Here is a 55063-nt window from a genome sequence, read left to right as displayed (position 1 = left end):
CAGGGCGCCAACCCCATGACTTTTCTCGGACTGGCCGGGGTAGGTGATTTGATCGTCACTTGCTCATCGCCCAAAAGCCGCAACTATCAGGTCGGGTTTGCCCTGGGCCAGGGTTTGAGTCTGGAAGAGGCCGTTACCCGCCTGGGCGAAGTGGCAGAAGGCGTGAATACGCTCAAGGTGCTCAAGGTCAAGGCCCAGGAGTTGAATGTTTATATGCCATTGGTCGCAGGCTTGCATGCAATCCTGTTTGAGGGCCGCACCCTCAATCAGGTAATTGAGCTGCTGATGCGCGCCGAGCCCAAAACCGATGTCGACTTTATCTCCACCAGTGGTTTCAACTGAGCCCGACAGGAGCAGCATATGAACGATACAAAAAATGCACCCAAGTACGAGTCCATTGTGTTGCGCGTGTTCTGGATGCTGGTCTTTCTTCTGGTCTGGCAGGTCGCGCAACTGGTGCTTGGCGGGCTGGTGCTGGTGCAACTGATTTACCGTCTGGTTTACGGTGCACCTAACGCCGGGCTGATGAACTTTGGCGATAGCCTGAGCCTTTACCTCGCACAAATCGGGCGCTTCGGCAGCTTTCACACCGAGCAAAAGCCCTGGCCGTTTGCCGATTGGCCCGCCCCGCGTGCGCCAGAAGGCGAGGCTCCGTACGTGGCGCCCACTGGCGGCGCAGAGACCAAGCCATGAAAATCTGGATCTTGCGCCATGGTGAGGCCCAGCCCCACGCAAGACGTGATGCCGAGCGCGAACTGACCGTAAAAGGGCGTGAACAGGTTTTGCACAGTGCTGCCCGGTTGCTTGATCAGCCACTGGACAGCATTTTGGCAAGCCCGTACGTTCGGGCTCAGCAAACCGCTGAGCTGGTACGCAATGCCCTGGGTTTCGCCCCGGAACTCATCAGCGTGCCGTGGCTGACTCCCGATAGCGATCCACGGCAGGCCCTGAGCCAGCTTCCCGATAGCGGCAATGTGCTGCTGGTTACCCATCAGCCTTTTGTGGGTGACCTGATCAGCCTGTTAATGCATGGCCATATGCGCCAGCCGCAGCCAATGCACACGGCCAGCCTGGCGGAACTTGAGGGTGAGTGGCCGCTGGCGGGCAGCATGACGTTGTGCAACCTGTGGCATCCCTGAGTACAAAACAAAAAACCTGCATGGGGCTGCGCTGTGGCAAGCCGGCCAGCCATGCTCTCTGACCCAAGGAATGAACCATGATCTCGTGGACCACCACGCCGGACCTTGCAAAGCTCAACTCTCTGCGCAAAAACACTATTTGCGACGTGCTGGACATTACGTTCGACGCCTTCGACGATGAGTCGATCACGGCCAGCATGGCGGTGGATCACCGTACCCATCAACCTTTCGGCTTGTTGCATGGTGGCGCCTCGGTAGTGCTGGCCGAGACGGTGGGGTCAATGGCCAGTTTCTTGTGTGTCGACACCTCAAAGTTTTATTGCGTCGGTCTTGAGGTCAACGCCAACCACTTGCGTGGTGTACGCAGCGGGCGTGTGACTGCGGTGGCTCGCCCGGTTCATATGGGCCGTACCACCCATGTGTGGGATATCCGCCTGACGGACGACAGCGGCAAGTTCAGCTGCATCTCCCGCCTGACCATCGCGGTAGTGCCCTTGGGTGAAGCGCCGCCCGTGCGCTGATCAAATGCTCAGATAATGGCCGTAGTGGCGTCACTCATGGCGCATACGGTCATTGATATGAGTATTTTTCCTGCAGACAATAAGCTGGACTCTCTACTTATGGACGCCTTGTATGTCTAGGCAGATTTTTTTCGCCCATGCCAACGGCTTCCCTTCTGCTACCTATGGCAAGTTGTTCGATGCTCTGACCCCGGACTTCAACGTGGCATGCCTGCCACAGCACGGGCATGACCCGCGTTTTCCGGTGGATGACAACTGGCACAACCTGGTCGATGAGCTGATCTTCCACCTGCAGCAGCAAGCCGGACCGGTACTGGGCGTTGGCCACTCTTTGGGCGGGATGTTGCACCTGCATGCGGCAATCCGTTGTCCGCATTTATACAAAGGCGTGGTCATGCTTGATTCGCCGGTGCTGACGCTTACCGACCGGTGGGTGATTCGCGCCGCCAAGCGTTTTGGCTTGATTGATCGCCTGACTCCGGCTGGACGTACTTTGGGGCGGCGTGAAGAGTTCGCCGATCGCGAGACCGCCCGTGCCTACTTTGCGGGCAAGTCGCTGTTTCGCAGTTTTGATCCTGACTGTTTCGAAGCGTACCTGGAGCACGGTTTGCAGGCCGTCGACGATCGCTTGCGCCTGAGCTTCGACCCGGCGACCGAGATTAATATTTACCGGGGCGTCCCCCACACCAGCCCCGGGCGCGCCTTTCAGTTGCAAGTGCCGCTGACGGTCGTGCGCGGGCGCGACAGCCGGGTAGTCATGAGCCATCATGCCAAGGCCGTGGCGCGCATGCCCAACGGTGAGTCACTGAGCGTACCGGGCGGGCACATGTTCCCGCTGGAGCAGCCGCAAGACACCGCTGTATTGCTCAAACAGATTTTTTCCCGCTGGGAGCCCGGGGCTGTTGCAGTTTCGTAGTGTCCGGGTCATGGCCGCAACGGCGTCTCATCGCCCCTTAACCTCAAGTCTTTGAAGAGCATGTCCCATGAGTCCTGTGGTTGAAGAAGTACGCCTGAGCCTGCCGCATATTGAACTGGCTGCGCACATGTCTGGCCCGCCAGACGGTCTGCCGGTAATTGCCCTGCACGGCTGGCTGGACAACGCCAACAGCTTCGCCCGGCTGGCGCCAAAACTGCCGGGCTTGCGCATCGCGGCACTGGACTTTGCCGGCCATGGTCATTCAGATCACCGCCCGCGCGGGGCGGGCTATAGCTTGGCCGATTACGCCTTTGATGTGCTGTGCGTGGCCGAGCAGCTGGGTTGGGAACGGTTCGCCCTGTTGGGGCACTCGTTGGGGGCGATAGTTTCGGTGGTGATTGCGGGTTCGTTTCCCGAGCGCGTCACGCACCTGGCCTTGATTGACGGGATCATGTTGCGCAACGGCCCGGTAGAGGGTACGGCTGAGCGCATGGGCCAGGCCCTGCAAGCGCAGCTTGATCTGCAGCACAAGCGCAAGTCGGTGCATCCGACACTCGAGCGAGCCATTGAGGCGCGGATGAAGGGCATGGTGGCGGTTAGCCGCGAGGCGGCAGAACTACTCGCTCAGCGCGGTCTGATGCCCGTCCCCGGTGGTTATAGCTGGCGTAGCGACAGTCGCCTGACCTTGCCGTCGCCATTGCGTCTGACCGATGAACAGGCCATGTCCTTCATCCGGCGGGTGAATTGTCCTGGGACCCTGGTGGTGGCAGAACAGGGCATGCTGGCCAGTCATGCCGGGCTGCTGGATCAACTACCTTTCAACCTGGAACGGTTACCCGGTGGCCATCATTTGCACCTGAATGACGAGTCGGGGGCAGTCCTTGTTGCAGACTGTTTCAATCGGTTCTTCTCCGTTCCTTGACTTGCGGCGGTCAACTGCCGAGGCTTGGCGGGATGAAAGGGAGACAACCATGATAGATCTCTACACCGCTGCGACCCCGAAAGGCCATCCGGTCTCTATCGTGAGGATGCTGAACCACACCCTGCGTCTGTGCGAAGTACGCCGATGAAGCTACCCAATCGTTTGTTCCTGGCTGTGGGCCTGAGCTGCCTGAGCCCGCTACTGTGGGCTGCCGATGTGCCCGGCAGTCATGATTTGCAAGATGTGCCAAGGCTGGCAGATGCGCAAATTGTCGATTACACCGTGCAACCTGATATCGAGCGCATCTATCCGCTGGGTTCGATCCGGAAAATCAGTGGCCGTCTCCGATTTGAAGGCCAGGTCAATGCCCGCGGGCAGACGACCGCCATCACCTATGAGCTGCCCGCTGAACACTCGGCCAATGAAGCCTTCACTGCTGCCCGTGAAGCCTTGCAGGCCAAGGGCGCCGAGTTGCTGTTCTGGTGTCAGGCGCGCGATTGTGGTGAAAGCAGCCTTTGGGCCAATGAAGTATTTGGCAACTCCAAGCTGGTAGGCTCCGACGAGCAACAGTCCTATCTGTTGCTGCGCCGTGCGGCTCCGGATCAGAACCAGCTTGTGGCGCTGTACAGCATCAATCGCGGGTCGCGCAAAGCCTACCTGCATGTCGAGCAGCTTGAATCGAGTGCCGATCTGGGCGAGTTGTTGCCCACTTCGGCCACCTTGCAGCGCCAGCTCAAAAGCACCGGCAGGCTGGATTTGCCCACCCTCACCGGTGAGCCCGATGCACCGTGGCTTACGTTGATATCCCGGGCATTGAATCTCGATACTACCTCCCGGGTCAGTCTGACCGGAAACCAGGCCGCGGCCTGGCGTGATGCCCTGATCAAGAGCGGGGTGCGGGCGGCGCGCATTGAGCTTGGCGACAGCCAGACCCAGGGGCTGCATGTGGAATTACTGCGTTAACAATTTGTAAGCGGCGGTTACACTCCAGGTAATCGCCGTCCCTCTTTTCATCTCAATTCTCTGCGGAACACACATGCTCAATAACGATCGCCTGCTGGTGCAGATTCTGCTTCTGGTGTTGTTCGGTGCCAGTCTGTGGGTGATGGCTCCTTTCTGGTCGGCCTTGTTCTGGGGCGCGGTGCTGGCGTTTGCCAGCTGGCCCCTGATGCGCCTGCTGACACGGGCGCTCAAGGGCCGTGAGTCGCTGGCTGCGGGCATCCTGACCCTGGGCTGGATGCTGCTGGTGGCAGTGCCGCTGGTATGGCTGGGGTTCAACCTGGCAGACCATGTGCGCGACGCTACCACCTTGATCAAGGATGTTCAGCTCGAAGGCTTGCCGGAGGCCCCGACCTGGCTCGCCGGCATTCCGCTGGTCGGCGAACGCCTGGTGGGGCTCTGGAACACCATCGATGAGCAGGGCGCAGCCATGCTCATGGCGGTAAAACCGTATCTGGGGCAGGTGGGTAACTGGCTATTGGCCCGCAGCGCGCAGATTGGCGGCGGCATCCTGGAACTGACATTGAGCATTGTGTTCGTGTTCTTTTTCTATCGTGACGGCCCGCGCCTGGCGAGCTTCGTGCATCGTCTGCTGGAACGACTGATCGGCGACCGTGCCGACTACTACCAGGAATTGGTGGCGGGCACGGTTCAGCGTGTAGTCAACGGTGTGATTGGCACCGCGGCCGCTCAGGCGCTGCTGGCGCTCATAGGCTTTTTGATCGCCGGGGTTCCGGGTGCGCTGGTGCTGGGCCTGGCAACCTTTCTGCTCAGTCTGATTCCCATGGGGCCACCGCTGATCTGGATCCCGGCCACCGCCTGGCTGGCCTGGAAGGGTGACTACGGGATGGCGATTTTCCTCGGGATCTGGGGCACGCTGGTTATCAGTGGTGTCGATAACGTACTCAAGCCGTACCTGATCAGCCGGGGCGGCAACCTGCCGCTGGTGATCGTCCTGCTCGGGGTGTTTGGCGGGTTGATAGCATTCGGCTTTATCGGTCTGTTTATCGGTCCTACCTTGCTGGCTATCGCCTACAGCCTGCTGCTGGACTGGAGTGCCAGCCAGCAGAACAAGGGCAAGGTCTGACTTAGCCGAACTTTGGCCCGGAGCGGGTGTTATTGCCCTTGGCCAAACGGTCGTAAAGCACCACATTGACCGTGGCTGCAAGGTTCATGCAGCCAGTGGTCGGGATGTAAATAACGTCTTCGCACCACTCCAGCACGTCTTTACCCAGCGACCCGTCTTCCGGGCCGAAAATATAGATCGCCCGGTCCGGGTGGGTGTACTCCGGCAAGGAGCGGGCGCCCTCTACCATTTCGACAGCGACGGGAATGCAGCCCAGCGGGATGATTTTTTTCAGGTCGTCGATACCGATCAGGGGGATGTCCTGATGGATTTTCTTGGTGTCGGTGACGAAGTCGCGGGCGCGTTCATAGCGTTTTCCGGTGTAGAACACCGACGCCACGTTGTAGCAACCAGCCGCACGCATCACCGAGCCGACGTTTTCCGGTGATTTGGGGTTATACAAACCAATGCAGCTGTACCGTTTGTTTGCCACGTGCCGTTGCCCTTCAGAAAAAAGACGCGAGTATACCGGCATTGTCTGTGGATCGGGGGGCACGTGGTCTGTTGCGGGAGCCGGCTTGCCAGTGCTGCAAGCCCTCGGTTTTGACTGTCATCCCGGGGCGCAGCCATCGCTGGCAAGCCAGCTCCCGCACAGGCACTACTCGTCTTTTTTCATCAGCCCGGCCAGCGCGGCAAACGGGTTGTGGGTCGCCTTGGCGATTTTCGGGCTGCTGGTGGAGCTTTCCGAAAAGTACTGTTGATCGGTGTAACGCGAGTGTTCGTTGTCGTGGCAGTACAGGCACAACAGCTCCCAGTTGGAACCGTCTTGCGGGTTGTTGTCGTGGTTGTGATCGCGGTGGTGGACAGTCAGTTCGCTCAGGCGCTTGCCGGCAAACTCACGGGCGCAGCGGCCACACACGTGGGGATACATTTTCAGGGCTTTGTCGCGATAGCCCATCTCGCGGTCACGCTGGGCATCGGCCAGGATGCGATCCAGCTTGGCAGTGTGGGACGGTGGGTTGGCCGAACTCATGGGTTCACCTTTTAGGACGAATGACGGTTATGTCGTGAAGTTTAGCTGTTGATCAGCCTTTGATTTTTTCAGCAATCCAGATCGTGTGCCGGGTGCCCTTGTTGCCATGGGCGAACACCTGGACTTCTTCGGCTTTGAAGCCGGCTTTGCGCAGCTTGTCCGAGAACTGTTTGTCAGCACTGGCCGACCATACCGCCAGCACGCCTTTTGGCCGCAGGGCCTTGGCGCAGGCACTCAAGCCACCCGCCGAGTACAGCCAGCTGTTGGCTTTTTGGGTCAGGCCTTCGGGGCCGTTGTCGACGTCGAGCATGATCGCATCAAAGCCGTTGGGCTCGGCTTGCAGCACCTTGGCCACGTCTTCCATGCGGATAACGGTGCGCGGGTCCTGCAGCGGGTTGCCCGATTTCTCGCCCAGGGGGCCGCGGTTCCATTCCACGACGCCAGGCACCAGCTCGGCCACCACCACTTCGGCGGTCTTGCCCAAATGCTTGAGGGCCGAGGCCAGGGTGAAACCCATGCCCAGGCCACCGATCAACACCCGCGATTGCGGGCGCCCGGCGACTTTACGGCAAGGGATTTCGGCCAGTGCATCTTCGGAGCCGTGCATGCGGGTGTTCATCAACTGGCCGCCGTCACCGCCCTGAATTTTGATCACGAAGTCTTCGCCGTACTCGAACAGGCACAAGGCACCGCCGTTTTCAGGGATCGGGGTGGTGTCGAGCAGAACAAAACGTTTCATGGAAGTCTCATAGAAGGGGACAAAAACAACTGGTTACGAGTAGCCTGAAGGCAGACAAGCCGGTCTGGCAACGGAGTGATTGATGAAACGCACTATTCTAACGGTCATTGTGTGGAGTGCGCTCTCGATAAGTGCGGCCCATGCAGTTGAACCGACCATCGTTCCGAGTGCGCCAGTGACGCCTGCACCGGGTTCACCGGGTACCGCTACGCCAACGCCCTATCCGCAAATCACGCCACGTGCCGTGCCCAAGCCTGTCAGTGGGAGTGGCAGCCTGATTGCACTGCCTCCGATCGAGCTGCCGCAGCCGCCGCCCAAAGACCAGCCGCTGCCGGGGCTGGAGCCTAAAGACCCGAAATCCAAAGCCCCGGCCGACTGATCACAGATTGCCTGTGAGCACTGGCAAACCAGCGCTCACTGTGTCTGTTAAATCCCCAGCACCTTGAACACAAACGCGTACTCCAGTGCCACGTCGCGCAGGCCTTGATAGCGCCCGCTCATGCCGCCATGGCCGGCATCCAGCTCGGTCTTGAGCAGCAGCAGATTGTCGTCGGTCCTGGTGGCGCGCAGCTTGGCCACCCATTTGGCCGCTTCCCAGTACTGCACACGGCTGTCGTTGTAGCCGGCAATCACCAGCATCGCCGGGTAGGCCTGCGGTGCGACGTTTTCATAGGGCGCATAGGCCTTGATACGGGCATACACCTCGGGGTCCTGCGGGTTTCCCCATTCGTCGTACTCAGTGACAGTCAACGGCAGTTCAGGGTCGAGCATGGTGTTGAGAACATCGACAAACGGGACTTCGGCAATGGCTGCCTTGAACAGTTCCGGTCGCTGGTTGAGCACTGCGCCAATCAGCAGGCCGCCAGCGCTGCCGCCGCTGATCACCAACTGGTCCGAGCGGGTCAGGCCTTTGTCGATCAGGTGTTCGGCACAGGCGATAAAGTCGCTGAAGGTGTTGTGCTTGTATTCCTGTTTGCCGGCGCGATACCAGGCTTCGCCCAGTTCCCCGCCGCCGCGCACGTGGGCAATGGCAAAAGCGACCCCGCGCTCGAGCAAACTCAGGCGGGCATGGGAAAACCATGGGTCGAGACTTTCGCCATAGGCGCCATAGCCATATAGATAAAGCGGCACAGGTTTGCCCAGCGCATTACGTTTGACCACCAGGCTGATCGGCACTTGCGTACCGTCCGGTGCCGTGGCCCACAAGCGCTGGCTTACATAGTCATCGGCATTGAACGGTCCCAGAACCGGGGTTTCCTTGAGAACGCTTTGCTCGCCGGTGGCCAGGGTGAGCTGGCGCACTTGTGCCGGGCGATTCAGTGACTCATAGCGCAGGCGCATATGCTGACTGTCAAATTCCAGGCTGTCTTGCACATACAGGCTGTAGGCCGCGTCCGGTAATTGCACGCGATAGGCCGGCAAGCCATCGGGACGGACTTCGATGATCGGCAGACCGCCTTCGCGCAGGCTCAGGCACAAGGCATGGGCGTTCAGGCTCAAGCCTTCCAGCATCACACTGTCGTCATGGGCGATCAGCAATTGCCATTCGTTGCGCGTTGGTACATCGCCAAACGCGTAATACAGGGCAAAGTTGATCCCGTCCTGGTTGGTACGCACAAACCAGGCCCATTGCCCTTGGTACAGCCCATGGTCAACGCTGTAGTCGTGGCCTTCGACCCGGGGTGCCAGGCAGTTGAAAGCCCGTTGCGGATGATCGGCATCCAGCACCCAGCTTTCGCTGGTGGTTTTGCTGTTAAGCAGCAGGATCAGCTGGCGCTCGGAGCTCGAACGATAGCAATGCAGGAAAAAACGCCCGTCCGGCTCATGAAACACTTCATGCGCAGCGGTTTCGCCCAAGGTATGGCGCCACAGTTTGTGCGGACGATGGGTCTCGTCCAGTTCTGCGAAAAACAGGGTCTGGCTGTCGTTGGCCCAGGTCATGCTGCCATCGCAGTCAGTGAACGGCAGCTCGCTGACTGCGCCGCTGCTCAGCTCCTTGACGAACAGACGGTAGGTTTCTTCGCCGCTGGTATCCAGGCTGTAGGCCAGACGCTGTTGATCGGGGCTGATGCTGAAGGCGCCCAGGGAAATAAAGCCGCCATCGGCGAGGGCGTTCGGGTCCAGCAGTAACTGTTCGGCGTTTTCGTCAACCTGCTGGCTGCCGTCAGCCGGGCGCGGGCAGCGGTAGTGGCGGGCGTACTCGTCGCCGGCGATGGTGCGCGTGTAATACAGATACGGACCCCAGGGGGAGGGGAGTGACAGATCAGTCTCGCGAATCCGGCCCTTGATCTCTTGAAACAGTGCCTCACGCAGTTGCGCCTGGTCGGCCAGCTGCGCTTCCTGATAGGCGTTTTCGGCTTTCAGGTAGTCTAAAACCTCTTCGCTGTCGCGATTTTGTAACCACGAATAGGGGTCTGAGCCCTGGACCTTATGTGCGACAGGGGCGCTGTTTGCGTAGGCTGATTCGGTCATTGAGCGTTCTCTGAAACCTGCATGAAAAGAAGTGACGCTGACGGCGGTGCAGCCGCATTGCCTAAAAGCCGTTATCATAGCGCCTCATTGCCTGCCGACCATGGATACCATGACCGAGAACGACTATCTGATCGCCTGGGGCCTTTATGCCTTTGCCGCTTTGGGCTGCCTGCTCGTATGGTGGCGCCTGACCCGCTTTATGTGGCGCTGGTTGCGTGAGCCTTTACGCGTGTTAATGGCGGTGTTGCTGTTGAGCCCGACCATTATCGACCCGGTAAAAGAAAAATTTGCTCCTGCAGTGGCCATCACTGCCCTGGACCTTGCGTTCAAGGTGGGCAATAACGCCTGGCGCGCGGTGTCGGACCTGTTGATGTACGCCATCTTTGCACTGTGCCTGTATGCGGTTTTTGTGCTGATTCGCTGGCCCATTGAGCGTGCCCGCAAGGCGCGTCAGGCGCAAGCCGCCGCCAACCAGCAGGCGCACCACAGCGACCCTGAAGACGACCAGCCTTTCGGCCCTGCTGGCGATGACCGTTTTGTCCGCCCGGCAGCACCCCGTGCTGCGGGCCCGTCGCGGGTTGAGCCGCGGTTGTAATCCTTTTCCGTTGAGCTTGAATGCGAGAGTGCGAGCGTGTGTGAATTATTGGGCATGAGCGCCAACGTCCCGACCGATATTGTGTTCAGCTTTACCGGCCTGATGCAGCGTGGCGGGCGTACCGGCCCGCATCGCGATGGCTGGGGCATTGCCTTCTATGAAGGCCGTGGCCTGCGCCTGTTTCAGGACCCGGCTGCCAGCTGCGACTCCGAGGTCGCGTTGCTAGTGCAGCGCTACCCGATCAAAAGCGAAGTGGTCATTGGCCATATCCGTCAGGCCAACGTCGGCAAAGTCTGCCTGTCCAATACCCACCCGTTTGTCCGTGAACTCTGGGGCCGTAACTGGTGCTTCGCGCACAACGGCCAGCTGGCCGACTTCTCCCCGAGTACCAGCTTTTACCGTCCGATCGGTGATACCGACAGTGAAGCCGCGTTCTGCGATGTGCTGAACCGGGTTCGCCAGGCCTTCCCCGAACCGGTCGACGTCGAAACTATCCTGCCGGTGCTGGTCGCCGCTTGCGCCGAATTTCGCAGCAAAGGGGTGTTCAACTGCCTGCTCAGCGACGGTGACTGGCTGTTCTGCTACTGCTCGACCAAGCTGGCACAGATCACGCGTCGTGCGCCCTTTGGCCCGGCACGTTTGAAAGATGTCGACGTGATTGTGGATTTTCAGTCAGAAACAACCCCGAACGATGTAGTCACCGTGATTGCCACCGAACCGCTGACAGAAAACGAAACCTGGACGCGTTACGAACCGGGTCAATGGAGCTTGTGGCGACGCGGTGAATGCGTCAGCCAGGGCACAACCGAATAAGGATGCGCCTGCATGTTTCTGAGCTATCTGCGGTTGGTGTTGTTTACGTTGGGCCTGTTGATCGGCGTGCAAGTGCCGGGGTTTATCAATGATTACGCCAACCGCGTCGAAGCTCACCTGATCGAAGCGCAAACCGGGCTGGCGGGTTTCCAGAACACCGCCAACCAGTTTTTCAAAGGCGATCTGCAAGCGCTGGTTGCGCATTACCGGGCCAGTGACGACCCGGTATTTCGCAGCGATGCCAACAGCCTGGGCACATTGCTCAGCCGCCAGCGTCTGCTCGACGATCAGTTCCAGGCCATGCAGGGGCCGTGGTACATGCGTGCACTGCAAGTGGCCTACGCGGCCGATCCGGCAATTCGTCAGGAAACCATCGACACCTACAGCTATCAGGTGCTGCTGTCACCGACCGCTATCGGCTGGGCGATGGCCGGGGCCCTGTTGTTTTCCTTCATCATCGAAGGCTTCCTGCGCCTGGTGGACTGGGTCGTTCTGGGCGGTAAACGCCAGCGCGAGCGAATTGCCCGCCGAGCACGCAACAGCTAATCCTGACCTGCGCCTGCAGAACAGCGGTTGGCCCGGCAAAAATTTAAGCAATCAACTTTTTCTTATCCCTGAGTCCGGCTTTTATTAGTTGGACGAACGGCGTGCTGCTGTCCAAAAATGCCTGCACCTAAACTATAAAAAGACCACAGGAGCATCGCCGTGAGCCGCCTGTTATTGAATTGCGATATTGGTGAGAGTTTTGGCAGCTGGACCATGGGCCTGGATGCCGAGGTCATGCCGTTTATTGATTGCGCCAACATTGCCTGCGGTTTTCACGCAGGCGACCCGGGCATCATGCGCAAAACCGTAGGTCTGGCGTTGGCCCATGATGTGAAAATCGGCGCCCACCCCGCGTATCAAGACCTCGCCGGCTTTGGTCGACGCTCCATGGCCTACTCGGCGCAAGAGCTGCAAGACCTGCTGCACTATCAGATCGGCGCTCTGGACGGCATCTGCCGCGCCCAGGGCACGCGAGTCAGCTACGTCAAACCCCACGGCGCCATGTACAACGACATGATGGCCAGCCCCGCACAGTTGCGGGCGGTGGTGCAGGCCGTGGCCGCTTACGACCCGGGCTTGCCGCTGATGCTGATGGCCACCCGCGATAACAGCGCGGCGCAAGCCATCGGTGATGAGTTCGGCGTGACTCTGTGGTTCGAGGCCTTTGCCGACCGCGCTTACGACAGTGCCGGGCGCCTGGTTTCACGGCAACTGCCGGGGGCGGTGCATCACGACGCCGAGATTATCGTGCAACAGGCCCTGACCATTGCGGCTGGCCAGCCTCTGGTGGCCAATGACGGCAGTGCCTTGCACCTGCACGCCAACACGCTGTGCGTGCATGGCGACAACGCCGGCTCGGTCGCCGCCGTGCAACGGATTCGCCAGGCCCTGAGCCAGCAGGCGCAGGGATGAAGCCGCGCATTGAAGTGGTGGCCATCGACTGCCTGATGCTGCGTCTGTTCGATGAAATTGCAGAAACCAACATGCCGTGGATGCTGGCTGCCAGCGAGCGCCTGCGCATTTGCTTCGCCGAGTATCTGACCGATCTGGTGCCGTCCTACACCACCTTGATGGTGCACTACGACGGCCTGGCACTGACGCCGGCCCAGGCCCGGGAGCGAATCGCCCAGGCCTTGACTGACCTGCGCCCGGAAACCCAAAACCTTGGCCAATGTCACGTACTGCCAGTGTGGTACGACCTGAGTGTGGGGCCGGAACTCGCCTTGCTGGCCAAGCGCACCGGCTGGTCGGTGAGCGAAGTCATCCGTCGTCACAGTGAGCATCAATATCAGGTCTTCGCCCTGGGCTTTGCCCCGGGTTTTGCCTTTATGGGGCTGGTCGAAGAAGCCCTGGCCGCACCGCGCCTGGACACCCCGCGCAAACGTGTCGCCACCGGCAGCGTGGGGATTGCCGAGCGCCAGACCGCGGCCTATCCCGCGCAGTCGCCCGGCGGCTGGAACCTTATCGGCCGTACCCCGAGCGCATTGTTTGATCGCGAGCGCGAGGGTTACAGCCTCATGCAGCCAGGCGACAGGGTGCAATTCGCCCCTGTCAGCCGTGCTGAGTTTATCCGTCTAGGCGGTGATGACACGCCCCAGGAGGCCTTGGCATGAGCCGTTTACTGATTCAGGCCAGTAATCCGTTTTGCCTGCTGCAGGACGCCGGTCGTTTCGGCGTACGGCACCTGGGCGTGACCCAGGGCGGGGCTGCGGACTGGATGTCCATGGCCTGGGCCAACTGGCTGCTGGGCAACTCACCAGACGCTGCGGTCATCGAAATCACCCTCGGCGGCTTATCTGTTATCGCCCGGGACGATTGCACGCTGGCTCTGGCCGGCGCAGATCTGGCAGCAGCGGTAGACGGACAAGCCTTGAAGCCCTGGCGCAGTTTCTCTCTGAGAAAAGGCCAGACCCTGACCTTCACTCAGCCGATGAGCGGTGCCCGCACCTATCTGGCCGCACCGGCTGGCTTTAGCGCCCCTCAAGTGCTGGGCAGTTGCTCTACCGTGGTACGTGAGCAGCTCGGCGGCCCCGATGGCTTTGGCCGGGCGCTGGCGGCAGGCGATGAGCTGAGTTATGGCGGGGCTGCGCAGCCGTTGCGTGAACTGCCGTCCCAGTACCTGCCCGAGTTCAGTCCCAAGCCGTTGCTGGATGTGGTGCTGGGTGCCCAAATGGGTGCTTTCAGCGGTCAAAGCACCTTTGACGCCTTCAATAATCCATGGACCCTCGACAGTCGCGCCGACCGCATGGGCATCCGCCTGCTGGGGCCGGCACTGGTCTATCAGGGCGCGCCGATGATTTCCGAAGGTATCCCGCAGGGGGCGATTCAGGTCCCGCCGGATGGCCAGCCGATTGTATTGCTCAATGACCGTCAGACCATTGGCGGCTACCCGCGTCTCGGCGCCTTGACCCCGCTGGCGCTGGCACGTCTGGCCCAGTGTTTGCCGGGGGAAGTGGTGTACATGCGTCCGACCACCCAGGATGCGGCGCAGCGCCAGCAGGTGGCGTTCATGCAGCGGTTTGCCGAATAACAACCAAGCCTGCAGGAGCGAGGGTGTTCGCTCCTGCAGGGGGCATCATTACTTGGCCAGAAACCGCATCCCTTGTTCCAGACCGTCCGGCGTCAAGGGGTACATCCGGTCTTCGATAAGGTCGCGTACGATCCCGGTCGAAGCGGTGTAGTTCCACGTGTCTTTCGGGTAAGGATTAATCCAGATCAGCTTTTTGTATTTCTCCATGAAGCGTTGCATCCACTTGTAACCCGGATCTTCATTCCAGTGTTCGACACTGCCCCCCGCGTGGGTGATTTCATAGGGGCCCATGGCCGCGTCACCAATAAAGATCACCTTGTAGTCGGCGCCGTATTTGTTCAGCAGATCCTGGGTGGAAATACGTTCGACCTGACGACGCTGGTTGTTCTTCCATACCGACTCATAAATGAAATTATGGAAGTAGAAGTACTCCAGATGCTTGAACTCGGTTTTACAGGCCGAGAACAACTCCTCGCAGATCTTCACGTGTGAATCCATCGAGCCGCCAATATCAAACAGCAACAGCAGTTTGATGTTGTTGCGCCGTTCAGGGCGCATCTGAATGTTCAGCAGGCCGGCATCGCGGGCGGTGTGGTCGATGGTGCCATCGATATCCAGCTCTTCTGCCGCACCCTGGCGGGCAAACTTGCGCAGGCGCCGCAGAGCCACCTTGATATTGCGCGTGCCCAGTTCGACCTGATCGTCGAGGTTCTTGTACTCGCGCTGCTCCCAGACCTTGGCGGCCTTGCCCTGGCGCGCGCCGGCGTCGCCCACCCGGATGCCTTCAGGGTGATAGCCCCCAGAGCCGAACGGGCTGGTGCCACCGGTGCCGATCCATTTGTTGCCACCGGCATGGCGTTCCTTTTGCTCTTCAAGACGCTGTTTGAACGCTTCAATCAGCTTGTCCAGGCCCCCCAGCGATTGCAACTGCGCCCGGTCTTCGTCGCTCAGCGAGCGCTCGAATTCCTTGCGCAACCAGTCTTCGGGAATCAGGGCCTCAAGGTGCTCGTTGAGGTTCTGCAGGCCATTGAAGTAGGCGCCGAATGCGCGATCGAACTTGTCGAAATGACGCTCGTCCTTGACCAGGATGGTGCGCGCCAAATAATAAAATTCGTCCATGTCGGCGAAGGTCACGTGGTGCTTCAGCGCGTTGATCAAGTCCAGCAACTCGCGCACAGAAACCGGCACCTTGGCCGCCCGCATTTCATTGAACAGATTAAGCAGCATGCTTATCGCCTTCTGGAAAAATCAGCGATTAGCGCGACGGCTCATGAACGCCAGACGCTCCAGCAATTGCACGTCCTGTTCGTTCTTCACCAGAGCGCCGGCCAGTGGCGGGATGGCTTTGGTCGGATCGCGTTCGCGCAGCACGGCCTCGCCAATATTGTCGGCCATCAGCAGTTTCAGCCAGTCCACCAGCTCGGAGGTAGAAGGCTTTTTCTTCAGGCCGGGCACTTTGCGTACGTCGAAAAACACGTCCAGCGCTTCACTGACCAGTTCTTTCTTGATGTCGGGGAAGTGTACGTCGACGATCTTTTGCAGGGTGCTGCGGTCCGGGAAGCTGATGTAGTGGAAGAAGCAACGGCGCAGGAAGGCATCCGGCAGTTCTTTTTCGTTGTTGGAGGTAATGATGATGATCGGGCGCACTTTGGCCTTGATGGTTTCGTCGGTCTCGTAAACGTAGAACTCCATCTTGTCGAGTTCTTGCAGCAGGTCGTTCGGGAACTCGATGTCGGCCTTGTCGATTTCGTCGATCAGCAAAATGACCCGCTCTTCAGCTTCGAAGGCTTCCCACAACTTGCCCTTTTTCAGGTAATTGCGCACATCGTGGACTTTATCGACCCCCAGCTGCGAATCACGCAGACGGCTGACCGCGTCGTACTCGTACAGGCCCTGATGGGCCTTGGTGGTGGACTTGATGTGCCAGGTGATCAGCTTGCAACCGAAGGATTCGGCCAGTTGCTCGGCGAGCATGGTCTTGCCGGTGCCGGGTTCACCTTTGACCAGCAGCGGGCGCTCCAGGGTGATGGCCGCGTTGACCGCCAGTTTCAGGTCATCGGTGGCCACGTAGGCGCGGGTGCCTTCAAACTTCATCTGCAATTCCTCAAACCAGGACCCGGGCCCTGCAAGGGGCAGGGCGGGAGAACAAAAAAGTATGTCCGACTATAACGCGACGCCCGTCCGAGGTGAACGCAGACGCGCCATTCAGTCTCTGAATGGCGCGTCACGCCATGACTGGACGCCCGGGAACACGAGGCCTACCCTTGAGGCCTTCCCAAAAGGTGAATAAGGACCCCGCCATGAGCCGCATTTTTGTAGATAACGCGCACTCCATCGGTAACACGCCTCTGGTACAAATCAACAGTATTGCGCCCCGTGGCGTGACTATTCTGGCCAAGATCGAGGGCCGTAACCCGGGCTATTCGGTGAAGTGCCGGATCGGCGCCAATATGATCTGGGACGCCGAAAGCCGTGGTGTGCTCAAACCCGGCATGACCATCATTGAACCGACGTCGGGCAATACCGGTATCGGTCTGGCCTTTGTCGCGGCTGCCCGCGGTTACAAATTGATGCTGACCATGCCGTCCTCCATGAGTATCGAGCGGCGCAAGGTGCTCAAGGCGCTGGGCGCCGAACTGGTACTGACCGAGCCGACCAAGGGCATGAAAGGGGCCATCGACAAGGCTGCGCAGATCTGCAACAGCGATCCTGAGCAGTACTTCATGCCCCAGCAGTTCGAAAACCCGGCCAACCCGGCAATCCATGAGAAAACCACCGGGCCGGAAATCTGGAACGATACTGACGGCGGCATTGACGTGCTGGTGGCTGGAGTGGGAACCGGTGGCACCATCACCGGAATTTCCCGCTATATCAAACACACCCAGGGCAAGCCGATTCTGTCGGTTGCGGTAGAACCCATCACCTCGCCGGTCATCACCCAGGCGCTGGCCGGTGAAGAGATCAAACCGTCGCCCCACAAGATCCAGGGCATCGGTGCCGGTTTTGTACCGAAAAACCTCGATTTGTCGATTCTCGATAAAGTCGAACTGGTCAGTGATGACGAATCCAAGGCCATGGCCCTGCGTCTGATGCACGAAGAAGGCATCTTGTGCGGGATCTCATGCGGCGCGGCAATGGCTGTGGCAGTACGTTTGGCTGAAACCCCGGAAATGCAGGGCAAGACTATCGTTGTGATCCTCCCCGACTCGGGTGAGCGCTACCTGTCGAGCTACCTGTTCAGCGATATGTTCAGCGAGCAGGAATTACAGCAGTAAGCCCGTTTCCCAGGGTGCAGGCTTGCCAGCGATTCAGGCATCGTGGTGCTGTCGCAGGCAAGCCGGCCCCCGCCAGGCGGATGCAACTGACCCAAATCAAGCGCTCAGAGCTGCGACTTATGCACTATTGACTCGTTATTACGTCTTCCTTAACGCTGAATGTTGGATCAGGCGGGTTTTGCCCGGGGCCGGGAGTGTTTATCATGGCCGGCTGCCACGTTGCATGACAGACCGGGGCAGGTTGCCTATTTTCGAGGAGTTGTTGCATGACCTTATCCTTCGCCATCAAGGCAGGGTTGATACTGCTGTTTGTCGGCAGCATCCTTTACGTGCATTTGCGCGGCAAGGCGCGCCTGCCGGTGTTGCGCCAGTTCGTCAACCACTCCGCGTTCTTTGCGCCCTATAACGCCTTGATGTATCTGTTCTCCGGCGTCCCGTCCCGGCCCTACCTGGACCGCAGCAAGTTTCCCGAGCTGGATGTTCTTAAAGACAACTGGCAAGTGATTCGCGAAGAAGCCATGCACCTGTTCGATGAGGGCTATATCCGCGCCGCCGAAAAGAACAACGATGCCGGTTTTGGATCGTTCTTCAAAAAAGGCTGGAAGCGTTTTTACCTCAAGTGGTACGACAAAGCGCTGCCATCAGCCGAACTGCTGTGCCCCAAGACCGTCGAGCTGGTGAACAGCATCCCCAACGTCAAAGGCGCAATGTTTGCCCTGTTGCCGGGGGGCAGCCACCTCAACCCGCACCGTGACCCGTTCGCAGGTTCGTTGCGTTATCACCTGGGCCTGTCGACACCCAACTCGGATGCTTGCCGGATTTTCGTTGATGGCGAAGAGTATTCCTGGCGCGACGGCGAGGACGTGATGTTCGACGAGACCTACGTGCACTGGGTCAAGAATGAAACCGACATCACCCGCGTCATCCTCTTTTGTGACATCGAACGGCCGCTCACCAGCCCCCTGATGACGCGCATCAACCGCTGGGTCAGCGCTCAGCTGGGCAAAGCCACCGCTCCACAGAACACCGATGACGAGCGCGTAGGCGGCATCAACAAGGCCTATGCCTGGAGCAAGACGTTCAGCGACCGTTTCAGTGGTGTGGTCAAACAATGGAAGCGCCGTAACCCCAAACTTTACCGCGTGGCCCGTCCAATATTGGCCGTGATCGTGCTGCTGTTGTTGTGGCGCTGGTTGTTCGGTTAAAGCATTGCAATTTGTATCGGGCGCTGGTTATAGTCAGCGCTCGATGAGCCCAAGCGCTCCGCATCTTCTCTCCAAAAAAGATCAGCCCATGCCGGTTTGCCTCTCCCACAGCGTTGTCGTTTCAGCAGTCTCTGCTGGCGTGGTGCCGTGCGCAAACCAGCAGCCTGCGCAGATCAGTCACTATCCCCCTCCTGTCAGCCGCACTGTGGCGTCGCCACCAGGTGTTGTTGTCGCGGGCTGAACTGATCTTTCAGCTGCCCGTACCCGCCTGAAAAACCTCTGAACTTCAGCTTTGGCTGAGTTGGCTTTTTTGCCTGATGACAGGTGTTACCCATGTTTTCGATTTCTAAAGAGTCCGCGCTGGCGGCTGTTTCCACGAGCCTGTTCGTTCTGCTGTGGAGCAGTGGCGCCATCTTCTCCAAGTGGGGGCTGGCCCATGCATCGCCCTTTGCCTTTTTGTTGATCCGTTTTGCCATCGCCTTGCTGGCGCTGGCGCTGATAATCCCGTTGATGAAGTTTCAACTGCCCCGTGGCGTCAAGGGGATCAGCTATGCACTGGCCACCGGTGTAGTGCTGTTGGGCGCCTATCAGATTTTTTACCTGCTGGCGCTGGATCTGAAAGTAACCCCGGGGGTGATGGCCACCGTGATGGGGGTGCAACCGATCCTGACCGCCGTGATCATGGAGCGGCGGCATTCCTTCAGTCGGTCTCTGGGGTTGCTGCTGGGGCTGGGCGGTTTGATCCTGGTGGTCTACCAGGGCATCGGTCTGGCAGGTTTGTCCTGGACCGGCATGCTGTATGCCTTGCTGGCACTGGCCAGCATGACGGCGGGCACCTTGATGCAAAAGCGCATTACCCAAAACCCGCTGGGTACGCTGCCGCTGCAATACCTTGCAGGGTTGCTGGTATGTGCGGTGTTTGTACCGTTCCAGCCATTTCACTTCGAACACAGTGCCGGGTTTGTGGTGCCGGTGTTGTGGATGGGGCTGGTGGTTTCAGTACTGGCGACCTTGCTGCTGTACCGGATGATCGCCAAAGGCAATCTGGTCAACGTCACCAGCCTGTTTTATCTGGTGCCGGCGGTGACCGCGGTGATGGACTATCTGATTTTCGGCAATAAACTGGCGGCTTTGAGCTTGCTGGGCATGGCGCTGATCATCATCGGGCTGGTGTTCGTGTTCCGTAAAACGGCCTGACACCCTGAACTGCAGGAGCGAGCTGTACTTGTCCCACGATACAGCTCGCTCCTGCAGATCCCCGGACTCACGGGTTTACAGCTTTTGCCACTGCAGCAGGCTTGAGCACCAGCCATACCGCTACAGCGATCAGCAACCCGCCGTAGATATGTGCCATTGACAGCGGCTCATCCAGAAACAACGCGCCCCACAGCACGCCAAATGGCGGAATCATAAAGGTCACGGTCATGGATTTGACCGGACCAATGCTGGTCAGTAGGCGGAAGTACAGAATGTAGGCAAACGCCGTACAGACCAGTCCAAGGCCCAAAAGGGAAAGCCACACGCTTGCTCCGCCCCAACTGGCCGGCGGCTGGTTGATGGCGCTCAGGGCAAACAGTGGCAACAGAAACAGCGTGGCCCCGAGCATGCTGCCCAGTGCCGAAAGACGGGGGTCAAGCCCGCCTTGCTGATCCAGCCAGCGGCGCGCCAGGAAACCGGCAAAGCCATAACAGGTGGTGGCCAGCAGACAGGCGAGGGCGCCCATCAGCAGATCCATATCAAATGCCACTGGCCCGGCACGCGTCAGGATGCCGACTCCGAACAAGCCTAAAAACACACCGGCCATTTTGGTCGCAGTGAGTTTTTCGCTAAAGAACAACCCGCCAATCAGCACGCCCATCAGCGGTGTGGTCGCGTTGAATATTGATGAATAACCAGCAGGCAATACCTGGGCCGCCACCGAATACAACGTGGCCGGAATGCCCGAGTTGATTACCCCCAGGATCAAAATCACCTTGAGCTTTCCGCCGAAATTCCAGCTCACGCGCATCAGCGCCAGAATCACCACCAGGCCGGTAGCGGCTATGGATACTCGAAAAAACGCGGTAGGAATGGTCCCGATCACCGGCGCAATAATCCGCATAAACAGAAAGCTGGCGCCCCAAATGCCTGCCAGTGACAGCATCCGTGCAATATCGACAAGTCTCACGGTGATTCCTTACAAGGTTTGAGCCGGGCAGTTTAGGGGATACAGCGCGCAAGGCAATGGCTGCCCGGGCGCAATATCCCTGTGCACGGACAACGCTCGAGGCCGGGGGGGCTGGCTACTGGTGACTGCCGGCAAGACCTGGTTTATCCGGGGGCTGGTGGCCCTGGCTGTTCTGGTACTGGCGGTGGCGGTGGCGGGAAAACCTCAGGCCACCGGCCGGCAGCTGCCCGCCTCCGAGTAACGGCGCCTTTGGCATGGATGCCATATCCAGCTGTAGATCCCGTTCACGGGGTGGGGCCAAATCTGCGACAATCCGCCCCCTGCATTTACGAAGACTTTTGCGCGCCTGATGACTGACGAATCGCCTGCTATCGACCAACTGTTGAAAAACCTTGATCAAGCCATGATTGCCGACCGCCATAAACTGCGTCGGCAATTGCATGAGCTGCGCAAAAAGCCTGACGACGTGGCCAAATTGGCCGCGTGGGCCGAGCGGGTGCAGGCATCGTGCGCGCAGGTGAAAGCGCGGGCGGCCAGTGTGCCGCTGATTCGTTATGACGAGAACCTGCCGATCGCCGCCAAGCGCGATGAGATCAAGGCCGCGTTGCTCAAGCATCAGGTGCTGATTCTGGCCGGTGAAACCGGCTCGGGTAAAACCACCCAGTTGCCGAAAATCTGTCTGGAAATCGGTCGCGGTCAACACGGTTTGATCGGCCATACCCAACCCCGTCGAATTGCGGCGCGCAGCGTAGCCAGCCGGGTGGCCGAAGAACTGGCCACGCCGTTGGGCGCGCTGGTGGGGTACCAGGTGCGGTTTGAGGATCAAAGCGATTCCAACACCCTGGTCAAACTGATGACTGACGGTATCCTGCTGGCCGAAACCCAGCACGACCGTTATCTGGAACGCTACGACACGATCATCGTCGACGAAGCCCACGAACGCAGCCTGAACATCGATTTTTTGCTGGGCTACCTGAAAATCCTGCTGCCGCGTCGTCCGGACCTGAAAGTTATCATCACTTCGGCCACCATCGATCTGGAGCGCTTCTCCAGGCACTTCAACGATGCGCCGATTGTCGAGGTGTCGGGCCGTACCTTCCCGGTCGAGACCTGGTATCGACCGCTGACCTCGGAGCAGGATGAAGAGGGCAACAGTGTCGAGGAAGATTTGAGCGTCGACCAGGCGATCATTGCCACCCTTGATGAAATTGCCGCCTTTGAGCGCAGTGAACGCAAAAGCCCCGGCGACGTGCTGGTGTTCTTGCCCGGTGAGCGGGAAATTCGCGACGCAGCCGAGATGCTGCGCAAGGCGCAACTCAAGCACACCGAAATTCTGCCTCTGTATGCGCGATTGTCACCTGCCGAGCAGCAGCGCATTTTCCAGTCGCACCCGGGGCGCCGCGTGGTGCTGGCAACCAACGTGGCTGAAACCTCGCTGACGGTGCCGGGCATTCGCTATGTGATCGACAGCGGCACCGCCCGTATCAGCCGCTATAGCTATCGGGCCAAGGTTCAGCGCCTGCCCATCGAAGCGATTTCCCAGGCCAGCGCCAATCAGCGTAAAGGCCGTTGCGGTCGGGTTGAGCCGGGTATCTGTGTGCGTTTGTACGCCGAAGAAGACTTCAACGGGCGCCCGGAATTTACTGATCCGGAAATTCTGCGCACCAACCTTGCCGCCGTCATCTTGCAGATGTTGCACCTGCGTCTGGGCGAGATTACTGCGTTCCCGTTTATCGAACCGCCGGATGGCAAGGCCATCACTGACGGTTTCAACCTGTTGCAAGAACTGTCGGCAGTGAACCGCGAGAACCAGCTCACGCCGCTGGGGCGTCAACTGGCGCGCTTGCCGGTGGACCCGCGCATGGGTCGCATGCTGCTGGAAGCAGCCAGGCTCGGCAGTTTGCAGGAAGTGTTGATTGTTGCCAGTGCGATGTCGGTACAGGACCCCCGTGAGCGTCCGCCCGAGCGCCAGCAAGCGGCGGATCAGGCCCACGCCCAATGGAAAGACGTTGACTCCGATTTCGCCGGGCTGATCAATGTCTGGCGCGGCTTTGAAGAGCAGCGCCAGGCCTTGACCGCCAGTCCGTTGCGCAGCTGGTGTCGCAAGAACTTCCTCAATTACCTGCGGCTGCGCGAATGGCGCGATTCACACCGCCAATTGAGTCTGATCTGCCGCGACATGCAGTTGACGGTCAATAAAGAACCGGCCGACTACCCCAAGCTGCACAAGGCGGTGTTGTCCGGCTTGCTCAGCCAGATCGGGCAAAAGACTGAAGAGGGGGATTACCTCGGCGCACGTCAGCGCCGGTTCTGGATTCATCCTTCTTCCGGCCTGGGTAAAAAACGCCCGCAATGGCTGATGACCGCCGAACTGGTGGAGACCACCAAGCTCTATGCGCGAATGGTGGCCAAGATCGAGCCGGACTGGATCGAGCCGCTGGCCGGGCACCTGATCAAAAAGAACTACTTTGAGCCGCACTGGGAGAAGAAGCGCGGACAAGTGGTGGCCTTTGAGCAGATCACCTTGTTCGGCCTGATCGTGGTCGGTCGGCGTGCCGTGCATTACGGGCCGATTGACCCTGTGATGTCCCGCGAGCTGTTTATCCGCGAAGGTCTGGTGCGGGGCGAAATCCAGTCGCGGGCCAAGTGCCTGACGGCCAATGCCCAACTGCTGGAGCAACTTGACGAGCTGGAGGCCAAGGCCCGGCGCCGCGATATCCTGGCCGACGAAGAAACCCTGTACGGGTTCTACGACGCGCGACTGCCTGCTGAAATTCATCAGACCGCCACCTTCGACAGCTGGTATCGCATCAACAGCCAGAAAGATCCGCAGCTGTTGATCATGCGTGAAGAAGACGTGCTGGCCCGTGAAGCCACTGAAATCACCGCCCAGCATTTCCCGGACACCCTGCATCTGGGGGATTTGACCCTGGAGCTGAGTTATCACTTCGAGCCCAACCATCCCCGTGACGGGGTGACGCTCAAAGTACCTGCGCCGTTGCTTTCGGTGTTGCCGCCCGAGCGTCTGGAATGGCTGGTGCCGGGCATGATCGAGGCCAAGTGCATTGCTCTGGTGCGCTGCCTGCCCAAGGCACTACGGAAAAACTTTGTGCCGGTGCCGGACTTCGTCAAGGCCGCCTTGCAGCGTATGGCCTACGGCGAAGGGTCGTTGCCCCAGGCACTGGGTCGCGAGCTGTTGCGCATGACCGGGGCGCGGGTGAGTGACGAAGCCTGGGCCGAAGCTGCGCAGCAGGTGGAAAACCACCTGAAAATGAATCTCGAAATTGTTGATGGCGAGGGCAAGTTTCTCGGCGAAGGCCGCGATCTGGCCGAGCTGACAGCACGCTTTGCCCAGGCCAGTCAGGCCGCGTTGGCGGTGCCGCAAACAGCGAAAAACCAGCAGCCGGTAGAGGCCAAGGTGTTTGCCCCGGTGGCTGAAAAAACCCAGCAGAAGATAGCCGGGTTGTCGATGACGGTTTATCCGGCATTGGTAGAAGAGGGCAACAGCGTCAAGGAAGGACGTTTCTCGACCCCGGCCGAGGCTGAGTATCAGCATCGTCGGGCGCTCCAGCGGTTGTTGATGCAGCAACTGGCCGAGCCGGCCAAATTCTTGCGCGCCAAGCTGCCGGGGCTGACCGAACTGGGCCTGTTGTACCGCGAGCTGGGCAGGGTCGAGAGTCTGGTGGAAGACATTCTGCTGGCCAGCCTCGACAGCTGCATCCTTGAAGGCGAAGCTGTGCTGCCGCGCGATGGTGCGGGCCTGGCTGCACTTGCCGAGCGCAAGCGCGGGGCCTGGACCGAGCACGCCGAAAAGCTGGCCAGGCTGACGCTGGATATTCTCAAGCTGTGGCACGGGCTGCAAAAGCGCTTCAAGGGCAAGATCGATCTGGCTCAAGCGGTTGCCCTGAATGACATCAAGCAGCAGCTCGGCAATCTGGTGTATCCGGGTTTTGTCCGGGAAACCCCGGCAGTCTGGCTCAAGGAACTGCCGCGCTACCTCAAGGCCATTGAAATGCGCCTGGAGAAACTCCCCGGCCAGGTCCAGAAAGACCGGGTCTGGAGTGGCGAGCTGAGCGGTTTGTGGGCGCAGTACCAGGCCCGGGCCACCAAGCATGCCCAGGAAGGCAAGCGCGACCCGCAGCTGGAGCTGTATCGCTGGTGGCTGGAGGAATATCGCGTGTCGCTGTTCGGCCAGCAGTTGGGGACCAAAGTGCCGATTTCGGACAAACGCCTGAGCAAACAATGGAGCCAGGTGGACGCCTGAATACCCTGCAGGAGCGAGCGTGCTCGCGAGCTGTCTGGCGGCTTGAAAGCTCGCTCCTGCACAGATGGACGATCGTGAAGTAACGCCAAATGTTGGCGTTTATGGCAAACTTCGCTGCTATCACTGCCTGAAATGAATTCAATATCTTCTGTTTGAACAGAATAAGAGGAACGACCGTGCATAACGTCGTCATTAGCGGCACCGGCCTGTACACCCCGGCCAACAGCATCTCCAACGAAGAGCTGGTGCAGTCTTTCAATGCCTATGTGCAGCAGTTCAATGCGGATAACAGCGCCGCCATCGAGGCCGGAGAAATCGAGCCTCTGGCCGAGTCCAGTGCCGCCTTTATCGAAAAGGCCTCAGGCATCAAAAGCCGTTTTGTGATGGACAAGGACGGCATCCTTGACCCGCAGCGCATGCGTCCACGGTTGCCTGTACGCTCCAACGATGAAATGTCGGTGCTCTGTGAAATGGCCGTTGGAGCCGCGAAGCAGGCGCTTGAGCGAGCGGGCAAAACCGCTGCCGACATCGACGGGGTCATCGTTGCCTGCTCCAACCTGCAGCGCCCGTACCCGGCCATTGCCATTGAAGTGCAACAGGCGCTGGGCATTCAAGGTTTTGGCTTTGACATGAACGTGGCCTGTTCTTCGGCGACCTTCGGCATTCAGACCGCCAGCAACAGCGTCCAGCTGGGGCAGGCCCGCGCGGTGCTGTTGATCAGCCCCGAAGTGTGCACCGGCCATCTGAACTTCCGTGACCGCGACAGTCACTTCATCTTTGGTGATGCGGCGACTGCGGTGTTGGTCGAGCGTGCCGATCTGGCCACTTCCCGGCATCAGTTCGATATCGTCGGCAGCAAACTGCTGACCACCTTCTCCAACAACATCCGCAACAACTTCGGTTTCCTCAATCGTGCTTCTGACGAATCGCCAGACAGTCCCGACAAGCTGTTCGTCCAGGAAGGCCGCAAGGTATTCCGCGATGTGTGCCCGATGGTGGCCGAGCTGATTGCCCAGCATCTGCAAGAGAACCAGCTCGACGTGGCCGATGTGAAGCGCTTCTGGCTGCACCAGGCCAACCTGAGCATGAACCACCTGATCGTCAAACGTCTGCTGGGTCGCGAAGCCTCGGTCGAAGAAGCACCGGTGATTCTCGACACCTACGCCAATACCAGTTCGGCAGGCTCGGTAATCGCCTTTCACAAGTATCAGGACGATCTGCCAGGCGGTTCGCTGGCGGTGCTCAGTTCGTTCGGTGCGGGCTATTCGATTGGCAGCATAATTCTGCGTAAACGCTGATCCCGGATCCTGCAGGAGCGAGCTTGCTCGCGAGCTTTTAAAGCGCTCGCGAGCAAGCTGGCTCCTGCAGATTCACAACAGACGAGGTATCAATGGCTGCTGACGACACTGAGTTGCTCAAACGTCTGCTGGCCGGTGAACAGCAGGCCTTTCGGGAGCTGGTCAGCACCTATCAGGGGGCCATGCGTGCCGTGGCTTATGCCATTGTGGGCAATCGTCATGCCGACGAAGCGGTTCAGGATGCCTGGCTGGCGGTGGTACGCAATCTTGTCAGCTTTGAATCCCGTTCAAGCCTTAAAACCTGGCTGCTGACCATCACCGCCAACGCAGCCAAAAACCGCTACAAGCAAAATCGTCGGGAAGTGCTGCTCGACGATTTACCTTCGCCCCACGGTACGATCGACGATGATCGGTTCTCTTCTGACGGGCACTGGCTGCTGGCGCCCCTGGCCTGGCATCAGGACACCCCCGAAGCCCTGCTCACAGAGCATGAGTTGCGCGAATGCCTGGAGCAAACGCTGCTCAGTCTGCCGCAGTTGCAAAGCAGTGTGCTGGTACTGCGCGATCGTCAGGGGCTTGAGCTGGAGGAGATTTGTAATCTTTTGCAGATATCGCTCTCCAATGCCAGGGTGCTGGTGCATCGTGCCCGACTTAAAGTCTTCGCCACCGTGGAGCATTTCGAGGAAACCGGGGAATGTTGACCTGCAAACAATATGTTGCCCGATCGAGCGACTACCTGGATGGTCAGCTGACATTTCGTCAGCGCCTGCAGATGCGCCATCATGTGCTGTTTTGCCCCAATTGCAGGCGTTTTACCCGGCAAATGCGGTTGATGGGAGCCGCGCTTAAAACATTGCCGGAACCACCACCGGTCGATCTTGAGATGACGGTCAAGCGGATGATGCGCGAGCAGTCAGGCGGGCAATAAAGCGTTGGGCGCAGGCATCGTCGACGGATAAGAGGGGATCGACGCGACCTGCGCTCAACAGATTGCTCTTAGAACTTGGCTTCTACGTCCAGTTGCAGCGTGTTGGCATTGGCATCCTTCTGCGTGGAGGTTGCGTAGTCAGCCTTGGTCAGGAAGTACGTCACGCCCAGACCAAAGTTCTTGTCGATCTCGTAGCCCAGTTTGATCTTGTGCCCCCGTGAACCGGTAGTGCCGTTGGCAAAGTCAGAGTCAGTGAATGCCCCCACCACCGCGTTACGCTGAATATCGCGGTAGTTGTAGTCCAGGCTGAAGGCGTTCAGCTTGCTTTTGAAACCCACCAGCCAGGCATTGTCCTGATCGCTGTCGGTGGCTGCGTTATGTACGTATTGACCGTACAGCGACAGCGGCACTGGCAGGTTGGCGATATCGACCTGGCCGAAGCCTTCGTACAGGCGGAACTCGTCAGTGCTGTTGCCGTTGACTGCCAGCGCACATGGCGTGGTCTTGGTGCCGGTAGTAGGGCAGGCGCTGTCCTTGTCATTGTTGTAACTGTAAACACTGCCGCCCAAGGTCACTTTCAGGCTGTCGGTGGGTGCGAAACGGGCGCCCAGCTGACCGGCATACAGGCTCAAGTCGTTGCGAAACTGCACGCCTTCGCCGTCGACATTGTCTTTGAGGGTGTAGTAGCCGGCGCTACCGAACATCTCGACGCCGCTGTTACCCAGGTTGTGCTTGTAAGTGGCGGCCAGACCTTCCGGGTTGATATCGCTATCCCAGATCACGTCGCCCATGCTGACCCACGGCTGGGGCATTTTGCCGCCAATCAGGTGCAGGTCCTTGACGGCTGTCGGGTGATAATCGATGTAGGCCTGATCGAGCCACAGTTGTTTCTTGTCGAAGTAGTTGTCCAGATCCTGGTTGGTGGAGCGGGCATCGTCGCCTCCGCCGGTGGCGATACGGATACCGGTATTCACTTGCGGGTTGATTTCGGTGTAGGCGCCCAGACGAGCACGAATTCGTTGGCGATCCTTGTTTTTACCATCGGACTCACCATCGATCTTGACCGTTTCCTGGCGAACCCTGACGTCGCCCTTGAATTCGGTCTTGGCCGCCCAGGCCACTTTTTGTTCGAAGGCGCTGAGGTCCGATTTTTTCACCTGATTGGCGGCTGCTTCTTGTTGGGCCTGTTTTTCGCTGGTGAGTTCGGTTTGCAGCTCGGCATATTGGGCCGGTGAAATGGAGCCGTTGGCTTTAAGCATTTCGAGCAGTTTGGCATCGACTCCGGCACTGGCCGGGACGCTCATGGCCAGTACCAGTCCGCCACACAGTCCCGCCGCAACCCGTGTAGATACAAGACGCATATGAAACTCCCAGTGTTGAGATGGCCCTGGCCATCTCAGGAAAAATCGGCCCTTGATGGGCTCGCGTTAATGAGGCTTGAGCCTGTTGCAAACAAACCGCTCATAACCCTGCGTTCTAAGAAGCGGCGCCAGTATCGCGGCTGGACATGACAGAAAAGTGGCAAAGTGATATCGAATCTGTGACAGCGGTTTCGCCAGCCAACAGCTCCCACCGGGCATCAGGTGCTACCATCGCCGCTCTACGTCGCACTCCGGGGACAACCAATGCCGTTACACCGCCTGGACAGCCTGTCCGCCATCTCGGCCCACGAATGGGATGCATTGGTGCCAGTGGCGCAACCGTTCCTGCGCCATGCTTTTCTGAGTGCACTGGAAGACAGTGCCAGCCTGGGCCCCCATTCCGGCTGGCAGCCCGAGCACCTGCTGCATTATGAAAATGGTCAGTTGCTGGCAGCGCTTCCCAGTTATCGCAAATGGCACTCCTACGGCGAATACGTGTTCGATCATGAATGGGCCAATGCCTGCGAGCGGGCGGGTATCGAGTACTACCCCAAGCTGCTGACGGCGGTGCCGTTCAGCCCGGTCAGCGGCCCGCGATTGCTGGCGGCCAGTAGCGCCGACGGGCTTGAACTGCTGGCTGCTTTGCCCGGTTACCTGGAGATAGAAGGGCTCTCCAGCGCCCATATCAATTTCACCGATGCGCTGGCCGATACGGCCTTGTCACAGCAGCCCGGCTGGCTGCAGCGGCTGGGCTGCCAGTTTCATTGGCAAAATCGCGGGTACCGTGACTTTCAGGACTTTCTCGATGGTTTGAGCTCGCGCAAACGCAAGCAAATGCGCAAGGAGCGCGAGCAAGTGGCGGGGCAGGGATTCGAGTTTGAATGGCTCGAAGGACAGCATGTGAGCGAGGCGCAATGGGATTTCGTGTATGCCTGCTACGCCAACACCTACGCAGTGCGTCGACAAACCCCGTATCTGACCCGTGAATTTTTCAGCCTGTTGGCCGAGCGCATGCCCGAGTCCATTCGTGTGGTGCTGGCCAGACAGGGCTCAAGCCCGGTGGCAATGGCCTTCAGCCTGGTGGGCGGCGACAGCCTGTATGGTCGCTACTGGGGGTGCCTGGGCGAGTTCGACCGATTGCACTTCGAGACCTGTTTCTATCAGGGCATGGACTACGCCATCGCAGGCGGTATCCAGCGCTTTGACGCCGGTGCCCAGGGTGAGCACAAGCTGATACGCGGCTTTGAGCCGGTCATCACTCACTCCTGGCATTACTTGCGCCATCAGGGATTGAAAGCGGCAGTGAGTGATTTTCTGGCGCGTGAGCGAGTGGGGGTGCTGGCGTATGCCGAAGAGGCGAGGTCGGCTCTGCCTTACCGGCTGGCCTGATCCTCGCCGGGATGATCAACATCGCCGTCTTCAGCATTCCGCACACCCGCCCCGAGATTATTGAAATACACCAGGGCGCCAAGGATTGGCAAACGCCCTGAAAAACCCCAGAGCCCTTAAAAACCGGGCGCTGGCGCTGTGTATCAGTGGCGTTGCAGAGCTGCTTTTTTTAACTCAGTCCAGACCGACAAAACCGCCTGTCTGGTGCTGCCACAGGCGCGCATACAAACCGCCATGGGCGAGCAGTTCGGCATGGGTTCCGGACTCTGCAATATGGCCTTTTTCCAGGACCACCAGGCGGTCCATGCGGGCGATGGTGGACAGCCGGTGAGCGATGGCAATCACGGTTTTGCCTTGCATCAGGGTTTCGAGGCTTTCCTGAATGGCTGCTTCAACTTCGGAGTCCAGCGCCGAGGTGGCTTCGTCCATGATCAGGATTGGCGCGTTCTTGAGCAGTACCCGGGCAATGGCGATGCGCTGGCGCTGGCCCCCCGAGAGCTTGACCCCGCGCTCGCCCACGTGGGCGTCGAAGCCGCTACGGCCCTGGGCATCTGACAGGTTCGGGATGAACTCGTCGGCGCGGGCCTTGCGTACGGCCTCCCAGAGCTCTTCATCGGTGGCATCCGGTTTGCCGTACAGCAGATTGTCGCGGATCGAACGATGCAGCAGCGAGGTGTCCTGGGTAATCATGCCGATTTGTTCGCGCAGGCTTTCCTGGGTCACTTGGGCGATATTCTGACCGTCGATCAGGATTTTTCCGCCTTGCAAGTCGTACAGGCGCAACAGCAGGTTGACCAGCGTTGACTTGCCCGCGCCGGAAGGACCGATCAAGCCGATTTTCTCGCCGGGTTTGATCACCAGATTGAGGTCGCTGATGATGCCGCTGCGTTTGCCGTAGTGGAAGTCCACGTGCTCAAAGCGCACTTCGCCGCGCTCTACATTCAGGCGCGGAGCCTGTTCGCGATCAGTCACGGCCACAGGCTGGGCAATGGTCTGCAAGCCGTCCTGGACCATACCGATGTTTTCAAAGATGCCGTTGACTACCCACATGATCCAGCCGGACATGTTGACGATACGAATCACCAGGCCTGTGGCCAGGGCAATGGCCCCCACGCTGATCAGCGACTGGCTCCACAGCCACAATGCCAGACCGCTGGTGGTGACGATCAACAGGCCGTTGAGGGTGGTGATGGTGACATCCATGCTGGTCACTACGCGGCTCGCCAGCTGGGTTTTTTCGGTCTGCTCGATGATTGCTTCGCGGGCGTATTGCTGCTCGAAGTTGGTATGGGCAAAGAGTTTGAGGGTGGTGATATTGGTATAGCCGTCAACGATACGGCCCATCAGTTTGGAGCGGGCATCGGAGGACACCACCGAGCGTTCTTTGACCCGGGGCACGAAGTAGTACAGGGCGCCGATATAGCAGGCGATCCAGGTCAGCAGCGGGATCATCAGACGCCAGTCAGCCTCGGCAAACAGCACCAGCGAGCTGATGGCATAGATCAATACATGCCACAGGGCATCGACCGCCTGCACCGCCGAGTCACGCAGCGAGTTGCCGGTTTGCATGATGCGCTGGGCGATCCGGCCGGCGAAGTCGTTTTGAAAGAAGTTGAGGCTTTGCTTGAGCACGTAGCTGTGGTTTTGCCAGCGGATCATGCTGGTCATGCTCGGGCTCAGGGTCTGGTGCACCAGCAGGTCATGCAGGCCGAAGAAAATCGGGCGGATGATCAGTGCGACGACTGCCATCCAGATCAGTTCGTTGCTGTGGATCTTGAAGAAGTCGGTGTTGGGTGTGCCCTGGGTCAGGTCAATCAGTGTGCTCAGGTAGCTGAACAGTGAGACCTCGATCAAGGCGGCAATCAGCCCGACCACCAGCAGGGCGGCAAAGATCGGCCACACCTGACGCAGGTAGTAGTAATAAAACGCCCAGACGGTACTGGGTGGAGCAGGCGTGGGTGCTTCGCGGAAAATATCGATCAGCTTTTCAAAATAGCGATAAAGCATTGGCACTGACGCCCGCAGTGCGGGCTCTCCTTTAGTGGTATGACCCCGCACCCTCCTGCAGGAGCGAGCCTCCAGAAATTGACCCGAAAGCTCGCTCTTGCTGGTTCAGTGTTCGGTCAAAGTCCTTGTGTGAACCATTGCCTCAGTCAACGCGCTTGGCGGACTTGATCAATACGGGATCGATCGGGACATTCTGCATGCCTTGCTTGGTGGTGGTCTGCGAGTTGACGATCTGGTCAACCACGTCCATGCCATTCACCACCTTGGCGAATACCGCATAACCGGCGTCACGGCCCGGATCCAGAAACGCGTTGTCAGCCACGTTGATAAAGAACTGGCTGGTGGCGGAGTTCGGGTTGGACGTACGGGCCATCGACAGGGTGCCGCGCACGTTGTGCAGGCCGTTGCTGGCTTCGTTCCTGATCGGGTCGCGGGTCGGCTTTTGGGTCATTTGTTCGGTAAAGCCGCCGCCTTGCACCATAAAGCCAGGAATCACACGGTGGAAAATGGTGTTGTTGTAGAAGCCGCTGTCGACGTACTCCAGAAAGTTTTTGCTGCTGATCGGAGCCTTGACCGGGTCCAGTTCAATTTCGATCTGGCCGAAACTGGTGTCCAGCACAACATGGGGCGCTTTGGTCGGTGCGGTGGTGGCCGCCATCAGGTTGGCAGCGAACAGCAGGGCACCGGCGGCGAGGGCGATTTTTTTCAGCATGGGTTCAGGATCCTGGACAGTGAGAGCAACTGCGCGAGGTAACTCACGCGCGATGGAATAGGGTGATGAAGGCGCCAGTGAGTTCAGACTGGCCGCCGACCTTGGACAGGATATTCGCGATCATTGTTCCTGCCCACCGTTGTCATGCCCGAGCAAGCTTGATCAGCCTTGCAGAGGGGCAGCAAAAGGCGCGTCCAGGGGCGCGGTATCGAAGGTGCGCAATAGTTCGACAAGTATTTGTGTGGCCGGGCCCAGGGGTTTGTCTTTGTTGGAGTACAGGAAGAACAGCGGGTGACGGCTGCCGCCCTGATCCAGAGGCAACTGTTTGAGCACGCCTTCCTTGAGCTCGCGTTCAATCATGTGTCGCGGCAACCAGGCAAATCCCAGGCCGCTGCCCACAAAGGCTGCAGCGGTGGCCAGGCTGCCGACGGTCCAGCGCTGTTCCGCTCCCAGCCAGCCCATGTCGCGCGGTTGCTGGCGTCCCGAGTCGCGGATCACCACCTGCAGCTGGCTTTCGAGATCCTGGAAATGCAGCTCGCGCTGCAGGCGATGCAGCGGGTGATCAGGGTGAGCTACGGCAACAAACTCCACGGCACTGAGCTCGGCGCCCAGATAGCCGGGGATGTTGAAGCTGCTGATGGCCAGGTCAGCCACGCCTTCCAGCAACACTTCTTCAACGCCCGACAGCACTTCTTCGCGCAAGCGCACACGGCAACCGCGGCTTTGCGGCATGAACGCGGTCAGGGCGCGTACCAGCCGTGCATTGGGGTAGGCCGCATCGACCACTAGCCGCACTTCGGCTTCCCAGCCTTGCTCCATGTGGTGGGCCAGGTCTTCGAGCTGGCTGGCCTGTTTGACCAGTTGCCGGGAACGGCGCAGTAATACGCCACCGGCTTCGGTGAGTACTGCCTTGCGCCCGTCGATCCGTAACAACGGCACGCCGAGTTGATCCTGCATGCGGGCTACGGTGTAGCTGACCGATGATTGCGAGCGATGCAGAACTTCGGCGGCTTGAGCGAAGCCGCCGTGGTCGACCACCGCTTGCAGGGTGCGCCATTGATCAAGGGTTACACGGGGCGCCTTCACGATGAATTCCTTTGCCGGAGTCTGTGTTATTGCGATCTGCAGCAATGGCTACAGGTTTTCGCTATATAAACAGGATTATAGATAGGTTGTAGCAATTTTTTGCGCTTTTTCATCGAACCTATGCACTCTAATCTTACCTCCATCGCCTTACAGCATTTACCGATGGAGTCTAGCCAGCATGTCACGAGTTCTGATCATTGAAAGCAGTGCCCGTCAGCAGGATTCATTTTCCCGCCAGCTGACCCGGCAGTTCATCAGTCAATGGCAATCGCTCCACCCTGATGATCAGATCACCGTTCGCGACCTGGCGTTGAACCCGGTACCGCACCTGGACGCTGACCTGCTGGGTGGCTGGATGAAGCCCGAAGAACAACGTTCTGCAGCCGAGAAAGCCTCTCTGCAGCGCTCCAACGAGCTCACCGATGAGCTGCTGGCGGCTGATGTGCTGTTGATGGCGGCGCCGATGTACAACTTTGCGATTCCCAGCACTCTCAAAGCCTGGCTTGACCATGTTCTGCGGGCCGGCACCACCTTCAAATACACAGACACCGGGCCCCAGGGGCTGCTGACCGACAAGAAAGCCTACGTGCTGACGGCGCGTGGCGGGATCTATGCCGGCAGCCCGGCGGACCATCAGGAACCCTACCTGCGTCAGGTGATGGCATTTATCGGCATTCATGACCTGACCTTTATCCATGCCGAAGGGATGAACCTGGGCGGTGATTTTCAGGAAAAAGGTTTGAACCAGGCCAAGGCCCGGGTTTCTGAAGTCGCATAGGCTGTTAATCGACAGATAATCGGCGGCTGGCTAAATCGTTTCATTGCTCCTTCAAGCATGCGGTTCGCGCATCGAACCTCCCTTTGCACTTCTCTCCTGAGTGCTCACACCCGGTCAGCTTTAACGCTGGACCGGGTTTTTTTTGACAGGCATTTCGCCAGCGGCGCAAAACCGCTAATGTCGCGCCCTGCGAAACAAGCCGGCGGCCGTATCTGCTGTCAGGCAATCACGACATTCCGGGCGAGACATTCATGGGTTATCTGTTAATTGTGACGCTGATTCAGGCGTTTTCCTTCAGCTTGATCGGTGAGTATCTGGCTGGACACGTCGACAGCTACTTTGCAGTACTGGTGCGCGTGGTACTGGCCGGGCTGGTGTTTATTCCGCTGACCCGCTGGCGCCAGGTGGAACCCGGTTTCATGCGCGGCATGCTGCTGATCGGCGCCTTGCAGTTCGGCATTACCTACGTCTGTCTGTACCTGAGCTTTCGCGTGCTCACGGTGCCCGAAGTCCTGTTGTTCACCATCCTCACGCCGTTGCACGTGACCCTGATCGAAGATGCCCTTAACCGGCGCTTCAACCCATGGGCACTGGTGGCGGCGCTGGTGGCTGTATCGGGGGCGGCCGTGATTCGCTTTGACAGCATCAGCGGGGACTTCTTTAAAGGCTTCCTGTTGTTACAACTGGCCAACTTCACCTATGCCGCCGGTCAGGTGCTGTACAGGCGTCTGGTGGCGCGTTATCCGAGCGAGCTGCCGCATTACCGGCGTTTCGGCTTCTTTTACCTCGGCGCTTTGGCGGTGGTATTGCCGGCCTTCCTGGCATTCGGCAAAGCCGACTTTTTACCCGACGCGCCTTTGCAATGGGCCGTGCTGGTGTTCCTGGGGCTGGTCTCCACGGCCCTGGGCATGTACTGGTGGAACAAGGGGGCCTGTCAGGTCACCGGTGGCACCCTGGCGGTGATGAACAACTTGCATGTGCCGGTGGGTTTATTGCTCAACCTGCTGATCTGGAACCAGCACGAGCCTCTGGGCCGGCTGTTGCTGGGGGGGCTGGTGATTCTGTTTGCCGTCTGGCTTAGCCGGCTAGACCGCAGGGCTGCGACGGTCTAAGGTTTTCGGCAACCCATCCACCTAATGGAGACCAGAGATGACAGTCAGGGTGTTGATCTTGCCGGGCCTGTTCAATTCAGGGGCAGAGCATTGGCAATCGCAGTGGGAGCAGCGTTACAGCGGGCTGCACCGGGTTAAACAGCAGGACTGGGAAACCCCGACCTGCACGGATTGGGTGCAGCGCCTGCAAGAGAAAGTCGCAGGCAGCCAGCGCCCTGTAGTCCTGGTGGGCCATAGCCTGGCCTGTACGCTGATTGCGCGCTGGGCACAGCAGCACCCGCAAGCGGCGGAACGTGTGCGCGGCGCGTTACTGGTAGCGCCCAGCGATACCGAAGCCGACAGTTACCCGCCGGGCACCTCGGGTTTTACCCCCATGCCGCTCAATCGCCTGCCTTTCCCCTCGATTACCGTTGCCAGCACGGACGACCCCTATGTCTCCAGCGCCCGGGCAAGTGCCTTCAGCGATGCCTGGGGCAGCGAACTGGTGTGGTTGCAAAAAGCGGGGCATATCAATGGTGATACCGGTTACGGTATATGGCCGCAAGGTATCGGGCTCTTATTCAAACTCACCGGCGATCCGCAATTTAAATCCCAATGATGTTACAAGCCGCATTAACCCTCCTGATCCAAGACATGAGGGTGTGCGGCTTTAATCAATGAATCGCACCAGGGGTTAGCCGCGCCAAAGCTCTGTTGCAGCCAGTCAGCAGGCACATACACATGATCAAAACAAATAAGGCTCGGTACTTTCTCGTGTAATGATGCAAAGCTGACTTCTTTTTCCGAACCTCCCATGGCCGCAGCCATAAATAGAGTGCCGTCCGCTGTCAGTGCTAATGAACGCTTCCAGACGGGTAAGTGACGTGTTCTTTTGCAGGTGGGTTTTATCCAGCGTATAGGGCGGGCCACGGAATATATCTCCATGTTATGGGGCGGGTGCTGTATTGGACGGCTGTGGCAATGAGCAGGGGGTGTTGCAGGGGGCGATCATTTATCAGCGTCCGGGTCTGTGGCTGGGCGAGTAGCGGCGGGCTGAAAATGTCTCTGGCACGTGGCTGTGCAAAACAGGCACAGGCTCTGGCAGTGCCGGAGCAACCGGTGTAAGTGCGGGCGTGTCATTCGATAAGCTCATGGGGCTGACTTAAGGGAGGCACGGTAGCGCAGGGGGGGAAGGGGGGCTTGTGCGCAGTCTTAATTAACCTTACGCAACCATAATGCGGGTCGATTTCCAGTCAGAAAACACAATGGTTCAATCGAGGGCTACTGAAGTTTGACGGGTTTGGTGCCGGCCGCTTTGAGCGCGGGAAATGCCGGGTTTTTTGCAATTAACAATAGTGTGGTCGTCGGTGTGTACCCGGTTGTGCGTTTGTCTCTATCTTGTTCCTCCCACCTTGGCGGGTAAACGCTCTACCTCAAAGGACTGGCAAAACACCCGCAGACCTGGCCCGGGTGTTTTGCGGCCGACACTTGCATGGCATCTACCGGGGTACATGGCATACGCCGGTCAGAAAATTGTTAATGTTGTAGTAGTACTCGTTATCGGAAAAATAATTGAACGTCATCAGGCCGCCATGCATTCCCCTGGACATGAAGGGTGTGTTCTTGCCAGCCGTGTCGTTATCGAAAGTCACCACATTGGTGGTTTCAAAGAGGAATCTCGAGGTGTCGAGTTTTTTAGTCGAAACTTCAAATTTCCGGTTGTAAATGTAGGTGATGTCATCCGGGCTTTTGATTTTGTAGTACACATAGATGGCATCTTCCTTGGGCGAAATGGTGATATCGCCTGCGCCGGACCATCTGCCAGTGCTGTACTCCACGTTGTTGAAATAAACAGAGGCGTAACACGGCGCTCTGGGAATGTCCTTGTAAATAATCCAGGCATGGCGCGCACTCAGGCAGCCAAAAACCAGCAGGGACAACAGGCCTGCACCGACTAGGGTTTTTTGCCAACGTTCTGGTAATTGGTGCATATGGCCTCTCCTTTACTTTCAGGCTTTTCGCAACTGATCACCAACTGTGACAATGGCTTTCTGATGTAATAACTGGTGCCTGAAAACAGCAGGCCGGGGTCAAAAGGTTTCATGTGTTCTGCAATGTCATCTCTGGATATTGTCTCGCTGGACTCGACATACAGCGTATGGCCGTTCTCGCTCCAGATGGCTTTCCAGCCTTCAAGTTCCGGAGGGCCGCTGAGCACTAGCCAGGCATAAACCACTGGCATCAACAGCCCGCCAAGCACGACGGCATAGCCCGCAATGATTCTGAAGAAGTTACGGGGTTGTGGAACGGGTGCCGGGATCACAAGAGTCTGAGCGTTTGAGGGCTCGGGCGCCTTCAGTAAAGTCTGTGCGCTTGATTGCGTGGGGTGTTGAACGGGGGTGTTTTCAGTAACGGGTTCGATCTGCACACTGTCGTCATGGGATTCACGTTGACTGCTCAGGGTGACAGAGCACAGCAGAAGCACCCCTCTTCTGGGCAGGGTTTTTATGGCGTGGCGGGGCAATCCGATGGCCGAGAAGTGCGTCCGTAATGTATGCAGGGTCTTGTAATAACTGCCATCCGAGACCACGAGACCGCGCTCGCCCCACACCCGGCTGATAAGTAATTCCTTGTCTGATATGCCATCTATCAGTGCGAGCAAAAAGTCGCTTTCGTTACTGCCTAACTGTACGGTTTTTTCGTCCCTGGTGAGTTGCATCAACTCTGGATCATACAAGCAAGCAGGCTCCATCCCGCGTTGCGCTGATTCAGCGTCTGTTTGTTTCACCTGTTTTGTTCCTTGTGTCACTTAAGCCTGGCCGCGTGCACCTGGATTATGCCGGTTTAGCGTTGTGCACTTGAAGACGTCAGTGTTAATGACCGAGACACTATTCATTCTTTTTCAGGGAAGCGCGACTCCTGGAGCCGCGCCGGTTGATCAGGCTTCTTTGGTCAGGGCGGGCATCAGCCCGTTGCGCAGATCATTGCCGCTCGGTTGCTGATAGATGCTCAGGCCGAATTCGGGCATGACTGACAACAGATAGTCAAAGATATCGCCCTGGATTTGTTCATAGTCGCTCCACACCGTCGTGCGGGTAAAGCAGTACACCTCCAGCGGTACGCCCTGGGCCGTGGGCTGCAACTGACGCACCATGCAGGTCATGTTTGGCTGGATTTCGGGATGGCTTTTGAGATAAGCCAGCGCATAGGCGCGGAAGGTCCCGATATTGGTCATGCGTCGACGATTGGCTGACAGAGCGGCCACATTGCCCTGTGCTTCGTTCCAGCTTTTGAGTTCGGCCTGCTTGCGATGCAGGTAGTCGCTCAGCAGGCGTACCTGCTCCAGACGTTGTTCCTGTTCGTCAGTCAGAAAACCGATATTGCCGGCATCGATAAACAGACTTCGCTTGATTCGGCGTCCGCCGGACTGCTGCATGCCGCGCCAGTTCTTGAACGACTCGGACATCAGGCGCCAGGTTGGAATCGAGACGATGGTCTTGTCGAAGTTCTGCACTTTGACGGTGTGCAGGGTGATGTCGATCACGTCGCCATCGGCGCCGACCTGGGGCATTTCGATCCAGTCACCGACCCGCAGCAAGTCGTTGCTGGTCAATTGCACACTGGCCACGAAAGACAACAGGGTGTCCTTGTAGACCAGCAAGATGACCGCAGACATCGCGCCCAGGCCCGAAAGCAGCAGCATCGGCGAACGGTCGATCAGGGTTGCGACAATGATGATGGCGGAAAACACATACAGCAGCATTTTAGTCAGCTGGATGTAGCCCTTGATCGGGCGGGTCTTGGCGTAGTTGGTACGCGAATAGATATCGAGCAGGGCATCCAGCAGCGCGCTGATGACACGGGTCAGCACAAAGATGGTGATGGCCAGCGCCAGGTTGCCGAGGAAGTGGCGACCGGTTTCGCTCATCTCCGGTATCAGGTTGCGGCCGAACTGCACCATCAGCGAGGGCGTCAGTTGCGCCACGCGGTGGAACACCTTGTGCTGGCGCAGGTCGCTGATCCAGTGCAGGGCAGGCTGGCGGCCAAGGATCTTGGTGATGCGCAGAATAATGATGCGTGCAACGTGCCCGGCCAGCAGGGCGATACTAACCAGCACGATCAGGCCGAGGATGGTCGATACCCAGGGATGTTGGTCCAGGTTGGCGTAAAGATCCTGAATTTGGGTCCAGAGTGTTTGAGTTTCCATAAGTTAAAGCGTTACCCCAAGAAGAAATATCCCTGGGATTAGAGCACTTCAGAGCGATTTAAGGGCTCTCGTTGGACTAAAGACCCTAAAAAATCATTTGTTTCATGCCGTTTGTACAAAGAAACTCGGCCTTGGCGCTCGAAACGGTTAATCTATGCCGCTGATTTTTTGTATTTCTTCGAGGTAGCACCCGTGTTTTCCGATTTCGCCCTGCACGAACGCCTGCTTAAAGCTGTGGCCGAGCTTAAATTTGTCGAGCCTACGCCTGTGCAAGCAGCGGCTATCCCGCTCGCGCTCGAAGGGCGTGACCTGCGGGTTACAGCTCAAACCGGGAGTGGCAAAACCGCTGCTTTCGTTCTGCCGATCCTTAATCGCCTGATTGGTCCAGCGAAAATCCGCGTGAGCATCAAAGCGCTGATTTTGCTGCCGACCCGCGAGCTGGCACAGCAAACGCTGAAAGAAGTTGAGCGCTTTTCCCAGTTCACGTTCATCAAGTCCGGTCTGATAACCGGTGGTGAAGACTTCAAGGTGCAGGCTGCCATGCTGCGCAAGGTGCCGGACATCCTGATCGGTACTCCGGGTCGCCTGCTCGAGCAATTGAATGCCGGCAACCTCGACTTGAAAGAAGTTGAAGTGCTGGTACTCGACGAAGCCGACCGCATGCTCGACATGGGCTTCTCCGAAGACGTTCAGCGTCTGGTGGATGAGTGCCCGAACCGTCAGCAAACCATGCTGTTCTCGGCCACCACCGGTGGTTCCGGTCTGCGCGAGATGATTGGCAAGGTTCTGAACAATGCCGAGCATTTGCAGCTCAACCAGGTCAGCCAGCTGAACGCCACTACGCGTCAGCAAGTCATTACCGCTGATCACAACCAGCACAAAGAACAAATCGTTAACTGGCTGCTGGCCAACGAGACTTACCAAAAAGCCATTATCTTCACCAATACCCGTGCCATGGCTGACCGTATCTACGGTCGCCTGGTGGCTCAGGATTACAAGGCGTTCGTCTTGCACGGTGAGAAAGACCAGAAGGATCGCAAGCTGGCGATCGATCGCCTGAAGCAGGGCGGGGTCAAGATTCTGGTGGCCACCGATGTGGCGGCCCGTGGTCTGGACGTTGACGGCCTGGACATGGTGATCAACTTCGACATGCCACGTAGCGGCGACGAATACGTCCACCGTATTGGCCGTACCGGCCGTGCGGGCAATGATGGTCTGGCGATCTCGCTGATCTGCCACGGCGACTGGAACCTGATGTCCAGCGTTGAGCGTTACCTGAAGCAAAGCTTCGAGCGCCGCACCATCAAGGAAGTCAAAGGCACCTACGGCGGACCGAAAAACGTCAAGGCCTCGGGCAAAGCCGTTGGCGTGAAGAAGAAAAAGACCGACGCCAAGGGCGTCAAGAAGAAGACCGGAGCCAAGGCGCCGACCAAGCGTAAAATCGCTAACCGCCCCAAGACCGACGCCCTGTCGCTGGTCAGCAAGGACGGTATGGCACCGCTCAAGCGTCGCAAGCCAGAAGCCCCGGCCGCTGAATAAAGCCCAGGCGTAACCTCAAAAAAACCCGGCCCAGGCCGGGTTTTTTTGTGCTGGCAGGTGCAAGGTTTGCTCGCGATGGCATCTTTATGCTGTTTCGTCAGTGCCCGGTCACCGGTCGGCCATAAAGCTGAACGTCCACTCGCTGCGCCGGTCACTACAGATGAGGGCTCATTTCATCGAACCGTACGGAGCGAAAAGCTGATGACTACCTACAACTGGCCACTGATCGAACGTCTGCTGCATGAAGTGCAAAATAGCGCCGGTGAAAATTTTGCGCCGCGTGCCTATGCCGAACAGCTCGCGGCTGCTCAAGCTGCCGCCGGGCAACCGATTGGCAATCTGGATGATCTGAAGATGCAAGCTGCCGATTATGAAGCCTTGCTGCTAAAGCGCGGCTTTATCGAAACGCGTCCGGAAGATGAGGGTGGCAATGGCGAGAACTTCATCCTGACCCCGCGAGGCGCCAGCCTGCTAAGCCTGATCGACAGCAGTATCCCGGGCAACAGCCATCCGCTGCAGGTACTGGACGAGCAAGAAGATGCGCTGGATCCGGACACCTTTGATGGCGTGGCAGCCAAGGTTCAAATTGCTTGATTCGGCGTTGTGCCAGCCAGTATCAGTAAAATGTCCGTTCGGCCTTGAACGTCAGCAACCCGTCGCACTGGCTGTTTTGCCCGGAGTATGCCGAGCATTCGCCGCCATCGAGACTTGAGTCGCTATAGATCAGGTTCAGGTCGATGCCCATCCAGGGGCGCGAGAACTTCACTGACCAGTCATTGAAGGCGTGGATACTGCTGCCATCGGCAATGGATACCGGTGTACCCAGTTGGTGGGTGGTGTATTTCAAGCTGATGCCGATGCCAAAAGGCTGGTTGACGCCGAGGTCGGCAAACAGGGTGCTGTCCTTGCGGTCCGGATCGTTACTGAATGCTGCGCCAAAACGGGTGCCCAGAATCGTGAGGCCGGCAAAAATCTGCTGGCTGTCGAGCTCGTTGAGTTTGGGGTAGCTGTAGTGAATCATCCCCAACTCGTAGCTCAGGGTCTGGTCGAAAGGATGTTTGTAGCCCAGGTAGGAATCAACTTCGAGGTTGCTGCCAGGCTTGATGCCCATGGTCGGTGCCCATTGCCCTGCATACCAGCCGCTGTCATGGCTCAGGTCCAGGCCGCCATGGAAGGTCGAGCCGGAGCTGGTGGGCTTGACCAGGCCCTGGGCCATGGTGCGACTTGGCTGGGTGGCCAGCTTGAGGTCAAAGTCGCCCAGCTCCCGGGAAAATACCTGTGCATTGGCCATGGTGCTGACCAGTAATGTGCCGGCCAGCAGTAACGCCTGTGTCAGCATGGTTCACTCCCTGATGGCTGGAAGGCTTGATCTAGAGGCTTTAGAGGATACGGATGAATGCCGGCGATTGATTGCCGTTCGTCTATTTTTGCTGGGGGTTCTGGATCAGGCGGCTGCAGCGGGGGTTGCTTCGATAGTCCTAGCGCTTTGGAAGGCAAAGCGCCTGAGGACCAGATGACGCGAGGGGTATTACTTTTTGCCGAGCGTGATTTGCTTGGACGGGCCAAAAGTCTGGCCGCTGACGCCTTTGTTGATTTGCTGAATCTCGCCGCCGGATTTCAAGAATGCTTCAATTTGCGCATTGATTGAATCACTGGTTTCAACAGCGGGAGCTGGCTTTGCTTTGCTGGCGGATGCTTTTACACGCATGGCGGCTATTGACCTGTAGAAAATAACTTGGCCAGCGATAGTACCTGAAATGCTTGACAATTGCTTGTTAAATATCTTCCTAAAATAATAAGCGGTGGTATTGATCAATCTGATTGAAGCTCTAATAGTTCCCTAACTCGCTGTTTTAATTCACTACATCAGGGTTTTAGAAACTGAGCGGGGCGCAGGGCGCGCGCGGGGCAGCCGCCTACAGGCTGACGAGTGGCACCCCCGCAGAGGAAAAAAACCCTGATAAATCATGCCTGTCACAGATTTTTTGCCTGCCGGGCCGCGGCGCTCCAATTCGCACACCTAAACTCGGGTAGAATGCCGCCCACGTAATGAGGGTATTGAACATGGCTTTAATCGGTCGCTACAACAGTTTGCAAGTGGTTAAACACACCAACTTTGGTTTGTATCTGGACGGCGGGGCGGACGGCGAAATCCTGTTGCCCAACCGTTATATTCCCAAAGATATTCCAAGTGAAGACGAAGACTGGCTCAACGTCTTTGTTTATTTGGACAGTGCTGACAAGTTAATTGCCACCACGGAAAAACCAAAAGTTCAGGTTGGCGAGTTTGCCAGTCTTAAAGTGGTTGAAGTTAACAGCATCGGTGTTTTCCTCGATTGGGGTCTGCCGAAAGATTTGCTGTTGCCGTATTCCGAAGAAAAACGCCAGATGACCGCTGGCGAATACGTCGTGGTACACGTCTACCTCGACAAGCACACGCGCCGTATCACTGCCACTGCGCGTCTGGACCGCTACCTGGACAAAACCCCGCCGAACTATCAGGTGGGGCAGGAAGTTGATCTGTTGGTGGCCGAAGCCACGGACATGGGCTTCAAAGCCGTGATCAACAACAAGCACTGGGGCTTGATCCACAAGAACGAAATCTTCAAGTTCATGCGGGCCGGCAAGCAAGAAAAAGGCTACATCAAGGAAATTCGGGCTGACGGCAAGATCAGCCTGAGCCTGCAGCCGGTCGGGCAAGAAGCTGCCAGCAGCCTTAACTCGAAGATCCTCAGCAAGTTGCGCGATAACAACGGTGTGTTGCCGGTCAGCGACAAGAGTGCACCGGAAGCGATCAGCAACCTGTTTGGCGTCAGCAAGGGCAACTTCAAAAAAGCCATTGGCGCGTTGTACAAGGAAGGCAAAATTGCGATTCACCCGGACCGCATCGAACTGATCTGATCCAGCACAAGGGGCCGCGACATGAGGAGAGTTGTATGGGCGTATGCCGGTGCGTTATTGGCTTTTCTGGTGCTCGACGGCCTTTGGCTGGGCGTGCTCATGAGCTCTACCTATAAGGAGCTTTTGGGCCCGCTGATGCTGGCGCAGCCGAAGTGGGGGCCTGCTGTTGCGTTCTACCTGCTGTACGTGGCGGGCCTGGTGTTCTTTGTCGTGCTGCCGGCCCTGGGCCGGGGCAGTGCGCTCAGGGCCGCGCTGAGCGGTGCCTTCTTCGGCCTGGTGGCTTATGGCACCTATGACATGAGCAACTGGGCGACCCTGCAGGGCTGGTCTGCGCAACTGGCCTTGATGGACATGGCATGGGGCGGGTTACTGACCTGTCTTGCTTCGCTGTCGGGTTATTGGGTGGCCCGCAAGCTGGCGACCTGAGCCTGGTCGGTAAAACCTGAGCAATGAGTTTTTTGATCTTTCCCGGGCGTGGTTTTTTCAGGTGGTGCTATGAGTGTTACGCGGCGAGCAACGGATGCTTTCGCACTGCAAGTCATGTTGGGCCTGTGCCTTATCTGGGGTGTACAACAGGTCGTGATCAAAACGGCAGCACCTGACATCGCGCCCGTGATGCAGGCCGCGGCACGTTCTGGCATTGCGGCGCTGCTGGTGGGCCTGCTGATCTGCTGGAAGGGCGGCTGGGACCAGGTTCCATCCACCTGGCGCGGCGGACTATTGGCGGGCAGCCTGTTCGGGCTCGAGTTCTTCTTTATTGCCGAAGGCCTGCAACTGACCAGCGCCGCACATATGTCGGTGTTTCTCTATACCGCGCCCATCTTCACTGCGCTGGGAATTAACTGGTTATTGCCAAGCGAGCGTTTGCGGCCGCTGCAGTGGCTGGGTATTTTCCTCGCGTTTCTGGGCATCGCTTTTTCCTTTGCCGGCGGGATTTCATTTGCCGACATGGATCGCAACATGTTGCTGGGCGACGCCTACGGCATTTTGGCGGGCATGGCCTGGGGCGCGACCACGGTAGTGGTGCGTGGCTCCCGGTTATCCGAGGCGCCGGTCACGCTGACCCTGTTCTACCAGCTGATTGTCGGCTTTGTGGGGCTGCTGGTGATTGCCGCCGCCAGCGGACAGATCAGCCATGTCAGCCTTACCGGCGTGGCGGTGGCCAGCGTTCTGTTCCAGGGGCTGGTGGTGTCGTTCTTCAGCTACCTGGTGTGGTTCTGGCTGCTCAAGCGCTACATGGCCTCCAATCTGGCTGTGTTCTCGTTTATGACGCCCTTGTTCGGAGTCACGTTCGGGGTGCTGATTCTGGGCGAGCCCTTGAGCTTCAACTTCGTGGTGGGCGCAGTGCTGGTGCTGCTCGGCATCACCTTTGTCAGCGCGGAGCAGTGGATGCGTCGCAGGCTGCGGGCACTGCTGGGACACTGACCGAGCGCCAGGCCAGCATTGCGGCCAGCATCAGTCCGCTGGCAGCGATGAGTAGCGCGGGGTGCAGGGTTCCACTGAAGTGGCTGCTGAGCGCGGCCAGCAATGGCCCGGCTAGTTGTCCCACGGCAAAGCAGGCCGTCAGCAAGGCTGCATTACGCTGCGTTGCGTGAGGGGCGAGCTCCCTGGAGCGTTGCATGACCAGCGGCATGCAGGCTAAAAATGGCGTCCCGCACAGGATTACCCCCAGCGCCAGGCCGGTACTGCTCGGCAGCAGGCACGCCAGCACCCCCAGTGCTTGTATCCCTAGCCCGCCCATCAACCAATAGCCCGTGGTACCGGGTGTGGGGCGGCGCAAACTGATCAGCACGACACCAATGGCTGCGCACAATCCAAAGGCGGGCCAGAACAAGTCTGCTTGCCATTGCCCGTGAAATTGGGCGCTGGCCATCTGTGACAGGAATGTCGCCGGGATGATATAGCCCAGGCCATACAGCCCATAAATCGCTCCCAGGCGGCCAATCCCGGGCTGGCGGGTGTCTGGCTGCGAGATGTGCGTTGCAGCCGGCAGGGTGGCCGGTTGCGGCAGTATCGGCAGGATCGCCAGCACCATGATCAGTGCCGCAGCTGCGTAAATCAGCCAGAGCGTGGCCGAATTTTGTCCCCAAAGATTTGCAACCAGAGCCAGCAAGCCTGTGAGCAGGACACCCACCCCGGGGCCAGCAAAGACCAGTGCCCCCAGGCGTGGGCGTTTGGCGGTCACGGCCAGGTGCTGGCTGAGGGATGTGATCATCACCATGACCCAGGCGCTGGCAATCCCTGTGCCGAAGCGCAACAGCAGATGCGGCCAGAAGCCCTGGGCCAGGACTGAAATCAGGGTCAGCACTACGCACAGCCATAGCCCGGCATGCAGGCGGCCCTGCACCTGGTCCGGACGTTTGGCGCGGATGGCGTCCAGTGCCCCGAGCAAATACCCCAGATAGTTGGCGGCCGCGATCAGGCCGGCGCCGGTCAGGTCAATCTGGCCCTCGCTGATCAGGTGCGGCAGTTGTGGGGTCAGGGAAAAGCGGCCAATACCCATGGCCATGATGAGCGCGATAAAGCTGGCGAGCAGGCGAATGAAGGGCGACATGCAGCTGATTCCTCAAGAGAAGGCATTGACCGTCAGGCTAGAGGAGATTGACTTTCCTTAAAAATGAATAATAGTGACCTACTTGTTCTGTTTTGGAGAATGGCGTGGAGTTCAGTCAATTACGGATTTTTCAGGCCGTGGCCGAAGAAGGTTCCATCACCCGTGCGGCTGAGCGTCTGCACCGTGTGCCCTCCAATCTGTCGACGCGACTCAAGCAACTGGAAGAGCAGATGGGGGTCGAATTGTTTATGCGCGAGCGCCAGCGCCTGCAGTTGTCTCCGGCGGGCAAGGTGCTGCTCGATTACGCTGCGCGCCTGTTTGCCCTGCACGATGAAGCGTTGAGTGCGGTACAGGGCGGGGTGCCCTGCGGCAAATTTACCCTGGGGACGATGTACAGCACGGCGGCAACTCATTTGCCGCGCATGCTGGCGCATTATCACCGTACCTACCCGGCAGTGAACCTGCACGTGCAGTCGGCTCCCAGTGGCGAATTGCTGGAAGGGTTATTGACCGGGCGTCTGGATGCCGCGCTGGTGGACGGCCCGCTGGAGCTGGCCGGGCTGGACGGTATCGAATTTTGCGATGAGAGTCTGGTGTTGATCAGCGATCTGGATCATCCGCCTGTTACCCGGGCCCGGGATGTACAGGGGCGCGAAGTCTTTACCTTTCGCCAGGGCTGTTCGTATCGGGCCCGGCTTGAGGCCTGGTACGCAAGCGACCGTGCGGCCATGGGGCGGGTGATGGAAATCGAATCCTATCAGGGGATGTTGGCGTGCGTAGTGGCGGGCTCGGGTGTGGCCTTGATGCCGGCATCGATGCTGGCCAGCTTGCCGGGGCATGAAAATGTCGGCGTACACCCCTTGAAACAACCTTTTGCCAGTACCACAACATGGTTGATGTGGCGAAAAGGCATGACCGGCGCCAACCTGAATGCGTGGATAGCGCTGCAACAGGCACAGAAGCCGCCGAGCGATGTTATTTCGACGAAGTTAAAGGCGTCGGCTTAAATCAGAAATGTGCTCGATTAGCCTAAAGTTCATGGGTCTTAAGCAAGCATCTTGTAGGAGTTAGGACTATTATCTGTATGAAGCGACAACAGAATTCCAGTCGCCAGAGTGACCCCAAGGGGGATATATGAAAGACAAACTGCAAACATGGCTTCATGACGTCGGTGTTGCGCTGGGTCTGATCGAGCCGCCACTGCAACCCGTACCGATCCCTGTCGAGGATCCGCGTCGCCGGCCACAGCGTCGTCGCTAAGGCTGCGATTACGCGTTTGCGCAGGCGTTCATGCGTTGTACTGATCCTTGGCTGCAAGGCGGCCAGGGTGCTGTTGCGAAAAAAGGGGTACGACCCGCGTACCCCCTTCAATAAAACCTCAATCAGATAGCGCTGGCCAATGTGGCAGGGCGTCTATCCAGCAGGCTTACCAGCACAAAGCTGACCAGGGCTACAGCCAGACTGTAGTAAATCGGCGTGTTGGCTTCCAGACCATCCTTGAACATAAACACCAGTGCGGTGACAAAACCCAGGCTCATGCTGGAGATTGCCCCGGCAGTGGTGGCGCGTTTCCAGAAAATTGCCCCGATCAATGGCACCAGCATGCCGCCAACCAGCAGGTTGTAGGCAAGGGTCAGGGCGCTGATCACATCGTTTACCACCAGGGCGATGGCCAGCACCGCAAACCCGGTCAAGAGAGTGAACAGACGATTGATGTTGAGGCTCGATTGCTTGCCACCGCGCAGCTTGGGCAGCAGGTCCTCGGTCAGTACGGTCGAGGCGGCCAGCAGGCCCGCGCTGGCGGTCGACATCATGGCCGCCAGTGCCGCTGCAATCACCAGTCCGCGAATGCCGTCCGGCAGCGAAACCTTAACGATGGCCGCGAAAGCGTTGTTGACGTTGTCCAGGTCCGGGATCAGTACATGGGCGGCCATGCCGATCAGGGCGCAAGTCAGGCCGTAAAGGATGCAATAGAAGCCCGCGAACGTACCGGCATACTTGGCCACCTTGGCGGTTTTGGCGGTAAAAACCCGTTGCCAGATGTCCTGGCCGATCAGGATGCCGAAAAAGTAAATCATGAAGTAAGTGATGATTGTGTCCCAGCCGATGCTGGTAAAGCTGAAGTTCGAGGCGGGCAATTTGCTCACCAGTTCATCCCAGCCGCCGACACGGTACAGGCAGATCGGTAGCAGGACGAACATCAGGCCGACGGTCTTGATCACAAATTGCACGATATCGGTCAGGGTCAACGACCACATGCCGCCAATGGTGGAGTACACCACCACCACGCCACCGCCCAGCAGCACTGAAATCCAGAACGGCAGGTCGAACAGCACTTCAAGAACGGTGCCTATGGCCAGAATCGAGGTCACACCAATCATGAGCGCGTAGGCCAGCATGATCACTGCGCTGGCCTGGCGGGCCATGGGGTTGTAACGCTTTTCCAGCACCTGGGTCACGGTGAAGATTTTCAGCTTGAGCAGCGGCTTGGCCAGGAACAGGTTGAGCGCGATGATCCCGCAGCCCAGTGCGGCGCACAGCCAGAAACCGGAAATGCCGTGTACATAGCCCAGGCGCACGGTGCCGACGGTGGAGGCACCGCCGAGTACGGTTGCAGCCATGGTGCCCATATACAGGGTCGGGCCAAGGTTACGGCCGGCCACCAGGTAATCTTCGTGGGTTTTTGCCTTGCGCATGCCGTAGTAACCCAGCACCAGCATTGCTGCTGCGTAGATCAGGACGACCAGTAGATCTAAAGCCATGATGGCGAGTCTCCAATTATTTTTTTTATGGGGCGGTCAGGCGGTTTGAGGTAATGCGGTGTTAACGGCTGCGGTCTTGGGCTTGCTGCGTGGGTCGAGGGGGCCGAACACTGAAGCCGGCTCCGGGAACAGGCTGAGCAGGGCCAGATACACCAGCGACGCAAGTCCCAGGGTGACCGGCAGGCTGATATCAATGCCTTCGGCCAGATTGCCCAGCGGTCCCACGAACTGGCCCGGCAGGTTGACGAAGCACAAGCCCACCAGCGCACTGGGAATCCAGGCACCCAGACCGCGCCAGTTCCAGCCGCGGGTGAACCAGTAGCGGCCGCCGCTTTCGCCACGGGTGAACACTTGCAAGTCGTCCGGGCAATAGAAACCGCGACGTTTGATCAGGCCAATGATCATGATCACCATCCACGGGGTGGTACAGGTGATGATGAGGACGGCGAAGGTCGAGACGCTTTGCACCAGATTTGCCGCGAAACGTCCGATAAAGATGAAGGCGATAGACATGACCCCTATCAGCAATGTCGCTTTTACCCGTGACAACACGCGTGGGAACACGCTGGACAGGTCCAGGCCGGTGCCATACAGCGAAGTAGTCCCGGTGGACATGCCGCCGATCAGCGCAATCAGGCACACCGGCAGGAAAAACCAGCTCGGGGAAACGGCCAGCAGGCCGCCGACATAGTTGTTGGCAGCGATATAGTCCGGTGCTTTGCTCGCCACTATGGTTGCAGTGGCCAGGCCGAACAGAAACGGGATCAGGGTTGCAATCTGAGCGGCAATCACCGCCAGCATGATCCGGCGTTTGGGGGTGGCGCGGGGGATGTAGCGTGACCAGTCGCCGAGGAATGCGCCAAAGGAAATCGGATTGCTCATTGCCACCAGCGCAGCGCCGATAAAGGCCGCCCAGAACCCGGTCTGACCGAGTGCGACGCTGCCGGCGAACTGGCTGTCGAATGCCGGGGCAAAAGCGAAGACCCCCAGCAGGAACAACAGGCTGGCGGCCCACACTGCAATGCGGTTGACCCACAACATGAAGCGGAAGCCGTAGATGCAAACCGTCAGCACCAGAATCGCGAACACGCCGTAGGCCAGGCCCAGGCTGAGGTCGGTTTCCGGAACCCCGATCATGCGCTTGGCGCCGCCGATCAACGCATCGCCGGAGCTCCAGACTGACAATGAGAAGAAGGCGATGGCGGTCAGCAGCGACAGGAACGAGCCGACAATCCGCCCGTGCACACCGAAATGCGCACCGGAAGACACGGCGTTGCTGGTGCCATTGAGCGGGCCGAACAAGCCCATGGGCGCCAGAATCAGCGAGCCCAGCAACACGCCGAGCACAATCGCCCAGGCCCCGGCCTGAAACGACAAGCCGAACAGTACGGGAAAACTGCCCAGTACGGCGGTGGCAAAGGTGTTGGCGCCGCCGAAGATCAGGCGAAACAAATCGCCGGGTCTGGCGCTGCGTTCATGGTCCGGAATCTGCTCGACGCCGTGGGTTTCTATTTGACGCACATTATTTTGCTTGTTTTTATTATTCATGATCAGCTCCGGTCACATTGGCTAAGGGGGCGGCAGCCCTTCCGGCATAGCGGATAAATGTTCGTGACAGGCCAGCCACAGGCCTTGTTGTTCTTGTGTGCGGGATCCTTGCCTCTTGAAGACAATGGTCTCGCGTTCCTGGCTAAAAAATTGCTCCCCTTGCATGCGCAGCTCGGTGGCCACGTCATGTACAAAGACCGCCACGTCACCTTGCAGGCTGACAAAGGCATTGCTCGAGATGCAAGAAAGCACCTCGAATCCTTCCTCCAGGCGCCAGCTGTCCCACAACGCCTGATAGGCATCGCGACTCAGAAGTGGTTGGGCCAGGGTATAAAAAACGAAGCTGGCATCGGCGCTGAACGCGCCGAAATAGGCTTCGCGATCATTGCGCGCAAAAGCCGAAACCAGGTCGGCTGCGGCACGCAAAACCTCATCGCGTTGGCTCATGGTCAACCCTCAGCGGTGCACGACGCCGGGCATTACGCAGAGCATTTCGTAGAGCAGGTTAGCCCCCAGCAATGAGGTGTTACCGGTTGTATCGTAAGGCGGCGAGACTTCTACCAGATCTCCGCCCACCAGGTCGAGACCCTGGCAACCACGAATGATCTCCATCGCCTGAATGGTGGTCAGGCCGCCGATTTCCGGGGTGCCGGTGCCGGGTGCCCAGGCAGGATCGATACCGTCGATGTCAAAGCTCAGGTACACCGGACCGTTGCCGACTTTTTCGCGGACTTCGGCCATTAGTGGTGCCAGGGATTTGTGCCAGCACTCTTCGGCCTGTACTACACGAAAGCCCTGGGTGCGGCACCAGTTGAAGTCTTCTGCGGTGTAACCCTGGGCGCGCAGACCGATCTGCACCACGCGGTCACAGTCCAGCAGGCCTTCTTCCACAGCGCGGCGGAAGGTGGTGCCGTGGGCGATTTTCTCGCCGAACATGTGGTCGTTAACATCGGCGTGGGCATCGATGTGGACCAGTCCGACCTTGCCGTGCTTTTTATGAATCGCCCGCAGAATGGGCAGGGTGATGGTGTGATCTCCGCCCATGGTCAGCGGGATGACGTCGTGTTCAAGAATCTCGTCGTAGGCTTCTTCGATGATGCGCACCGAATCCAGCAGATTGAAGGTGTTGATTGCCACGTCACCGATATCGGCCACCGATAGCGAGTCGAACGGTGCGGCGCCGGTGGCCATGTTGTAAGGGCGGATCATCACCGATTCGGCGCGGATTTCGCGAGGTCCGAAACGGGTGCCCGGGCGCAGCGAGGTACCGATGTCCAGGGGGACGCCGATAAATGCGACGTCCAGGCCTTTAGCCGATTGCAGGTGGGGCAGGCGCAACATGGTGGCTATGCCGCCAAAGCGCGGCATGTCGTTGCCGCCCAATGGTTGATGAAGAATTTTGTCCACGGCAGAGGCCTCGTTGTTTGTTATGGGTATGGCGAGGGATTCTGCGAAAGGAGGCAGGCGGGAAGAATCCCTATGGGCAAATACTTAGTTTATGTTTTTCTAAACTAATGCCGGGGCTCGGGGTAGAATTTGCTTCGTCAAACATGGGGGGCTGATGTGGGAGCCGGCTTGCCGGCGATGCAGACAACCGGTTTTTAGAGGTGTGAGGTAATGCTGTCGCCGGCAAGCCGGTAGTTGCAGGTTGAGTGCGATTTTTGTTCCGCCTAATCATGTGAGTTTTTCATGGCCAACGCTTTACCTGATCTAAAACTATTGCGAATCTTTACCAGCGTGGTCAGACACCAGGGGTTTGCCAATGCCCAGCAGGCACTCAACCTGTCTACCTCGGCCATCAGTACCTACATGAGCCAGCTCGAATCCAATCTGGGGCTGGTGCTGTGTCATCGCGGTCGCGGCGGGTTCAGCCTCACCAGCAAGGGCGAGTTGTTCCATCAGGAAACATTGCGCCTGCTGGGTGAGCTGGAGGGGTTTGAGCAATATGCCGCAGCGCTCAAGGGTGAGTTGCGCGGCACCCTGAATCTGGGGGTGATCGACTCCACGGTCAGCGATAAAGCGCTGCCTTTTGCCCAGGCCATTGGCGACTACAGCCAGGAGCACCCGGCGGTGCACCTGCACCTGTCAGTGATGAGCCCGTATGAATTACAGCTCGGGGTACAGGACAACCGCCTGGATCTGGCCATCGGGGCGTTCTCGACGCGCATGAGCGGTCTGGTCTATCAGCCGTTGTATCGCGAGCAGCACTGGCTGTATTGCAGCACGCGGCATCCTTTGTTCGCTGAGCGACGTATTCCTGAGCCGGTCATTACTCAGCAACGCATGGTCGGTCGCGGTTACTGGAGTCAGGCCGAGTTGGCGCGCCACGGCTTCAAGCACAGCGCGGCGACAGTCGACAGCATGGAAGCGCAGCTGATTCTGGTGTTGTCGGGCGCCTATATCGGCTATTTGCCGGAACACTACGCCGAGCCCTGGGTGGAGAAGGGGGATTTGCGTGTGTTGTTGCCGGCGACCTTTGGTTATCAGGCTCCGTTTTCGATGATCGTGCGCCGTGGTCGCAGCCGCGAGCCGTTGATTCAAACATTCCGCGACCTGCTCAAAGCGCAGCTTAATCAACCCTGAACGAGATTTTATTGTCATGTCCCGAGCCCAATGCCCTCGCTGCTTGCGCCCGCAAACCCATTGCCTGTGCGCCCTGATCCCGCAGCTGGACAGCCGTACCCGGGTGCTGCTGTTACAGCATCCGAGCGAGGTCGGCCATGCGCTCAATACGGCGCGCTTGGCGGATCTTGGTCTGCTTAACGCTGAGCTGCGGGTAGGGGAGGTCTTTGAGGATCTGGCCACTTTGCTCAATCCTCCGGGATATCAGGCGCGGTTGTTGTTCCCGGGAGAGGATGCGCAACTGATCGGCACTGCCAGGCCGTCTGATGCAAGCCTGCCATGGCTGCTGGTGGTGCCGGACGGTACGTGGCGCAAGGCGCGCAAGCTGCTGCATCTGAACCCGTTGCTGGCGCAACTGCCCAGGGTCACGCTGCCTGAAGGCGCGGTATCGCGCTACCGATTGCGCAAGGCTCCCGGGCCGGGGGCGTTGTCGACCCTGGAAGCGATAGTGCAGGCGCTGGAGATCCTGGAGGCGCCGACCTCGTTTGCGCCTTTATTGCGCCCGTTTGAAGCGCTGATCGAGGGCCAGATCGAGGCGATGGGCGCGGACACCTATCAGCGTAACCACGGCGATAAAACCGTATAAAAAACCCTAGGCGCGATCTGTTCTGTCAAAACGGCAATAGCTCGCGAGCAAGCTCGCTCCTACAGGTGTTGGATGTGTCTCAGGGTTTTTCGAGGGTTTTCTGGCGCAGGATGTAAATGCTCACCAGCACGGCACTGGTCAGCATAAAGCCCCGGGCCCAGGGTAAAGGCACCAGATAGCAGGACAAGCCAATACTCAGCCACATCAGGCCAATGGCGTAGACCTTGCCCTTGAGCGGGATGCCGTTGCCATCAAGATAGTCGCGGATCCATGGCCCGAGCCGTGGGTGCTCGACCAGCCATTGATAAAAGCGCGGCGAACTGCGGGCAAAACAGGCAGCAGCCAACAGCAGGAAGGGGGTGGTGGGTAATACCGGCAGGAAGATACCGATAACCCCCAGCGCTACGCTCAGCCAGCCGATGGCAAACAGTGCGTAGCGCAGCAACCGCGAACGGTTGCCGACAGGGGGCTGAATCACTGAATCAGTGGTGG

General features: G+C 58.6%; 59 protein-coding genes (2 of these 59 running past the window's edge). 35 read left to right on the top strand and 24 right to left on the bottom strand.

What is annotated here, in order from left to right:
- From FEZ21_RS18855 to FEZ21_RS18820, 8 genes are all read left to right on the top strand, one after another.
- A protein-coding gene (locus FEZ21_RS18855) for an NAD(P)H-dependent glycerol-3-phosphate dehydrogenase (protein WP_003441594.1) crosses the window boundary here: on the top strand, nt 1-342 show its end. 684 nt of this gene lie to the left of the window's left edge; only the last 342 of its 1026 coding nucleotides appear in the window; its start codon lies beyond the left edge, outside the window; its stop codon occupies nt 340-342.
- Nucleotides 343-360: 18 nt separating this feature from the next.
- Nucleotides 361-693 (top strand): DUF4389 domain-containing protein, encoded by a 333-nt coding sequence (locus FEZ21_RS18850; protein WP_003441597.1) that lies wholly within the window; start codon nt 361-363, stop codon nt 691-693.
- Complete coding sequence (gene sixA / locus FEZ21_RS18845) at nt 690-1139, top strand: phosphohistidine phosphatase SixA (protein WP_003441601.1); 450 nt, start codon at nt 690-692, stop codon at nt 1137-1139. Before FEZ21_RS18850 ends, sixA begins: the two co-directional genes overlap by 4 nt.
- Before the next feature lie 77 nt (nt 1140-1216).
- A complete protein-coding gene (locus tag FEZ21_RS18840; RefSeq protein ID WP_003441605.1) occupies nt 1217-1660 on the top strand; it encodes a hotdog fold thioesterase in 444 nt (147 codons plus the stop codon).
- A 112-nt stretch (nt 1661-1772) separates the two neighbouring features.
- A complete protein-coding gene (locus tag FEZ21_RS18835; protein WP_010656470.1) occupies nt 1773-2576 on the top strand; it encodes an alpha/beta fold hydrolase in 804 nt (267 codons plus the stop codon).
- Nucleotides 2577-2643: 67 nt separating this feature from the next.
- Entirely contained in the window at nt 2644-3498 is an 855-nt protein-coding gene (locus FEZ21_RS18830) for an alpha/beta hydrolase (protein WP_160628137.1), read from the top strand.
- Nucleotides 3499-3642: 144 nt separating this feature from the next.
- Nucleotides 3643-4461 (top strand): DUF4892 domain-containing protein, encoded by an 819-nt coding sequence (locus FEZ21_RS18825; protein ID WP_003441613.1) that lies wholly within the window; start codon nt 3643-3645, stop codon nt 4459-4461.
- 73 nt (nt 4462-4534) lie between these two features.
- Nucleotides 4535-5584, top strand: coding sequence for an AI-2E family transporter (locus FEZ21_RS18820; protein ID WP_003441615.1), 1050 nt, complete (start codon nt 4535-4537; stop codon nt 5582-5584).
- 1 nt (nt 5585) lies between these two features.
- On the opposite strand, the gene FEZ21_RS18815 is transcribed toward FEZ21_RS18820, so the two are convergent.
- From FEZ21_RS18815 to FEZ21_RS18805, 3 genes are all read right to left on the bottom strand, one after another.
- Entirely contained in the window at nt 5586-6056 is a 471-nt protein-coding gene (locus FEZ21_RS18815; RefSeq protein WP_003441617.1) for an RNA methyltransferase, read from the bottom strand.
- Between the two features lie 165 nt (nt 6057-6221).
- A complete protein-coding gene (locus FEZ21_RS18810; protein WP_003441620.1) occupies nt 6222-6596 on the bottom strand; it encodes a YajD family HNH nuclease in 375 nt (124 codons plus the stop codon).
- Between the two features lie 52 nt (nt 6597-6648).
- Nucleotides 6649-7335: a spermidine synthase gene (locus FEZ21_RS18805; RefSeq protein WP_010656469.1), complete on the bottom strand. Its 687-nt coding sequence runs from the start codon at nt 7333-7335 to the stop codon at nt 6649-6651.
- Nucleotides 7336-7417: 82 nt separating this feature from the next.
- Here FEZ21_RS18805 and FEZ21_RS18800 point away from each other — a divergent pair, with 82 nt between their 5' ends.
- A complete protein-coding gene (locus FEZ21_RS18800; protein ID WP_003441625.1) occupies nt 7418-7714 on the top strand; it encodes a hypothetical protein in 297 nt (98 codons plus the stop codon).
- 47 nt (nt 7715-7761) lie between these two features.
- Here the strand turns inward: FEZ21_RS18800 and FEZ21_RS18795 are convergent, their stop codons facing one another.
- Entirely contained in the window at nt 7762-9807 is a 2046-nt protein-coding gene (locus FEZ21_RS18795) for a S9 family peptidase (RefSeq protein ID WP_003441627.1), read from the bottom strand.
- Between the two features lie 100 nt (nt 9808-9907).
- Here FEZ21_RS18795 and FEZ21_RS18790 point away from each other — a divergent pair, with 100 nt between their 5' ends.
- From FEZ21_RS18790 to FEZ21_RS18765, 6 genes are all read left to right on the top strand, one after another.
- A complete protein-coding gene (locus FEZ21_RS18790) occupies nt 9908-10402 on the top strand; it encodes a hypothetical protein (protein ID WP_029612604.1) in 495 nt (164 codons plus the stop codon).
- Between the two features lie 36 nt (nt 10403-10438).
- Nucleotides 10439-11215: a class II glutamine amidotransferase gene (locus tag FEZ21_RS18785; protein WP_003441631.1), complete on the top strand. Its 777-nt coding sequence runs from the start codon at nt 10439-10441 to the stop codon at nt 11213-11215.
- 12 nt (nt 11216-11227) lie between these two features.
- Nucleotides 11228-11761, top strand: a complete 534-nt coding sequence (locus FEZ21_RS18780; protein WP_160628133.1) for a DUF2937 family protein — start codon at nt 11228-11230, stop codon at nt 11759-11761.
- A 159-nt stretch (nt 11762-11920) separates the two neighbouring features.
- Entirely contained in the window at nt 11921-12673 is a 753-nt protein-coding gene (locus FEZ21_RS18775; protein ID WP_003441635.1) for a 5-oxoprolinase subunit PxpA, read from the top strand.
- The gene (locus tag FEZ21_RS18770; protein WP_160628131.1) at nt 12670-13374 is read left to right on the top strand and encodes an allophanate hydrolase subunit 1; all 705 of its coding nucleotides are present in this window, start codon (nt 12670-12672) and stop codon (nt 13372-13374) included. Before FEZ21_RS18775 ends, FEZ21_RS18770 begins: the two co-directional genes overlap by 4 nt.
- Nucleotides 13371-14291 (top strand): biotin-dependent carboxyltransferase family protein, encoded by a 921-nt coding sequence (locus FEZ21_RS18765; RefSeq protein ID WP_160628129.1) that lies wholly within the window; start codon nt 13371-13373, stop codon nt 14289-14291. The genes FEZ21_RS18770 and FEZ21_RS18765 overlap by 4 nt, the downstream gene beginning before the upstream one ends.
- 48 nt (nt 14292-14339) lie before the next feature.
- On the opposite strand, the gene FEZ21_RS18760 is transcribed toward FEZ21_RS18765, so the two are convergent.
- Entirely contained in the window at nt 14340-15518 is a 1179-nt protein-coding gene (locus FEZ21_RS18760) for a VWA domain-containing protein (protein ID WP_160628127.1), read from the bottom strand.
- Nucleotides 15519-15539: 21 nt separating this feature from the next.
- Nucleotides 15540-16385 (bottom strand): MoxR family ATPase, encoded by an 846-nt coding sequence (locus FEZ21_RS18755; protein ID WP_003441642.1) that lies wholly within the window; start codon nt 16383-16385, stop codon nt 15540-15542.
- A gap of 206 nt (nt 16386-16591) precedes the next feature.
- Here FEZ21_RS18755 and cysK point away from each other — a divergent pair, with 206 nt between their 5' ends.
- The 3 genes from cysK (at nt 16592) to FEZ21_RS18740 (ending at nt 19968) form a co-directional block, all read left to right on the top strand.
- Complete coding sequence (cysK, locus tag FEZ21_RS18750) at nt 16592-17566, top strand: cysteine synthase A (RefSeq protein ID WP_010656467.1); 975 nt, start codon at nt 16592-16594, stop codon at nt 17564-17566.
- A 266-nt stretch (nt 17567-17832) separates the two neighbouring features.
- The gene (locus tag FEZ21_RS18745; RefSeq protein WP_003441646.1) at nt 17833-18771 is read left to right on the top strand and encodes an aspartyl/asparaginyl beta-hydroxylase domain-containing protein; all 939 of its coding nucleotides are present in this window, start codon (nt 17833-17835) and stop codon (nt 18769-18771) included.
- A 333-nt stretch (nt 18772-19104) separates the two neighbouring features.
- Nucleotides 19105-19968, top strand: a complete 864-nt coding sequence (locus tag FEZ21_RS18740; protein ID WP_160628125.1) for a DMT family transporter — start codon at nt 19105-19107, stop codon at nt 19966-19968.
- 67 nt (nt 19969-20035) lie between these two features.
- On the opposite strand, the gene FEZ21_RS18735 is transcribed toward FEZ21_RS18740, so the two are convergent.
- Entirely contained in the window at nt 20036-20938 is a 903-nt protein-coding gene (locus tag FEZ21_RS18735) for a DMT family transporter (RefSeq protein ID WP_003441650.1), read from the bottom strand.
- Between the two features lie 349 nt (nt 20939-21287).
- Between FEZ21_RS18735 and hrpA the strand changes: the two genes are divergently transcribed.
- From hrpA to FEZ21_RS18715, 4 genes are all read left to right on the top strand, one after another.
- Nucleotides 21288-25202 (top strand): ATP-dependent RNA helicase HrpA, encoded by a 3915-nt coding sequence (hrpA, locus tag FEZ21_RS18730; protein WP_160628121.1) that lies wholly within the window; start codon nt 21288-21290, stop codon nt 25200-25202.
- Nucleotides 25203-25378: 176 nt separating this feature from the next.
- Nucleotides 25379-26500 (top strand): beta-ketoacyl-ACP synthase III, encoded by a 1122-nt coding sequence (locus FEZ21_RS18725; RefSeq protein ID WP_003441654.1) that lies wholly within the window; start codon nt 25379-25381, stop codon nt 26498-26500.
- 92 nt (nt 26501-26592) lie between these two features.
- Nucleotides 26593-27201: an RNA polymerase sigma factor gene (locus tag FEZ21_RS18720; protein ID WP_003441656.1), complete on the top strand. Its 609-nt coding sequence runs from the start codon at nt 26593-26595 to the stop codon at nt 27199-27201.
- Nucleotides 27195-27428 (top strand): anti-sigma factor, encoded by a 234-nt coding sequence (locus FEZ21_RS18715; protein ID WP_010656465.1) that lies wholly within the window; start codon nt 27195-27197, stop codon nt 27426-27428. Before FEZ21_RS18720 ends, FEZ21_RS18715 begins: the two co-directional genes overlap by 7 nt.
- 68 nt (nt 27429-27496) lie before the next feature.
- Here the strand turns inward: FEZ21_RS18715 and FEZ21_RS18710 are convergent, their stop codons facing one another.
- Complete coding sequence (locus FEZ21_RS18710) at nt 27497-28789, bottom strand: putative porin (protein WP_029612602.1); 1293 nt, start codon at nt 28787-28789, stop codon at nt 27497-27499.
- A gap of 264 nt (nt 28790-29053) precedes the next feature.
- Here FEZ21_RS18710 and FEZ21_RS18705 point away from each other — a divergent pair, with 264 nt between their 5' ends.
- Nucleotides 29054-30178 carry a GNAT family N-acetyltransferase gene (locus tag FEZ21_RS18705; RefSeq protein WP_160628119.1) on the top strand — a complete coding sequence of 375 codons (1125 nt, stop codon included), beginning with the start codon at nt 29054-29056 and terminating at the stop codon, nt 30176-30178.
- Between the two features lie 174 nt (nt 30179-30352).
- Here FEZ21_RS18705 and FEZ21_RS18700 read toward each other — a convergent pair whose 3' ends face one another.
- The 3 genes from FEZ21_RS18700 to FEZ21_RS18690 all read right to left on the bottom strand — a co-directional run bounded on the left by FEZ21_RS18700 (nt 30353) and on the right by FEZ21_RS18690 (nt 33983).
- On the bottom strand, nt 30353-32185 hold the full coding sequence (locus FEZ21_RS18700) for an ABC transporter ATP-binding protein (protein ID WP_003441666.1): 1833 nt from the start codon (nt 32183-32185) through the stop codon (nt 30353-30355).
- A gap of 142 nt (nt 32186-32327) precedes the next feature.
- Nucleotides 32328-32897: a peptidylprolyl isomerase gene (locus FEZ21_RS18695; protein ID WP_003441669.1), complete on the bottom strand. Its 570-nt coding sequence runs from the start codon at nt 32895-32897 to the stop codon at nt 32328-32330.
- Nucleotides 32898-33059: 162 nt separating this feature from the next.
- Nucleotides 33060-33983, bottom strand: a complete 924-nt coding sequence (locus tag FEZ21_RS18690; protein WP_003441671.1) for a LysR family transcriptional regulator — start codon at nt 33981-33983, stop codon at nt 33060-33062.
- Between the two features lie 178 nt (nt 33984-34161).
- Between FEZ21_RS18690 and FEZ21_RS18685 the strand changes: the two genes are divergently transcribed.
- The 3 genes from FEZ21_RS18685 (at nt 34162) to FEZ21_RS18675 (ending at nt 36471) form a co-directional block, all read left to right on the top strand.
- Nucleotides 34162-34761 (top strand): FMN-dependent NADH-azoreductase, encoded by a 600-nt coding sequence (locus tag FEZ21_RS18685; protein WP_160628117.1) that lies wholly within the window; start codon nt 34162-34164, stop codon nt 34759-34761.
- 251 nt (nt 34762-35012) lie between these two features.
- Nucleotides 35013-35873: a carboxylate/amino acid/amine transporter gene (locus FEZ21_RS18680; protein ID WP_160628115.1), complete on the top strand. Its 861-nt coding sequence runs from the start codon at nt 35013-35015 to the stop codon at nt 35871-35873.
- A 37-nt stretch (nt 35874-35910) separates the two neighbouring features.
- Nucleotides 35911-36471, top strand: coding sequence for an alpha/beta hydrolase (locus FEZ21_RS18675; RefSeq protein ID WP_003441677.1), 561 nt, complete (start codon nt 35911-35913; stop codon nt 36469-36471).
- 14 nt (nt 36472-36485) lie between these two features.
- Here FEZ21_RS18675 and FEZ21_RS18670 read toward each other — a convergent pair whose 3' ends face one another.
- The 4 genes from FEZ21_RS18670 to FEZ21_RS18655 form a co-directional block, all read right to left on the bottom strand.
- On the bottom strand, nt 36486-36782 hold the full coding sequence (locus FEZ21_RS18670) for a hypothetical protein (RefSeq protein WP_127196221.1): 297 nt from the start codon (nt 36780-36782) through the stop codon (nt 36486-36488).
- 569 nt (nt 36783-37351) lie between these two features.
- Nucleotides 37352-37843, bottom strand: coding sequence for a hypothetical protein (locus FEZ21_RS18665; protein WP_003441679.1), 492 nt, complete (start codon nt 37841-37843; stop codon nt 37352-37354).
- Nucleotides 37807-38640, bottom strand: coding sequence for a DNA-binding protein (locus FEZ21_RS18660; protein ID WP_160628113.1), 834 nt, complete (start codon nt 38638-38640; stop codon nt 37807-37809). The genes FEZ21_RS18665 and FEZ21_RS18660 overlap by 37 nt, the downstream gene beginning before the upstream one ends.
- A gap of 150 nt (nt 38641-38790) precedes the next feature.
- A complete protein-coding gene (locus FEZ21_RS18655) occupies nt 38791-40059 on the bottom strand; it encodes a mechanosensitive ion channel family protein (RefSeq protein WP_003441683.1) in 1269 nt (422 codons plus the stop codon).
- Between the two features lie 192 nt (nt 40060-40251).
- Between FEZ21_RS18655 and FEZ21_RS18650 the strand changes: the two genes are divergently transcribed.
- Both FEZ21_RS18650 and FEZ21_RS18645 read left to right on the top strand, forming a co-directional pair.
- On the top strand, nt 40252-41598 hold the full coding sequence (locus FEZ21_RS18650) for a DEAD/DEAH box helicase (protein WP_003441684.1): 1347 nt from the start codon (nt 40252-40254) through the stop codon (nt 41596-41598).
- Between the two features lie 201 nt (nt 41599-41799).
- Nucleotides 41800-42192: a hypothetical protein gene (locus FEZ21_RS18645; protein ID WP_003441686.1), complete on the top strand. Its 393-nt coding sequence runs from the start codon at nt 41800-41802 to the stop codon at nt 42190-42192.
- 22 nt (nt 42193-42214) lie between these two features.
- Here the strand turns inward: FEZ21_RS18645 and FEZ21_RS18640 are convergent, their stop codons facing one another.
- The gene (locus FEZ21_RS18640) at nt 42215-42937 is read right to left on the bottom strand and encodes a TorF family putative porin (RefSeq protein WP_003441688.1); all 723 of its coding nucleotides are present in this window, start codon (nt 42935-42937) and stop codon (nt 42215-42217) included.
- Between the two features lie 189 nt (nt 42938-43126).
- Nucleotides 43127-43306 carry a hypothetical protein gene (locus tag FEZ21_RS18635; protein ID WP_003441690.1) on the bottom strand — a complete coding sequence of 60 codons (180 nt, stop codon included), beginning with the start codon at nt 43304-43306 and terminating at the stop codon, nt 43127-43129.
- A gap of 356 nt (nt 43307-43662) precedes the next feature.
- Here FEZ21_RS18635 and FEZ21_RS18630 point away from each other — a divergent pair, with 356 nt between their 5' ends.
- The 3 genes from FEZ21_RS18630 to FEZ21_RS18620 all read left to right on the top strand — a co-directional run bounded on the left by FEZ21_RS18630 (nt 43663) and on the right by FEZ21_RS18620 (nt 45924).
- Nucleotides 43663-44499, top strand: a complete 837-nt coding sequence (locus FEZ21_RS18630) for a S1 RNA-binding domain-containing protein (protein ID WP_003441692.1) — start codon at nt 43663-43665, stop codon at nt 44497-44499.
- 21 nt (nt 44500-44520) lie between these two features.
- On the top strand, nt 44521-44925 hold the full coding sequence (locus tag FEZ21_RS18625; protein ID WP_003441694.1) for a DUF2177 family protein: 405 nt from the start codon (nt 44521-44523) through the stop codon (nt 44923-44925).
- Nucleotides 44926-44994: 69 nt separating this feature from the next.
- Nucleotides 44995-45924 (top strand): DMT family transporter, encoded by a 930-nt coding sequence (locus tag FEZ21_RS18620; protein WP_003441696.1) that lies wholly within the window; start codon nt 44995-44997, stop codon nt 45922-45924.
- Here FEZ21_RS18620 and FEZ21_RS18615 read toward each other — a convergent pair.
- On the bottom strand, nt 45872-47053 hold the full coding sequence (locus FEZ21_RS18615) for an MFS transporter (protein ID WP_160628111.1): 1182 nt from the start codon (nt 47051-47053) through the stop codon (nt 45872-45874). The genes FEZ21_RS18620 and FEZ21_RS18615 overlap by 53 nt on opposite strands.
- Before the next feature lie 104 nt (nt 47054-47157).
- Between FEZ21_RS18615 and FEZ21_RS18610 the strand changes: the two genes are divergently transcribed.
- Together FEZ21_RS18610 and FEZ21_RS22770 are read left to right on the top strand one after the other, a co-directional pair.
- Nucleotides 47158-48060, top strand: coding sequence for a LysR family transcriptional regulator (locus tag FEZ21_RS18610; protein ID WP_160628109.1), 903 nt, complete (start codon nt 47158-47160; stop codon nt 48058-48060).
- A gap of 127 nt (nt 48061-48187) precedes the next feature.
- On the top strand, nt 48188-48313 hold the full coding sequence (locus FEZ21_RS22770) for a PA1414 family protein (protein WP_003441703.1): 126 nt from the start codon (nt 48188-48190) through the stop codon (nt 48311-48313).
- A 122-nt stretch (nt 48314-48435) separates the two neighbouring features.
- Here FEZ21_RS22770 and FEZ21_RS18605 read toward each other — a convergent pair whose 3' ends face one another.
- The 4 genes from FEZ21_RS18605 to speB are packed head-to-tail and all read right to left on the bottom strand — an operon-like array spanning nt 48436 to nt 52770.
- Nucleotides 48436-49815 (bottom strand): sodium:solute symporter, encoded by a 1380-nt coding sequence (locus tag FEZ21_RS18605; RefSeq protein WP_003441705.1) that lies wholly within the window; start codon nt 49813-49815, stop codon nt 48436-48438.
- A gap of 36 nt (nt 49816-49851) precedes the next feature.
- Nucleotides 49852-51363, bottom strand: a complete 1512-nt coding sequence (locus tag FEZ21_RS18600) for a cytosine permease (RefSeq protein WP_003441707.1) — start codon at nt 51361-51363, stop codon at nt 49852-49854.
- 21 nt (nt 51364-51384) lie between these two features.
- The gene (locus FEZ21_RS18595; protein ID WP_003441709.1) at nt 51385-51810 is read right to left on the bottom strand and encodes a nuclear transport factor 2 family protein; all 426 of its coding nucleotides are present in this window, start codon (nt 51808-51810) and stop codon (nt 51385-51387) included.
- Nucleotides 51811-51819: 9 nt separating this feature from the next.
- Nucleotides 51820-52770, bottom strand: a complete 951-nt coding sequence (gene speB, locus FEZ21_RS18590; RefSeq protein WP_003441711.1) for an agmatinase — start codon at nt 52768-52770, stop codon at nt 51820-51822.
- A 282-nt stretch (nt 52771-53052) separates the two neighbouring features.
- Between speB and FEZ21_RS18585 the strand changes: the two genes are divergently transcribed.
- Both FEZ21_RS18585 and FEZ21_RS18580 read left to right on the top strand, forming a co-directional pair.
- Complete coding sequence (locus FEZ21_RS18585) at nt 53053-53946, top strand: LysR family transcriptional regulator (RefSeq protein WP_003441713.1); 894 nt, start codon at nt 53053-53055, stop codon at nt 53944-53946.
- Nucleotides 53947-53962: 16 nt separating this feature from the next.
- The gene (locus tag FEZ21_RS18580) at nt 53963-54571 is read left to right on the top strand and encodes a tRNA-uridine aminocarboxypropyltransferase (protein WP_010656457.1); all 609 of its coding nucleotides are present in this window, start codon (nt 53963-53965) and stop codon (nt 54569-54571) included.
- A 79-nt stretch (nt 54572-54650) separates the two neighbouring features.
- Here FEZ21_RS18580 and FEZ21_RS18575 read toward each other — a convergent pair whose 3' ends face one another.
- Both FEZ21_RS18575 and FEZ21_RS18570 read right to left on the bottom strand, forming a co-directional pair.
- Nucleotides 54651-55016: a YbaN family protein gene (locus FEZ21_RS18575; protein ID WP_048361057.1), complete on the bottom strand. Its 366-nt coding sequence runs from the start codon at nt 55014-55016 to the stop codon at nt 54651-54653.
- 37 nt (nt 55017-55053) lie between these two features.
- Nucleotides 55054-55063, bottom strand: partial view of a YecA family protein gene (locus tag FEZ21_RS18570; RefSeq protein ID WP_003441718.1) — the end only. Its footprint extends 581 nt past the window's final position; 10 of the gene's 591 nt are visible here — the last part of the coding sequence; the start codon falls outside the window, past its right edge; it ends in the stop codon at nt 55054-55056.

Origin of the sequence: Pseudomonas sp. 9.1(2019) (assembly GCF_009910445.1) — a bacterium.
Lineage (GTDB): Bacteria > Pseudomonadota > Gammaproteobacteria > Pseudomonadales > Pseudomonadaceae > Aquipseudomonas > Aquipseudomonas paraversuta.
This window is presented reverse-complemented; position numbering and strand designations above follow the sequence as displayed.

What these genes read in the sequence shown, in the direction of transcription:
- FEZ21_RS18850 (WP_003441597.1), top strand. Translation starts at nt 361, where the DNA reads ATGAACGATACAAAAAATGCACCCAAGTACGAGTCCATTGTGTTGCGC.
- sixA (WP_003441601.1), top strand. Translation starts at nt 690, where the DNA reads ATGAAAATCTGGATCTTGCGCCATGGTGAGGCCCAGCCCCACGCAAGA.
- FEZ21_RS18840 (WP_003441605.1), top strand. Translation starts at nt 1,217, where the DNA reads ATGATCTCGTGGACCACCACGCCGGACCTTGCAAAGCTCAACTCTCTG.
- FEZ21_RS18835 (WP_010656470.1), top strand. Translation starts at nt 1,773, where the DNA reads ATGTCTAGGCAGATTTTTTTCGCCCATGCCAACGGCTTCCCTTCTGCT.
- FEZ21_RS18830 (WP_160628137.1), top strand. Translation starts at nt 2,644, where the DNA reads ATGAGTCCTGTGGTTGAAGAAGTACGCCTGAGCCTGCCGCATATTGAA.
- FEZ21_RS18825 (WP_003441613.1), top strand. Translation starts at nt 3,643, where the DNA reads ATGAAGCTACCCAATCGTTTGTTCCTGGCTGTGGGCCTGAGCTGCCTG.
- FEZ21_RS18820 (WP_003441615.1), top strand. Translation starts at nt 4,535, where the DNA reads ATGCTCAATAACGATCGCCTGCTGGTGCAGATTCTGCTTCTGGTGTTG.
- FEZ21_RS18810 (WP_003441620.1), bottom strand. Translation starts at nt 6,596, where the DNA reads ATGAGTTCGGCCAACCCACCGTCCCACACTGCCAAGCTGGATCGCATC.
- FEZ21_RS18805 (WP_010656469.1), bottom strand. Translation starts at nt 7,335, where the DNA reads ATGAAACGTTTTGTTCTGCTCGACACCACCCCGATCCCTGAAAACGGC.
- FEZ21_RS18800 (WP_003441625.1), top strand. Translation starts at nt 7,418, where the DNA reads ATGAAACGCACTATTCTAACGGTCATTGTGTGGAGTGCGCTCTCGATA.
- FEZ21_RS18795 (WP_003441627.1), bottom strand. Translation starts at nt 9,807, where the DNA reads ATGACCGAATCAGCCTACGCAAACAGCGCCCCTGTCGCACATAAGGTC.
- FEZ21_RS18790 (WP_029612604.1), top strand. Translation starts at nt 9,908, where the DNA reads ATGGATACCATGACCGAGAACGACTATCTGATCGCCTGGGGCCTTTAT.
- FEZ21_RS18780 (WP_160628133.1), top strand. Translation starts at nt 11,228, where the DNA reads ATGTTTCTGAGCTATCTGCGGTTGGTGTTGTTTACGTTGGGCCTGTTG.
- FEZ21_RS18770 (WP_160628131.1), top strand. Translation starts at nt 12,670, where the DNA reads ATGAAGCCGCGCATTGAAGTGGTGGCCATCGACTGCCTGATGCTGCGT.
- FEZ21_RS18765 (WP_160628129.1), top strand. Translation starts at nt 13,371, where the DNA reads ATGAGCCGTTTACTGATTCAGGCCAGTAATCCGTTTTGCCTGCTGCAG.
- FEZ21_RS18760 (WP_160628127.1), bottom strand. Translation starts at nt 15,518, where the DNA reads ATGCTGCTTAATCTGTTCAATGAAATGCGGGCGGCCAAGGTGCCGGTT.
- FEZ21_RS18755 (WP_003441642.1), bottom strand. Translation starts at nt 16,385, where the DNA reads ATGAAGTTTGAAGGCACCCGCGCCTACGTGGCCACCGATGACCTGAAA.
- cysK (WP_010656467.1), top strand. Translation starts at nt 16,592, where the DNA reads ATGAGCCGCATTTTTGTAGATAACGCGCACTCCATCGGTAACACGCCT.
- FEZ21_RS18745 (WP_003441646.1), top strand. Translation starts at nt 17,833, where the DNA reads ATGACCTTATCCTTCGCCATCAAGGCAGGGTTGATACTGCTGTTTGTC.
- FEZ21_RS18740 (WP_160628125.1), top strand. Translation starts at nt 19,105, where the DNA reads ATGTTTTCGATTTCTAAAGAGTCCGCGCTGGCGGCTGTTTCCACGAGC.
- hrpA (WP_160628121.1), top strand. Translation starts at nt 21,288, where the DNA reads ATGACTGACGAATCGCCTGCTATCGACCAACTGTTGAAAAACCTTGAT.
- FEZ21_RS18720 (WP_003441656.1), top strand. Translation starts at nt 26,593, where the DNA reads ATGGCTGCTGACGACACTGAGTTGCTCAAACGTCTGCTGGCCGGTGAA.
- FEZ21_RS18715 (WP_010656465.1), top strand. Translation starts at nt 27,195, where the DNA reads ATGTTGACCTGCAAACAATATGTTGCCCGATCGAGCGACTACCTGGAT.
- FEZ21_RS18710 (WP_029612602.1), bottom strand. Translation starts at nt 28,789, where the DNA reads ATGCGTCTTGTATCTACACGGGTTGCGGCGGGACTGTGTGGCGGACTG.
- FEZ21_RS18705 (WP_160628119.1), top strand. Translation starts at nt 29,054, where the DNA reads ATGCCGTTACACCGCCTGGACAGCCTGTCCGCCATCTCGGCCCACGAA.
- FEZ21_RS18700 (WP_003441666.1), bottom strand. Translation starts at nt 32,185, where the DNA reads ATGCTTTATCGCTATTTTGAAAAGCTGATCGATATTTTCCGCGAAGCA.
- FEZ21_RS18695 (WP_003441669.1), bottom strand. Translation starts at nt 32,897, where the DNA reads ATGCTGAAAAAAATCGCCCTCGCCGCCGGTGCCCTGCTGTTCGCTGCC.
- FEZ21_RS18685 (WP_160628117.1), top strand. Translation starts at nt 34,162, where the DNA reads ATGTCACGAGTTCTGATCATTGAAAGCAGTGCCCGTCAGCAGGATTCA.
- FEZ21_RS18680 (WP_160628115.1), top strand. Translation starts at nt 35,013, where the DNA reads ATGGGTTATCTGTTAATTGTGACGCTGATTCAGGCGTTTTCCTTCAGC.
- FEZ21_RS18675 (WP_003441677.1), top strand. Translation starts at nt 35,911, where the DNA reads ATGACAGTCAGGGTGTTGATCTTGCCGGGCCTGTTCAATTCAGGGGCA.
- FEZ21_RS18665 (WP_003441679.1), bottom strand. Translation starts at nt 37,843, where the DNA reads ATGCACCAATTACCAGAACGTTGGCAAAAAACCCTAGTCGGTGCAGGC.
- FEZ21_RS18655 (WP_003441683.1), bottom strand. Translation starts at nt 40,059, where the DNA reads ATGGAAACTCAAACACTCTGGACCCAAATTCAGGATCTTTACGCCAAC.
- FEZ21_RS18645 (WP_003441686.1), top strand. Translation starts at nt 41,800, where the DNA reads ATGACTACCTACAACTGGCCACTGATCGAACGTCTGCTGCATGAAGTG.
- FEZ21_RS18640 (WP_003441688.1), bottom strand. Translation starts at nt 42,937, where the DNA reads ATGCTGACACAGGCGTTACTGCTGGCCGGCACATTACTGGTCAGCACC.
- FEZ21_RS18635 (WP_003441690.1), bottom strand. Translation starts at nt 43,306, where the DNA reads ATGCGTGTAAAAGCATCCGCCAGCAAAGCAAAGCCAGCTCCCGCTGTT.
- FEZ21_RS18630 (WP_003441692.1), top strand. Translation starts at nt 43,663, where the DNA reads ATGGCTTTAATCGGTCGCTACAACAGTTTGCAAGTGGTTAAACACACC.
- FEZ21_RS18625 (WP_003441694.1), top strand. Translation starts at nt 44,521, where the DNA reads ATGAGGAGAGTTGTATGGGCGTATGCCGGTGCGTTATTGGCTTTTCTG.
- FEZ21_RS18620 (WP_003441696.1), top strand. Translation starts at nt 44,995, where the DNA reads ATGAGTGTTACGCGGCGAGCAACGGATGCTTTCGCACTGCAAGTCATG.
- FEZ21_RS18615 (WP_160628111.1), bottom strand. Translation starts at nt 47,053, where the DNA reads ATGTCGCCCTTCATTCGCCTGCTCGCCAGCTTTATCGCGCTCATCATG.
- FEZ21_RS22770 (WP_003441703.1), top strand. Translation starts at nt 48,188, where the DNA reads ATGAAAGACAAACTGCAAACATGGCTTCATGACGTCGGTGTTGCGCTG.
- FEZ21_RS18605 (WP_003441705.1), bottom strand. Translation starts at nt 49,815, where the DNA reads ATGGCTTTAGATCTACTGGTCGTCCTGATCTACGCAGCAGCAATGCTG.
- FEZ21_RS18600 (WP_003441707.1), bottom strand. Translation starts at nt 51,363, where the DNA reads ATGAATAATAAAAACAAGCAAAATAATGTGCGTCAAATAGAAACCCAC.
- FEZ21_RS18595 (WP_003441709.1), bottom strand. Translation starts at nt 51,810, where the DNA reads ATGAGCCAACGCGATGAGGTTTTGCGTGCCGCAGCCGACCTGGTTTCG.
- FEZ21_RS18585 (WP_003441713.1), top strand. Translation starts at nt 53,053, where the DNA reads ATGGCCAACGCTTTACCTGATCTAAAACTATTGCGAATCTTTACCAGC.
- FEZ21_RS18580 (WP_010656457.1), top strand. Translation starts at nt 53,963, where the DNA reads ATGTCCCGAGCCCAATGCCCTCGCTGCTTGCGCCCGCAAACCCATTGC.